This is a genomic window from Streptomyces sp. NPDC059696, from assembly GCF_042733745.1.
Lineage (GTDB): Bacteria > Actinomycetota > Actinomycetes > Streptomycetales > Streptomycetaceae > Streptomyces.
The window spans coordinates 77,559-135,229 of record NZ_JBHWFG010000018.1; the positions used below are offsets into that span (position 1 = coordinate 77,559).

The following is a 57,671-nucleotide window of genomic DNA, read 5'->3' on the forward strand; positions in this document are numbered from 1 at the left end:
TTCGAGGACCCGGACCACCCGCCGAACGTCCTGATCGTCACCCACGGCCTGGCCATGCGGCTGTTCTGCATGCGGTGGTTCCACTGGACGGTCGCGGAGTTCGAGTCCCTGTCGAACCCGGGGAACGGCGAAGTGCGGATGCTCGTTCTGGGGGACGACGGCAAGTACACGCTCGACCGGCCCTTCGACCGCTGGCGAGATCCCGAGCCGTACGAGATCACCGGATAGAGTGGCAGGGCGATGACCGCTGATTCCTCCCCCGACACGCGCCTGCACCGCGCCCTGGCCTGCCTGCGCGGACTGTCCGTCGGGGACGCTCTGGGCTCCCAGTACTTCGTGCCGGTGAACTATCCGTTGCTGAAGCGCCGCGAGGTGCCGTCCGGGCTCTGGCAGTGGACGGACGACACGGAGATGGCCGGCTCGGTCGTCGCCGTCCTGGCCGCCCACCACCGCATCGACCAGGACGCCCTGGCCCTCTCCTTCGCCGAGCACCACGACTTCGACCGGGGCTACGGTCCCGCCGTCAACCGCCTCCTGCGTCTGGTCCGGGAGGGCGGCGACTGGCGCGAGCTCGCCGCCGCGCTCTTCAAGGGACAGGGATCGTGGGGCAACGGCGCGGCGATGCGGATCGCTCCGCTGGGCGCCTGGTACGCCGGCGACCCGGAGCAGGCGACTCACCAGGCCGAGATCTCGGCCTACACCACTCATCAGCACCGCGAGGCGGTCGTCGGGGCCATGGCCGTCGCCGCGGCAGCCGCGTTCGCCGGAGCTCCCGACGGACCGCCCAGTGCCGAGGCACTCCTCGACGGGGTCATCGACCTGGTGCCGAAGAGCGCCGTGGGCGCGGGCCTGCGCCGAGCCCGGGACATGCTCGACTACGGCGACCCGGGCACGGTCGCGGCGGTGCTGGGGTGCGGGCGGCGTACGACCGCTCACGACACCGTGCCCTTCGCCCTCTGGTCGGCCGCCAGGAGCCTCGGCGACTACGAGCGGGCGTTCTGGACGACCGCCCAGGTGGGCGGGGACGTCGACACCACGTGCGCCATCGTCGGCGGCGTGATCGCCGCGGGGAAGGCAGGGGCACCACCCGCCGACTGGGTCGAGCGGACGGAGCCCCTCCCTGACTGGGTCCCGACGGCTGCCTGACGGCCCGGACCTTCGCCCGCCGGAACACTCCGTTTCGAGCTGGAAACTCTCCGTACACATCGGGAACTCTCCGTAACGAGCCGCCCGTTGTCCTGACATCCGCCGTGCGCACCGTCGAGGTCCGCACACGCAGGACATCCGTGTGAGCGTGGAGGAGGGGGTGTCATGGAGGTGCTGTTCGCGGTGCTCATCCGCTGGTGGAACGCTGTCGTGTCTCGTGTGCGACGTAGGCGACGTGCGCGGCCAGGGCCGCTGTGCGCCCCAGCCCACGTTCCCCGCATGACACCACTCGTTCTCTGTATGACACCCCTCGTTCTCCGCATGCGGCCCGGCGGTCCACAACCGGTCGTGGACCGACGCGGCGGCCGTCGGCGGGCCGTTGTCGTGCCCGCCGACGTGCCGTCGAAGCCGGTTCGTGACGCCCGGGGGTCAGCCGAGCCCTGGTCCGGCCGAGCCGGACAGCGCCTCCAGATCGCTCTTGCGGACCCGGATCACCAACCAGGCCGTCGCCAGCGCGAGGAGGGCCATCGAGGCGGCCGGGATGAAGGCCGTCGCGATTCCCTGGGCGAGCACTTCGTGTCCCCACGGCGCGGGCAGTTGGTGCGTCCTGGCGAACTCGGCCTTCTGTTCCGCGGATCCCTCGGCCATGAACTTCGGCAGTTGCTTCTCCGCCTCGTCCTTGGTCGCCGTACCGAAGACAGTGGTCAGGATGGAGAGACCGAGCGATCCGCCCACCTGCTGCGTCGTGTTGAGCAGCCCGGACGCCGCGCCCGCCTCGTGCGGGGCGACACCGGAGACGGCGGTCAGGGTCAGCGTCACGAAGTTCAGCCCCATGCCGAAGCCGAAGACCAGCATCGGGCCGAGGATTCCGCCGACGTACGAGCTGTCGGAGCTGATGAGCGCCTGCCAGGCCAGTCCGGTCATGGCGAGCGCGGAGCCCACGAGCATGAAGGGCTTAGGGCCCAGCACCGGCAGGAACCGCTGCGACAGGCCCGCGCCGAGTGCGATCACGAACGTCACGGGCAGGAAGGCGAGACCTGCCTCGATGGGGCTGTACCCGAGCACGTTCTGCACGAACAGCACGATGTAGAAGAACATGCCGAACATGGCCGCGGCCAGGCTCAGCATGATCACGTACGTGCCCGAGCGGTTGCGGTCGGCGAACATCCGCAGCGGAGTGATCGGCTCCTTGGCCCGGGACTCGATGAGTCCGAAGGCCAGCAGCAGGACCACGGCGGCAGCGAAGGACCCGATGGTGAGGCTGTCCCGCCACCCCTCGTCCGCGGCGCGGATGAAGCCGTACACGAGCGACGCCATGCCTGCAGTCGAGGTCACCGCACCCGCTATGTCGAAGCGGCCGGTGTGCCGCTCGGACTCACTGATGTACAGCGGGGTGAGCACGGCGATCAGCACGCCGATCGGCACGTTCACGAACAGCACCCAGCGCCAGTCGAGCCACTCGGTGAGCATGCCGCCGGCGAGCAGACCGATCGCACCGCCGCCCGCGGAGACCGCGGCGAAGACCCCGAAGGCCCGGTTGCGCTCCGGCCCCTCGGGGAACGTGGTGGTGATGAGCGCCAGCGAGGTGGGCGAGGCGATCGCGCCACCTACGCCCTGCAGGACCCGGGCAGCCAGCAACTGCCACGGCTCCTGGGCCAGCCCGCCGAGCAGCGAGGCGAAGGTGAACAGCAGGATGCCGGTCATGAAGACCCGGCGCCGTCCGAGGATGTCTCCTGCGCGGCCGCCGAGGAGCAGCAGGCCGCCGAAGGTGAGCGTGTAGGAGCTGACGACCCAGGTGAGGTCGGTGGTGCTGAACTCGAGCGCTTCTTGAATGTGCGGGAGCGCGATGTTCACAATCGTCGCGTCGAGTACCACCATGAGTTGGCAGGCCGCGATGACGGTGAGCGCGATGCCGGGGCGTCCCTCCCGGCGTGCCGCGCCTGGCTTGCGATCTTGGAGCAATGGAGAGGTTGTCACTATGGGTCCCCCACGAGTGCGTTAGTGAACGCTGGCGTTCACTGCCGCGACAACGGTAGTGAGTCCCCGACAGTGAACGCAAGCGTTCACTTAAGACGTCGTTGCTCGGCACGTCCCCCCATGTGGCCGTCCGGCGCGTCCCCCATCCCCGAAATGCCCGCTTCCGCTGCTCGTTGGAGAGAGTCAGATGGTTACCCCCAGCTGGGCGGACGCTCCCGCTCGGACAGCCGCCCGTCGCCGAGGCGCGGTGCTCGAACGCGCGATCCTCGAAGCCGCCCTCGATCAGCTCAGCACCGTCGGCTGGAACGGTCTGACAATGGAGGGTGTCGCCGCCGGCGCCCAGACCGGCAAAGCCGCGGTCTACCGGCGCTGGCCGTCCAAGGAGGATCTCGTCGCCGACGCCTTGCGTGCCGGGCTGCCGGAGTTCGACGCCGCCCCGGACGAAGGGAATGTGCGCGACGACCTCTTGGCGCTCTGCCTCCGAGCGCGTGACGCGATGTTCTCCCGCCCGGGCTCCGCGCTTCGCTCGGTGATTCACGAGTGCGACACAGCGCAGGCCGAGCGCTTCCACGCCGTGATCTTCGCAGGGGTCGTGGAACCCACGATGAAGATGTTGCGCGAGGTCGTCGACCGAGGTGTCAAGCGAGGTGAGGTGCGCCCGGAAGCTGCGAACGGTTATGTCTACGACGCCGTACCGGCCATGATGATGTACCGCTCCAAGATGTGCTGCTGTGAATGGCAGGATCGTGAAGTCGAGGAGATGATCGACCAGTTGATGGTTCCGCTGCTGCGGCCGCACGCTTCCTGACATCGCGGGCGTGAGGGCTGGGGCTCCCGCCGAACGGTCAGTGCGATCTCCTCGCGGGGGCGCGCGAGGGCGGCGCGCCCGTCGCGGGGGACCGGGGTGTCGCGGAGGCTTCGGGGCGGCGTAATCTAGGGGCGCCATGCCGTACGAACCACCTACTCACACCGTCGAGCGCTCCCTTCGAGCCACGACCGGAGCGAAGATCGTTGCAGGTGTCGACGAGGTGGGGCGCGGCGCCTGGGCCGGTCCCGTCACCGTCTGCGCGGCGATCACCGGGCTGCGCCGTCCGCCCGAGGGGCTCACGGACTCCAAGCTCCTCACCATCAAGCGACGCACGGCCCTCGCCGAGGAGCTGCGGACCTGGGTGACGTCGTACGCCCTGGGGCACGCCTCGCCGGAGGAGATAGACACCCTGGGCATGACGGCCGCACTGCGGCTCGCGGCCGTACGTGCGCTGGACGCACTGCCGGTACGTCCCGACGCGGTCATCCTCGACGGCAAGCACGACTACCTCGGTACGCCCTGGCGGGTCCGTACGGTGATCAAGGGTGACCAGTCCTGCGTGGCCGTCGCCGCGGCCTCGGTGATCGCCAAGGTTCAGCGCGACAAAATGATGGCCGAACTGGGTATCGACCATGCAGACTTCGGTTTTGCGGACAACGCCGGGTATCCCTCACCCGTGCACAAGGCCGCACTGGCGGAGCGGGGCCCCACCCCCTACCACCGGTTGTCGTGGGCGTATCTTGATGCGTTGCCCCAGTGGCGGCACCTCAAGAAGGTCCGCAGTTGGGCGGACGGAAGTGTTCCGGAAATCGAGGGGCAGCTCGGCTTCGATTTCTGACGGTTTCGTTCGCGCGCACGCGCCACCCGCCGACGCGGGCCGTACCAGCGTTTGATAAATATCAACTCATGCCTCTCATTCCCGAGGAGCCTCAGATTCACGAGAGTGCCCAGGGTCCCCGCGCCACTCCGGCCAACAGCCGAACCGCGCCGACCCCCCGTCCCGTACCCGGTCCCCGTCCCGCGGCCCCGTCGCGTCCCGGTCGCCCCGGCCCTCTCCGGCCGGCGCCGCCGGTGCAACGTACGCCGCGCGATGTGGCCGCCCAGCCCGCTCCGTCGGGCCCTGCCGCCGGTGCCACCGCTTCGGTCACCCCGCAGATCCAGCTGATCCCGGCTTCCGCCGAGGGGGCGCTCGACGCCGCCGAGGAGGCCGTGGACCTGCTGCTGGACTCCGGCCGTGCTCCCGGCGACATCCTGCTGATCACGACCGGGGAGCAGCACCCGTGGGCCGCCCACGAGCTGTCCTTCGGTGAGACCTCCTACTGGGCTCAGCACGACGCGGCCGACGACGTCTTCTACACGGACGCCGCCATCGCGGCCCGCGCCTCGTCCCGTCCGGTCGTCGTGGTCGCCGTCAACGGTGGTCCCGAGACCGCAGCCGTGAGTGCCCTGTCGCTGGCCCACTCCCGGGCCGGTGCCCTGCTGATCGTCTGCGGCGACCCGCAGCGGATCAACTCGGTGCTGGGCACGGGCGTCTGAGCCGGTGCCGTGGCGCCCGCCAGGGCGCCGGGGCCGACTCCGAGCGCCGCCGCGGCGGCGCTGCACGGTGGGCTTTCCTGCATGCCCGCGGGGCGAGAGGCCGCGTTGAGTGACGGCCCCGCCCGGCGACGGGCGCGCTCGTCGCCGCTGTGGCGGACGGCTGTGCTCGCGTCTCGGGCGGAGCGGCGCTCAGGAGGCTTGTTCCTGGGAACCGTTTCCTGACCGCAGTCGTGGGAACCGTGGGGAGCCGCCCTCAGTACGGTGCGGTCGGTCCCGGGCCGCGCCGAGTGGCTCGTCCGGGACTCAGCGTGCCGCCGCCGCGCGGCGCAGGATCTCCGAGGCGCCGCCGGTGCGCGGTATCGGGGGCGGTGCCTCCGACGTGGCGAAAGGCTCCGGCGCCGAAGCCGAGTGGGGGCGGCGTCCGCCGCGGCCCTCGCCGAGAACCTGCCAGCCGTCACGGGTCAGCGTGATGTAGGCCCCGCAGCGCAGCCCGTGCAAGGTGCACGCGTCACGCAGCCCCCACATCCACGCTCCGTCCTCCTCCGTCCAACGCCCGTCGCCCTCACGGCAGTAGAGCAGCACAGCGGTGCGTACCGGCGTGCGACGGCGCAGGTCGTGCGGGATCACCCGGCGCAGTTGCGCGAGCAGTGCGTTGCGGAACATCCAGCCGTCCGCCGAAGCCGAACGGCGCGCGAACGACGCGCTCGCCCGCAGCCGCTCGTCCGGGTCGAGCACGGCGACCACAGCGGTCGCCGGCTGCGGGTGGTGCCGGGCGTGCAGTCCGCTGACGATCTCGCGGGGGTTGCGCAGGAGTGGGATCCCGGCGGCGGCCCATTCCGCGGGTTCGAGCAAGCGGTTGGCGGCAGCGACGGACGTCGACGCCGCTGCCGAGGCCGGAGCGAATCCGAAGGTCACGGTCCTCCCTTCGGCTACGCGCCCACACTGCGGGCGGGGTCGGGTTCTGGGAGCGCGCACCGCGGCAAAGCCCTACCGGAGCGGCGGACGAGCCGTGCGGGAGCGGACCTCAATTCTTCCTGTCGAACTTGATTGCGGCAACGAGCAATTGAGGCAGCCGACCGTTATCAGATGATGCGCGGCTAATATCCCCACGGCGTGGGTCAGCGGACCACCCGCGGGGCGTTCGAGCACGACACGTTCGTACGTCTCTCCGGGGTCCCGCGCCCCATGGGGTGCCGGGCGACGGCCCCTGCCCGGGGTCCGCCGTCAGCCTTGCACGGCCAGCACCAGCGGCAACACCCCCTGTGCGCCGGAGCGTCGGAGCATGCGGGCCGCGACGGCCAGGGTCCAGCCGGTTTCGGTGAAGTCGTCCACCAGGAGGACCGGGCCTTGGGCCCCGGCGAGAGCGGACGCCAGGGCGGGCGGCACGGTCAGCGCCCCGTCGAGCGCCTTCAGCCGCTGTGCGCTGTTGCTCCGTGAGCCGGGGTGGGCATCGCCGGTGTACTCGACGGCGCCCAGCAGTGGCAGCCGGCCGACCTCGGCGATGTGCGCCGCAAGGGAGTTGATCAACTGAGGTCGCGTGCGTGAGGCGACGGTGACGACGCCGACCGGGCGCGATCGACCGTCCGGTGCGCCCGCGGCCCAGCCGTCCGGGCCCTTGGCCCAGTCGGCCAGTACGTCCACCACTGCCCTGGCCACATCGTCGGGGACGGGGAGGTCGGGCGCCTGGGGCGCGAGCATGGGCCGTAGCCGGTTGCCCCACCCGATGTCCGCCAGGCGTCCCAGCGCGCGGCCCGGCGCGGCCTGTTCGCCGACGGGGATGCGTCCCTTGAGGTCCACTCCGATCGCCGGCAGCCCGGTGGGCCACATGCGCCGGGGCTCCACTTCGACGCCTGCCCGCCCCAGGTCGACGCGCGCGGCGTCGAGCGCGTCCTCGGACGTGTCGGCCGTGAAGCGCTGCCCGGCGCAGTTGTCACAGCGACCGCACGGCTTGGCCGCCTCGTCGTCCAGCTGGCGTTGCAGGAACTCCATGCGGCACTCCGTCGTGGACGCGTAGGCGCGCATGGCCTGCTGCTCGGCCTCGCGCTGCCGCGCCACCCAGGCATACCGCTCGGCGTCGTACGCCCATGGTTGACCGGTCGCGATCCAACCGCCCTTGACCCGCTTGACCGCTCCGTCCACGTCCAGGACCTTGAGCATGGTCTCGAGGCGGGATCGGCGCAGCTCCACCAGAGGTTCCAGGGCGGGCAGCGACAACGGCTTCTCCGCGTGCGCCAGCAGGTCGAGCGTGCGGCGTACCAGCTCCTCCGGGGGAAAGGCGAGCGACGCGAAGTACTTCCAGATCGCCTCGTCCTCCGTGCCCGGGAGGAGGAGCACCTCGGCATGCTCCACACCACGTCCCGCGCGGCCCACCTGCTGGTAGTACGCGATGGGGGAGGAGGGTGAGCCCAGGTGCACCACGAAGCCCAGGTCGGGCTTGTCGAAGCCCATGCCGAGCGCCGAGGTGGCGACCAGCGCTTTCACCTTGTTGCCGAGCAGATCCTCTTCGGCCTGCTGACGGTCGGCGTTCTCCGTCTTGCCCGTGTACGACGCGACCGACTGGCCACGCTGCCGGAGGAAGGCGGTGACCTCTTCGGCGGCGGCCACGGTGAGGGTGTAGATGATTCCGGACCCCGGCAGTTCGTCGAGGTGCTCGGCGAGCCACGCCATCCTGTGTGCCGCGTCGGGCAGGCGCAGGACGCTCAGGCTCAGACTGTCCCGGTGCAGGGGTCCCCGGAGCACGAGGGCGTCCGAGCTGCCGCCGGTGCCGAGCTGCTCCGCGACGTCGGCCGTCACGCGGGCATTGGCCGTGGCGGTGGTGGCGAGCACCGGCACACCGGGTGGGAGATCGGCGAGCATGGTGCGCAGCCTGCGGTAGTCCGGCCGGAAGTCATGGCCCCAGTCGGAGATGCAATGGGCCTCGTCGACGACCAGGAGTCCGGTGGCGGCCGCGAGCCGGGGGAGCACCTGATCCCGGAAGTCCGGGTTGTTGAGCCGCTCTGGACTGACCAGCAGGACGTCCACGTCGCCCGCGGCGATCTCGTCCTGGACGCTGTCCCACTCCTCGGTGTTGGAGGAGTTGATGGTCCGGGCGTGGATGCCGGCCCGGGCCGCCGCCTCGACCTGGTTCCGCATGAGCGCGAGCAGCGGGGACACGATCACGGTGGGGCCGCTGCCCCGCGCCCGCAGCAGCGAGGTCGCCACGAAGTACACCGCGGACTTGCCCCAGCCCGTGCGCTGGACGACAAGGGCCCGGCGTCTGTCGGCGACGAGCGCCTCGATCGCCAGCCACTGGTCCTCGCGCAGCCGTGCCTCTCCCGAGACGTCCCCGACGAGTCGGGTGAGGACCGCGTCGGCGTCCGCCCGGAGTTCCGCGTTGCTCGTGTGCTCCATGCGTTCCATACAACAGGACGGCACCGACATCCGGAGCCGCGAGGCAGGGACCTGTGGACTGAGCGGAGGCGGATGGCGTGTCGGGTGACGTGTCCCTGATGGGACTTATCCACAGGCTCAAGCGGAGGTTTGCGATCCGCGAGATCGTCTTCGCATGACGAACCACAGCGAAACGACCGGATCCTCCGAGAACGGTGACATCACCGGGCCCGAGACGCAGGGCGGGCAGAAGCACGATGAACAGGAGAACAAGGGGAGTGACACATCCGGAGTGCACACCCCCGGCCCGCCGTACGACAGCCACGGCGGAGCGCACCAGGTCACTCTGCGCACGCCGGCCGAGCTGGCGGACGCCCTGCCCTACCTGCTCGGATATCGTCCCGAGGACAGCATCGTCCTGGTGGCGCTGCACGACAGCGACGGACGTGGGCGGTTCGGCGGCCGGGCCCGGCTCGGCATCCCGGCGAGCGCGGACGACTGGCCCTCGGCAGCCCGGCAACTGTCCCACGGTCTCGTGACGGGCAGCGAGCGCCGAGGGGCCCGGCCGGATTCGATGGTCGCCTTCCTGTGCCAGGAGCCGGAAAAGGGAGAGACCGGCCGACAGGTGATGGAGCGGCTGAGGCCCCTGGCCCATAGGCTGCGCGTCGAGTGCGGTTCCCTGGACGTGGTGGTCGTCGAGGCCCTGTGCATCTCGGAGGGCCGCTACTGGTCGTACTGCTGCGACAACCAGGTCTGTTGCTCCCCCGAGGGAGCCCCCATGGGCCTGCCCGGGACCTCCGTGCTCGCGGCGGCGGCCACCTACGCCGGTATCCAGGTGCGCGGCTCGCTGCGGGAGCTCAGGGCCCGCTTGCTCCCCTGGGAGAACGCCGCTGCTCTCGGACAGGAAGCCGCTCTGGACACCGCCAGCATGGCGCTGGTGCCGAAGATCCTGGACGACACGGGCCGCGCCGCCGTGGCAGACGAGACGATGGAACTGGCCGGAAGGATCCTGGACCGCTTCGCCGAGGCCCAGCCGGTCTCCGGTGTGCTCCTTGCGGATCTCCGCGACGACGAACTGCTCGGGTGCGACGAGGCCGCCCGGCTGATCCTCGGTCTCCAGGACCGCGCGACCCGCGACCGCGCGGCCGCGTGGATGGAGGGTGAGGAAGCCGGACGAGCCCTTCGCCTCTGGCGGTCCCTGGCCCGCCGCTGCGTCGGGCCCTACGGTGAACATGCCGCGGCGCCGCTCACTCTCGCCGGGTGGGTCGCCTGGTCCACGGGAGACGAGCTGGAGGCACGCGAGGCCCTCGCCATGGCCTTGGGCGCCGATCCCGACTATCTCTTCGCCCGACTCCTGCACCAGGCCTGTAATGAGGGTCTCGACCCGGAGTCGATCCGCAGGTGCCTGCGCACGGAACAGGCGGGGCGCGCGGCTGCTCCCTCGTCGGCCGCCGTGGTGCCTGAGGCCGAGTCGCACGGCACATCCTCGCCGCCGGTGGCGCCCGCGTTGCCCCGCCGTCGTCGCCGCACCCGCGGCCCTGTGGGCACCGCCCACCCTGCCGGCACGGCCCGCCCCGCCGGTACCACTCACCCCGGTGGTCCAACGAAGTCGGCAGGCGTTCCCGAGGCCGGGTCGCGCTCAGGCCGTCCATCGTCGGCCGGTACCGCACGGCCGGGCGGCGGACGCACCACCGGCGCGCGCTCGCGTACATCGAAGAAGACAGCCACGCCCTGCCGGGGTAGGAACGACGGTGGTGTGCCGCCCGGTCAGCGGGTGAGCGCTGAGGAGTGAGTGAGGCCGGAGGGCGCGGCGCTGGCGGCCTCGAGGTGTACAGGCCCGGGGGTCTCGGGGTGCACAGGCCCGAGTCTGGGGGTGCACAGGCCCCGGGTCGCAAGGGGCACAGCCCCCGCACAGGCCGGGGGTATTGGGGCGTGACCCGGAGGCCGCTCACAGCGTTCACCTGAGTGGCGGAACGGCTGGACGGGCCGTGAGGCCGCACTGCCCGGGCTCCGTCGGAGCCCTCCGGCACCAGGGCAGTACCCGATCTTGGCGCTCCGAGCGCAGAGGAAGCCCTCCCATGCAACAGCCGACTCCGCCCGCCGCCGACGACCGCCGCTCACCAGGTGGGCCTCCACTGCCCTTCGTGTCGGGGGTCGGCCCGCCCGGGGCCAGGGCATCACGCCCAGGGGGCCAGGTTGTGCCTGCCCAGCCGGTGTCACGTCTCGACGGCTTCGAGTCGAGGTTCTCCGGCCGCACGCCGCCCCCGTCCCCCGCTGCGCCCATCGGCACCGGCTCGCGCGCGCCCTCGTCGTCGAGTCAGGGCCGGCCGTCTCCCCCAGGGCCGGCCCCGAGCCGCCGCCCTGACGCGGGCCCGGAGTGCGGCCCACCCTCACCGTCCTTCGCGCACGGCCGGACACCGCCACCCCTGCGCCACTCGTCCGCACCCCTGACCGGGGGCCCGACACCCCCCGGGCTGCGCCGGCCCGCCGACCTGCCGTCCGTCCACACGGCGATGATCTGTGTCGCCCTCCCCGGCCTCGCCATCTCGACCGAGGAGGGGCAGCTGACCGGCCGCGGACTGGAGGGCTACTACCGGGCCGGTCGGCGCGTACTCTCCCGGTGCGAGATCCGCGTGGCCGGGCGAGAACCCCTCGCGGTGCAGGCCCGCATGGTCTCGGCCGACCGCGCCCGGTTCGTGGGCACACTCCGCACCTCACCGCAGACGGGCCCGGACCCGGACGTGATCGTGGAACGCAACCGCTTCGCCGACGGCACGGAACGGATCACCCTGCACAGCGCGGCCCCCCGCCCCCTGCGCCTGCCGGTCGAGATCGTCCTGGGCACTGACCTGGCCGACCTCGGTGCGATCGCCTCCGGCACCGTGGGACCCGAACTCACCGCAAGCGTGCACGGCTCTGGCCTGCGTTGGTCCTGCCCTGCCGGCACCGCCTCCGTCACGACCGAACCGCCGCCCTCGGACGCCCTGGCCTCGGCCGGGCTGCTGCGGTGGGAAGCAGATCTGCCGCCCGGTGGCAGCAGGACCATCGAACTGCGGGTGCGGCCGGATGGGGCTGGGCCGCTCCGGGCCGTCGGACGCACGGCGACCAGCCCGCTCACCACCGCGCGCGCCGAGGGCGACGACCCGAGAATCACCGCTTGGCTCAGGACGAGCATCGAGGACCTCCAGGCCCTCCTCCTGCGTGACCCCGCGAACCCCGCCGACACGCACCTGGCGGCCGGGGCGCCCTGGCGCTGCGGTCTGGCTCCCGCCGACGCCCTCGTCGCCGCCCGGATGGCGCTGCCGCTGGGCACCGGCCTTGCCGCGGGAACGCTGAGGATCCTCGCCCGGACTCAACTCACCGGTGCGGGACCGCAGTCCGGAATGATCCCCGGCCCCAGACGAGACGCCGGGCCGCACCTCCCGCCGCAGTGCACCGGCACCGAGGCCACGCTGCTCTTCCCGGTCCTGCTCGCCGAGGCCCGCCGCTGGGGGCTCCCCGACCAGGAGACGGAGGAGCTGCTGCCCGCCGCCGAACGCTGCCTGGCCTGGCTGGGCACCACCGTGGGTGACGGGACCTACCTGCACGACCCGAACCCGGGCGGTCCCGTCCGCTGCGAGACGCAGGCTCATGCCCACCGTGCCGCGCTGCTGGGCGCCGACCTGCTCGAAGCCTGTGGCCGGGAAGGGGGAGTGGCCCTCAGAGAGTGGGCGCAGGCCTTGCGGGCCGCTTTCCGTCAGCGGTTCTGGGTCGAGGACCGTGGGGGTGGCCGGCCCGCGGCGGCACGTGCGCCGGACGGCAGCCTGGTGCCGCACCTCGGAGCGGCGGCCGCGCACCTTCTCGACACGGGCCTGCTGGGCGGGGGCGAGCAGGCGCCAGGCCTGCTCGACAAGGTCCGGACCGGGCACCTCGCCCGGCTGCTCGGCAGCCCGGCCATGGATTCGGGGTGGGGCCTGCGCGGACTGGGGGCGAAGGAGACCGGATTCAACCCGTTCGGCCATCGCGCGGGTGCAGTACGGACCCAGGAGACGGCGCTCGCCGTCGCCGGACTGGCCGCCGCGGGCTATGAGAAAGAAGCCTGCTCACTGCTGCGCGGCCTGCTGGCGGCGGCCGAGACCTTCGCCTACCGGCTGCCCGAGATGTACGCGGGGGAGCAGCGAACGGAAGGGAGTGCTCCGCTCCCGCACCCGGCGGCCTGCCGTCCCGCGGCCACAGCGGCGGCTGCGGGAGTCCTCTTGCTGACCACCCTTGCCGGTATCCGCCCCGACGTCCCGGCGGGCACCGTCACCCTGTGCCCCGTGCGCAGTGCGCCACTCGGGGAGATCGGACTCCTGGGACTGCGCGTGGCGGGTGCCCCCTTCTCGGTACGGGTCGGCCGCCTGGGCCTCGCGATGGTCGAGGAGGCGGCCGACGGACTGCAACTGGGGGTGTGACGTGCGGCGACGTGCCAAGTCAGGACCATTCGGCAGCCAACGGAGTCCATAACCGGACCGAAGTGGATCACTGGGTGGACGGGCCGGCGAAGGGAGTGTTTATCGTCAGGCAGACGACTATGATCGCCGCATGCCCTACGACCCGTCAGCGTTTCCGCCCTTCGCCGTCACCGTGGATCTGGTCGTGCTGACCGTGCGCCGCCATGCCCTGTGTGCGCTGGCGGTACGCAGGGGCGAACCGCCGTTCCAGGGGCGCTGGGCGCTGCCCGGCGGTTTCGTACGGGCCGACGAAGACCTGGCGCAGGCCGCGGCGCGCGAGCTGGCCGAGGAGACAGGGCTGCGCGTGCATGATCCGTCCGCCCCGGCTCAGGACAACGGTGCACACCTGGAGCAGCTCGCCACCTACGGGGACCCCAAGCGGGACCCCAGGATGCGAGTGGTGAGCGTCGCCCACCTCGCTCTCGCGCCCGACCTGCCCGCGCCCCGGGCGGGTGGGGACGCCAGCAACGCGCGCTGGGCCCCGGTCGAGGAGCTGCTGCAGCAGGGCGGTTACGGACGTGATGCCGAGCCGGTCGCGCCACTCGCCTTCGACCACGCACAGATCCTGGCGGACGGAGTGGAGCGCGCGCGCTCCAAGATCGAGTACTCCTCCCTGGCCACCGCCTTCTGCCCGCCCGAGTTCACCGTCGGGGAACTGCGCCGTGTCTATGAGGCGGTGTGGGGCGTAGCGCTCGACCCGCGGAACTTCCATCGCAAGGTCACGGGCACGCCGGGCTTCCTCGTGCCCACCGGTGGGACGACCACCCGCCAGGGAGGGCGTCCTGCCCAGCTCTTCCGCGCCGGCGGTGCGACCCTGCTCAACCCCCCGATGCTGCGTCCCGAAGTGTGAGGGGCCGACCGGGCGGGGCCGGGTGCCGCAGGGAAGGACCCGACCCGTCCGCGGTCCGGTCGCGAGCGCTGGTCACTTCCCGCGGCGGACCCCTGGCAAGGACCCGTGATGTCCAACAAAACGGACATAGCGCGCTATCTTGCTGTGGGTGATCCAGGCCTTCGGATTGACCAGCAACCCCCGCAAAGAGCTTCCGCCCGCAGTCGACGACGTCTCGTTCGAGGCACGGGCGGGCCGCATCACCGCGCTGCTCGGAGCGCCGGGCGCCGGCAAGACGACGGTCCTCAGACTGATGCTCGAACTCCAACAGGGGCGCGGCATCACTCACTTCCGCGGTCGTCCGCTGCACCGCATCGCTCATCCCTCGCGTGAAGTCGGTGCGTTGCTGGGCGATGTCCCCGGGCATCCCGCACGCACGGTCAGAGGCCATCTGCGCATGCTGTGCGCAGCCGCGGGAGTTCCGGTTCGCCGCGCCGACGAAGTCCTCGAGGCGGTCGGCCTCGTGAGCCTGCGAGAGGAACGTCTCGGCACCCTCTCCCGCGGCATGGACCGGCGACTCGGTCTGGCCTGCGTCCTCCTGGCCGACCCCCACACCCTCCTCCTCGACGACCCGGACAACGGCCTCTCCACTCGCGAGAGCACATGGCTGCACGGCATGTTGCGCGCCCACGCCGCACAGGGCGGCACAGTTCTGTTCACCACGTCCGACCCCAAGGGGGCGGCGCGCACCGCCGACCACGTCGTCACCCTGGAGCAGGGCAGACTCGTGGCCGACCAGGAGGTCGCGGAGTTCGCGCGCACCCGCCTGCGCCCCCGTGTCGCGGTACGCAGTCCGCACGCGACCCGCCTGGCGGTACTCCTGGCCAAGCAGGCCCGCACCTCACAGCGCTCCGTCGAAGTCGTCCGGGAGGGCGGCAACCGCCTTTCGGTGTACGGCGGTACCTGCGCGGACATCGGCGAGATCGCCTTCCGCAACGGCATCGTGGTGCACCAATTGGCGGACGAGATCGGTGACATGGGGCCCGGTGCGGCCGGGCGTTCTCATGGCGCGGACCTCAGGCCCCCTGTGGCTGAGCTCCCTGCCGAGCTCGAATCAGGGCCTGCAGAGGCCGCGGACGCACCGGCGGAGGCCGTTGAGACCTCGTCGTGCTCCGAAGCCCGTGCGGTCACCTCGCCCGACTTGCGCACCGCCTCCGAGCCGACACCCTTCCCTGGCACAGGAGAGCCCGCCGCGAACAAGCCGTCGCTCTCCTTCGGACAACCGCAGCTGCCCGACGCGGAGCCGCGTGAGCGCCCGGACACTTCGCAGGCCGACGGAACGAGCGAGGGTTCGACCGCGGGGGCCGGACCGTCCTTGCCGACGGCGCCGCACCCGAGAGGGTCCCGTGCCGCTCGCGCGCTCGACGAGCTGCCTCCGCTGCCGCCCCCCATTTCCGTCCGGTCCGCCCCCAGCCCACTCCGCCCCCTCCGTTACGAGATCCGTCGTGCCGCCGGGATCGGCACCGGATTCCTGACCGGGGCCGTCGTGCTGGCCGCGTCCGCCGTGACCGCCGTCGTGCTCGCCCGCATCGGGCACACCCCGCAACCGCGTCTGCTGGCCGCCTGGCCCCAAGAGCTGCCCCTGCCTCCCGCTGCGCTCGGCGCGGGGCTGCTCGGCGCGCTCGCCTTCGGCGACGAGTTCCGCCACCCCGCCCTGGCCGCGGACCGCGGCACCGTGCCCCGTCGGCTGGGGCTGCTGGCCGCCAAACTGCTCGTCTCCTCGATCACCGCGCTGCTGCTGGCCGTCCTGACCGTCGGCTGCGACGCAGAGGTGCTCTATCTCGTCTACGGACGGGAGCTCGCTCAGGTTCCCGTCGACTGGCTTCCACTGAGTGCGAGTTGGATCGGGCTCGTGGTCGGCTGCGCCTGGGCCGGCGTGCTCGCCGCGGGTGTCTTCCGCTCCACCACGGCCGGGCTCGCCGCCGTGGCCGCCGTCCCCATCCTCGTCGTCCCGGTCGTGCACACGCTCGTGACCGGTCCGTCCGTGCGAACAGCGGCCGGACTCCCCGAGCGGCTGCGCGAGACTCTCCTGCCGCGGTGGCCCTTCGGGGGAGAGCGCTACCTGGAGGCCGTACTCAAGCTGATTTCCCAACCCGTCGGCGGCGCACTGACGTTGTCGCTGACCGCGCTGCTCTGCGCGTATCTGCTCACCACCCTGCGCGGCAGGCTCCGGTGACGACTGTCCGTAACCCTTGGTCCGGCCATGCCCACAACTCCCCGCAGAACGCCCATTTCTTTCCGATAAGGCGTCAATTGCGACGGGGTGAGCGATCACCCTTTCGTGTGCTTTTCACCAAAGACCTCAAGGGAGTTGGAGACGGCGCCGACAAATGATGCGTGAGTACCCTTGCGCACACCATGATGACCGCCGCCCGCTCCGCTGACTCCGGCCTCACGAGCCCGGGCGAACTCGACCGCTACCCGTACGCCGAGGCGCCCGCCGTCGACCGTGTCGGGATTCCTGCCTGGGACGGCGGGGAGCCCGAGCTGGGCCGCGTGGGCCGCCGCGCCGCGGGAAGCCGCGGGCGCGGGCTGCACGGCCAACTTGTTCAACAGCTGGGTCAGATGATCGTCTCCGGCGACCTGGGCGCAGACCGTCCGCTGGTGCCCGAGGAGATCGGGCAGCGATTCGAGGTCTCCCGCACCGTCGTCCGCGAGTCGCTCCGCGTCCTGGAGGCCAAGGGCCTGGTGAGCGCCCGTCCGAACGTCGGCACGCGCGTGCGCCCCGTGAGCGACTGGAACCTCCTCGACCCGGACATCATCGAGTGGCGGGCCTTCGGGCCCCAGCGCGACGACCAGCGTCGTGAGCTGAGCGAGCTGCGGTGGACGATCGAGCCGCTGGCGGCCCGCCTCGCCGCCGGGCACGGGCGCGAGGACGTGCAGCAGCGCCTGGTGGACATGGTCGAGATCATGGGGCACGCGATGGCTCAGGGTGACGCGCTCACGTTCTCCCGTGCCGACTCCGAGTTCCACTCGCTGCTCATCCAGGTCGCGGGCAACCGCATGCTGGAACACCTGTCCGGGATCGTGTCCGCTGCCCTCCAGGTGTCGGGCGGTCCGGTCACGGGCTGTGACCGGCCGAACGAGACGTCCCTGGCGCACCACGGCCGCATCTGCGACGCCCTCGCCGCCGGCGACGGGGCGGCGGCCGAGACGGCCATGCGTCAACTCCTCACGGTCCATCCCGAGGTGGAACGGGTCGTGCCCGCCCCGCGCGAGCACTGATCGCGTTCCGCGGGCGGCGCGGCCGGGTGTGCCACCCCCCTCCTGTGGCAGTGCCTGATCGGTGATCCGCCTCCCGTCGGACCCCGTGGGATCCTGGTGATCCCGCGGGGTCCGACGGCGCGAAGGGGCTCATGTCCCCGAGGCTGGACAGGCCCGCGGTGAATGTGACCACCTATGCCCGCGTCTGACCGTTTTTGTTCGCTTACGGGGTGTGACTCGGGCCACGCAGATTGGGCGTAACGCTCGCGGGAAGAACGCGATGACCTAAGAGGTGACAGCCGCGGAGGGAATACGGACGCCGTTCACGGCGCTGTGCATCTTCCCGGCCCCCGCCCGCGCCGTCGGCCCATCCCCAAGCCGGCGGTCGGCTCCTGTCCTCATCGGACGGGGCCGGAAGCCGTTTTCCAACGTTCCGAGAGGTTGTTCGTGTCGGCCAGCACATCCCGTACGCTCCCGCCGGAGATCGCCGAGTCCGTCTCTGTCATGGCGCTCATTGAGCGGGGAAAGGCTGAGGGGCAGATCGCCGGCGATGACGTGCGTCGGGCCTTCGAAGCTGACCAGATTCCGGCCACTCAGTGGAAGAACGTACTGCGCAGCCTCAACCAGATCCTCGAGGAAGAGGGTGTGACGCTGATGGTCAGTGCCGCAGAGCCCAAGCGCACCCGAAAGAGCGTCGCAGCGAAGAGTCCCGCCAAGCGCACCGCCACCAAGACGGTCGCGGCCAAGGCGGTGACCACCCGGAAGGCCACCGCCACCGCCACGCCGGCGCCCGCCGCCGAGCCCGCCGTCGAGGAGGAGGCGCCCGCCAAGAAGGCGGCCGCCAAGAAGACGACCGCCAAGAAGGCGGCCGCGAAGAAGACCGTCGCCAAGAAGACGGCGGCCAAGAAGACCAGCGCGAAGAAGGACGACGCCGAGGTCCTCGAGGAAGAGGTGCTCGAGGAGGCGGCCCCCGGCAAGCCCGGTGAGGAGCCCGAGGGCACCACCGCCGAGAACGCCGGTTTCGTACTCTCCGACGAGGACGAGGACGACGCGCCCGCCCAGCAGGTCGCGGCCGCCGGCGCCACCGCCGACCCGGTCAAGGACTACCTCAAGCAGATCGGCAAGGTCCCCCTGCTCAACGCCGAGCAGGAGGTCGAGCTCGCCAAGCGCATCGAGGCCGGTCTGTTCGCCGAGGACAAGCTGTCCAACGCCGACAAGCTCGCCCCCAAGCTCAAGCGCGAGCTGGAGATCATCGCTGAGGACGGCCGCCGCGCCAAGAACCACCTGCTGGAGGCCAACCTCCGTCTGGTGGTCTCCCTGGCCAAGCGATACACCGGCCGCGGCATGCTCTTCCTGGACCTCATCCAGGAGGGCAACCTCGGTCTGATCCGCGCGGTCGAGAAGTTCGACTACACCAAGGGCTACAAGTTCTCCACGTACGCCACCTGGTGGATCCGTCAGGCGATCACCCGCGCCATGGCCGACCAGGCCCGCACCATCCGTATCCCGGTGCACATGGTCGAGGTCATCAACAAGCTCGCGCGCGTGCAGCGCCAGATGCTCCAGGACCTGGGCCGCGAGCCCACCCCGGAGGAGCTGGCCAAGGAGCTCGACATGACCCCGGAGAAGGTCATCGAGGTCCAGAAGTACGGCCGCGAGCCGATCTCGCTGCACACGCCGCTGGGCGAGGACGGCGACAGTGAGTTCGGTGACCTCATCGAGGACTCCGAGGCGGTCGTCCCGGCCGACGCGGTCAGCTTCACGCTCCTGCAGGAGCAGCTGCACTCCGTCCTGGACACCCTGTCCGAGCGTGAGGCGGGCGTGGTCTCCATGCGCTTCGGCCTCACCGACGGTCAGCCCAAGACCCTCGACGAGATCGGCAAGGTCTACGGCGTCACGCGTGAGCGGATCCGGCAGATCGAGTCCAAGACCATGTCGAAGCTGCGCCACCCGTCCCGTTCGCAGGTGCTGCGCGACTACCTCGACTGAGTCAGGTCGTACGGCGTACAAGGCCCGGTTCCCCGAGGGGAGCCGGGCCTTCGCCATGCTGTACCGCCGCGGGTGCGGGGTCACGCACGGTGGATCACTCTGGGTTCCCCACGGACACCACGGAGTGAGGAGTGCGTATGCGTCACCGTCTGCCACGAGCTCTGTTCCCGCCCTTGGCCCTGGCCGTCGCGATACCGGCCCTGACCATGGGCTCCAGTGCCCCTGTGGCCGCCGACAGCGTGGTCATAGGCGGCTTCCCCGTCGAGGTGTCCCAGAGCCCGTGGACGGTCGCCCTGTCCAGTCGTGACCGGTTCGGGGGTACGCGCGCCGGTCAGTTCTGCGGGGGCGCGGCGGTCGGCCGCACGACCGTCCTCACCGCGGCCCACTGCCTGGACGAGAACGTCCTGGGCGGGCCGCCCGAGCGCGTGCGGGACCTCAAGGTCATAGCCGGGCGCACGGATCTCCCGGCGAGCCGCGACGGCCAGGAGATCGACGTGCGCCGCGCGTGGGTGAACCCGGCCTACGACGGGATCAGCAAGGCCGGGGACTTCGCGGTACTCACTCTCACCGAACCGCTTCCGGCCGAGTCGGTCATCGGCATGGCGGCCGTCGGTGATCCGGCGTACACGGCCGGTCAGACCGCGACGGTGTACGGGTGGGGCGACATCACGGGGGCCGGGGAGTACCCGGACAGTCTGCGGGCGGCACGGGTGCGTGTACTGCCCGATGCGCTGTGCGAGGAGGCGTATCCAGGCGGTGCGGAAGGCGCCTACGACGCCACGAGCATGCTCTGCGCCGGTGAGGCCGAAGGGGGCCGGGACGCCTGTCAGGGCGACAGCGGAGGGCCGCTGGTGGCCCAGGGGCGTCTGATCGGGCTCGTGTCCTGGGGGAACGGCTGCGGCCGGGCCAGCAGCCCCGGCGTGTACACGAGGGTGTCCGAGATGATGCGGGCGCTCGGCTGGACAAAGGCGCCGGCCGAAGGCAAGTGAGGCGTCGGCGTCCGGCCGAAGGTGAGTGAGGCGTCGGCGTCCGGCCGAGGGCGAGTGAGGCGTCCGGGGCGGGCCGGGGCCCGGTAGGCGGACGAAGACGGGCGGTTACCCCTGGTGATCAGAGGCAACCGCCCGTTCACCGGCCTGTGCCGGGCTGGCTCGTCGTCGGACGCGAGGTGTCAGCGCTCTTCTTCGGCGGCGTTCGCGGGAGCGGACGTGAGCCGCTCCGTCTCGTCCTGTATCTCAGCGGCGATCTTCTTGAGTTCCGGCTCGAACTTGCGCCCGTGGTGGGCGCAGAAGAGCAGCTCTCCGCCGCTGAGCAGGACGACGCGCAGGTACGCCTGGGCGCCGCAGCGGTCGCAGCGATCAGCGGCCGTCAGCGGGCTCGCGGGGGTCAGAACAGTAGTCACGTCGCCTCTTCTCTAGCTCGACGAGCTGTCGTACCAGGGTCAACATCCAACCAGCCCCAAAACGTTCCCGCTCGTGGCTTTTCCTCGAAAGAATCTTTGCGAGGCGGCTGTCTGCTGCCGGTTGGCGGCGAATGTGCCGTATTGCGTGTCTATGTGTCTTACGGGGCTTCGCGTTGTATCGGTGGTCGGTCCTCCCGGCTGGGTTGCCGGTTGTTCATGAGGACGTGCCCGGAGCCTAAATGGTTCATGCCTCGAAGGGAACGTGATGTGTACTTCACTCCATCGAGGGATCGAACACTCATGCGAGTGTGGACTAGTGTGAGTTCTTGACGAGGGTGGCGTTACAACGGCTCTACCAGGCCTCGGTACCCTCTCACCGGTGACTGAAGCCGCGCCCTTACCCACGAGGGCCCCATCCGAAATTCAGCGAGGAGCGAACCGCGTGACCGCCGAGACGTCCGTGCCGTCCACAGCTCTGCTGGCAGGAGCAGACCGGGACGGATCCAACTACACCGCGCGGCACCTGCTCGTCCTCGAGGGGCTCGAGGCCGTGCGCAAGCGCCCGGGCATGTACATCGGGTCGACCGACAGCCGCGGTCTGATGCACTGCGTCTGGGAGATCATCGACAACTCCGTCGACGAGGCCCTGGGCGGGTACTGCGACCACATCGAGGTGATCCTCCACGACGACGGCTCGGTCGAGGTCCGGGACAACGGCCGGGGCATCCCGATCGACGTCGAGCCCAAGACCGGCCTCTCCGGCGTCGAGGTCGTCATGACCAAGCTGCACGCCGGCGGCAAGTTCGGAGGCGGTTCCTACGCCGCCTCCGGCGGTCTGCACGGCGTCGGAGCCTCCGTGGTGAACGCCCTGTCCGCCCGGCTCGACGTCGAGGTGGACCGTGGTGGCCACACCCACGCGATCAGCTTCCGGCGCGGTGTGCCCGGCGTCTTCGCGGGGAAGGGGGCGGATGCCAAGTTCGAGGCCAAGAGCGGCCTGCGCAAGGCCAAGAAGATCCCGAAGACCCGCACCGGCACGCGCGTGCGGTACTGGGCCGACCGCCAGATCTTCCTCAAGGACGCCAAGCTCAACCTGGAGACGCTGCACCAGCGCGCCCGCCAGACCGCGTTCCTGGTGCCCGGTCTGACCATCGTCGTGCGCGACGAGTACGGGCTCGGCGAGGGCGGCAGCAAGGGCGAGGAGTCCTTCCGCTTCGATGGCGGGATCAGCGAGTTCTGCGAGTACCTGGCCAACGACAAGCCGGTCTGCGACGTGCTCCGCTTCTCCGGGCAGGGCACCTTCAGGGAGACCGTCCCCGTTCTGGACGAGCACGGCCAGATGACCCCTACCCAGGTCACCCGTGAGCTCGATGTCGACGTGGCGATGCGCTGGGGCACCGGGTACGACACGACCCTGAAGTCGTTCGTGAACATCATCGCCACGCCCAAGGGCGGCACCCATGTCGCCGGCTTCGAGCAGGCCGTGGCCGCCACGATGAACGAGGTGCTCCGCGCCAAGAAGCTGCTGCGCGTCGCCGAGGACGACATCGTCAAGGACGACGCCCTGGAGGGCCTGACGGCGGTTGTGACCGTGCGCCTGGCCGAGCCGCAGTTCGAAGGGCAGACCAAGGAGGTCCTCGGGACCTCGGCGGCCCGTCGCATCGTGAACACGGTGATCTCCAGGGAGCTCAAGGCGTTCCTGACGTCCACGAAGCGGGACGCCGCCCAGCAGGCGCGGGTCGTGATGGAGAAGGCCGTCGCCGCGGCCCGGACGCGCATCGCGGCCCGGCAGCACAAGGACGCGCAGCGCCGCAAGACGGCCCTGGAGTCCTCCTCACTGCCGGCCAAGCTCGCCGACTGCCGCAGCGACGACGTGGACCGCAGCGAGCTCTTCATCGTCGAGGGAGACTCCGCGCTCGGCACGGCGAAGCTCGCCCGGAACTCCGAGTTCCAGGCGCTGCTGCCGATCCGCGGCAAGATCCTCAACGTCCAGAAGTCGTCCGTGACGGACATGCTGAAGAACGTCGAGTGCGGCGCGATCATCCAGGTCATAGGAGCCGGCTCGGGCCGGACCTTCGACATCGACACCGCCCGCTACGGCAAGATCATCATGATGACCGACGCCGACGTCGACGGCTCGCACATCCGCACCCTGCTGCTGACGCTGTTCCACCGCTACATGCGGCCCATGGTCGAGGCCGGCCGGGTCTTCGCGGCGGTGCCACCGCTGCACCGCGTCGAGATCGTCCAGCCGAAGAAGGGCCAGGACAAGTACGTCTACACGTACTCCGACCGCGAACTGCGCGACAAGCTCATGGAGTTCCAGAGCAAGGGCATCCGCTACAAGGACTCGATCCAGCGTTACAAGGGCCTCGGTGAGATGGACGCCGACCAGCTGGCCGAGACGACGATGGACCCGCGCCACCGCACCCTGCGCCGGATCAACCTCTCCGACCTGGAGGCCGCCGAGCAGGTCTTCGACCTGTTGATGGGCAACGACGTGGCACCGCGCAAGGAGTTCATCTCCAACTCGGCGGCGACGCTGGACCGCTCGCGGATCGACGCGTAGCCGCTGCGCTGCGCCGGTTTCCGGCAGGGCGCCGCGCTGTATCCGGGCCGGGCAGCGGTCGAGTCGTCCCGGTCGGCAGCGGCCCCGCGGGGGCGGCATCACGGCCGGTCGCTCTCCGCGGCGATGCAGTGTGCAGGACGCGCCCGGTTGCCGGCCGAGGCGCCGCAGCTCCGCCGACGTCAGGGCGAGCGTCGGCACCCGGGCGTCCATGTCCCGCGTGCACGCCCGCCATCTGACCGGAACGGCGTCTCTCCACCCCCGGGTGGAGAGACGCCCGGCCGGGGATCAACCCGTGATCCACCCGGGCTCCGATCCCATGGCCTGGCGACTTCCGTAGCGTCGTAGGCATCGGCGGCACTCGCTGCCGACACCCCTTCTGCCGCTCACGGAGGCTGTGATGTCCGGGCTCGTCGACGCGTTGGTGATCGTGCTCGTCTCCGTCGTGGTGATCGCCAGACAGTTCCGTGCGCGCCGGATCGACAGCGACCGCCGCTGGTGGCTCGTGCCTGCGATCCTGGTCGTCCTCGCGCTGCGCGAGCCCGGCCTCCTCAACCCTCAACACCCCACGGCTTCGGCGCTCCTCCTCGACGCGCAACACCCCACGGCCTCGGCGCTCCTGCTCGGCGCGTGAGGAAGGAAGCCTGGACGCGGTGGCCCTCCCGGGAGGCGTTGAGCCGAGAAGGCCTTTCCCGCTCCCGCTGCCTGCTGGCCTGGACGGTGCGGACACTGGTCATCGGGCTGCTGTTGTGGGGTGCCTTCTCCGACAGCCACGCGAGCGGCTGGAAAGCGGCGGCCGGTGCCGCAGGGGTCCTCGTCACGGCCGTACTCGCCTGGACGTTCTTCCGGACCACACTCCAGCACCGGCTGTGGCCGTCCCTGGCCTCACTCGGCCTGCTGGTCGTCATCGCCCTCGCCGCTCAGCTGTCCGGGTTCGGCGTCGCCGCCCTGGTCCTGCTCTGCGGCTGCGCCGTCTCGGCGCTGGAGCGACTGCCGTCGGCCGTCGCCCTGAGCGCCGCGGGAGTGGCACTCAGCGCCTACGGAGGCGTCAGCAACGACGACGTACTGACGACCGTGGTCACCGGCATCGGCATCGTCCTCGCCGGCGCCACCCTGCGCCTGGACGCCGAGGCCCGTGCCGGGGCCCTGCGGCTCCTCACCCAGGAGCGGGCGGCCCGGGCGGCCGAGGCGGAGACGGCGGCGCTCGCGGAGCGGGCCCGCATAGCGAGGGAGATCCACGACGTACTGGCGCACAGCCTCTCGGCCCAGCTCGTGCACCTGGAGGCGGCGCGACTCTTGATCGAGCGAGGAGGGAAACCGGAGCAGATCCATGAACGGGTGGTCGCGGCGCGGGAGATGGCTCGGGACGGCCTCGAGGAGATCCGGCAGGCGCTCTCCGCTCTGCGTGGCGAGATGACGCCGCTGGAGGACTATCTGGGCCGGCTGGTGGGCACGGGCGGCGGCGCCGGGATCACCATCACGGGTGAACGGAGACCCTTGCCGGCCGAGGTCTCCCAGGCGGTGCGCCGAGCGGCCCAGGAGGCTCTGACGAACGTCAGGAAGCACGCGCCGGGCGCCAAGGTCCACCTCAGGCTCGACTACCGTCCGCACGAAGTGACGCTCGACGTGCGGGACTCGGGAGGCTCGCCGGGTGAACTGACCGGGACGGGTGCCGGGTACGGTCTGCTGGGCATGCGGGAGCGCGCCGAGTTGCTGGGCGGTTCTCTCGAGGCGGGGCCCGGCGAGGAGGGGTTCGTGGTGACGTTGAAGGTGCCGGTGTGACGCAGGAGGCTGGGGCGAAGCCGGCTCGGGTGGTGGTAGCGGACGACCAGACCGTCGTGCGGGAAGGCATCGTGATGCTGCTCGGTCTGCTGCCCGGGATCGAGGTCGTCGGCGCCGCGGGAGACGGGGAGGAAGCGGTGTCGCTCGTCGCCCGGCTCGCTCCGGACGTGGTGCTCATGGACCTGCGCATGCCCCGCTGCGACGGAGTGGAGGCGACCCGCAGGATCCGCGCGGAGCACCCCGGGACGCAGGTCGTGGTGCTCACGACGTTCGCGGACGACGAGTCGCTGTTCCCTGCGCTGGCTGCGGGGGCACGCGGCTACCTCACCAAGGACGCGGGCGGGGACGAGATCGTGCGGGCCGTGCACAGCGTGCTGTCGGGCGACGCGGGTCTCTCACCGGGCATTCAGAGGCGTCTGCTGGAGCGCCTCACCGAGCCGGAGCCCGAGCCGGTCGCGCCTCCCGAGCCGCCGGACGGGCTCACCGCCCGGGAGACGGAGGTGCTGCTCCTCATCGCCGAGGGCCTCAGCAACCCGGAGATCGCCCGCAGGCTGCACGTCTCCACGGCGACCGTGAAGACCCACATCAACAACCTCTTCACCAAGACCGGGCTCAAGGACCGTGCGCAGGCGGTGCGTTACGCCTACGGGAAGGGACTTGTGCGGCCACCAGCGGTTTAGTCACCTGATGGGGTGAAGTGCTCAGGGAAGAAGAGTCGGGGATCTTCCCGTTCTGTCCATCCTTGGGCATGCAGCAGAGCAAGGGCCGTCCCCGCGGCGGCGGAACGGACCAGGAGAGTCCGGCCGAAACCCTCGACGGTCAGGCCCCGGTCCTGGCCGAGGAGACCGGTCAGTTCGGGTACGACGACCCCTGGTACGACGCGCTCGCCTCCGGCTGGGGCGAGTCGGCCGACGACGGGGAGCACGCCCAGGCGCCGGTCCCGCCCGCGCGTGGGGAGGACGGAGCGGGGCCCGCGGCGGCCGACGTGTATCTGGAAGTGCAGCGCAGCGCGGCCTTTCAGGAGGTGCGGCGGCGCTACCGGAAGTTCGTGGTGCCGGCGTTCGTGGCCTTCTTCACCTGGTACGTGGGCTACGTCGTGGCTGCCACGACCGTGCCGGAGCTGATGGCCCGGCCCGTCGCGGGTGCGGTGAACGTGGCGATGCTGGCAGGGCTGGGGCAGTTCCTGTCGACGTTTGTCCTCACCTGGGCGTACGCGCGGCACGCGCGGCTGCGCAGGGACCGGGCCGCGCTCGAACTGCGGTGGGACACGCAGGAGCTGACGCGTGGGGTGGGCGGTGGCAGGCCGTGACCGGAGAACACCAGACACTGGCGTTGCTGCTCTTCAGCGCGTTCGTCGCGGTCACGCTGGGGATCACCACGTGGGTCAGCCGCAACAGGCGTGGTTCGGCTGAGGAGTTCTACGCCGGAGGGCGGCTCTTCTCACCGATGGAGAATGGTTTTGCCATCGCGGGTGACTACATGTCGGCCGCGTCCTTCCTGGGCGTCACCGGACTGATCGCGCTGTTCGGCTACGACGGGCTGCTGTATGTCGTGGGATTCCTCGTGGCCTGGCTGGTGGTGCTGTTCCTGGTCGCCGAACTGGTGCGCAACTGCGGCCGGTTCACCCTCGCCGACGTCGTGGCGTCACGGATGAGGGAGCGGCCGGTGCGGATCGCGGTGGGATCCGCCTCGGTCACGGTGTCCGTTCTGTACCTGGTGGCGCAGATGGTCGGCGCCGGCAGCCTGGTGGCGCTGCTGCTCGGCGGTACGAGCGCCGCGGCGCGGTCCTGGACGGTCATCGGCGTGGGGGCGCTCATGGTGATCTACGTGTCGCTGGGCGGGATGCGGGCGACCACATGGATCCAGATCGTCAAGGCGGTTCTGCTGCTCGGGGGGACCGTCGCGCTGACGGTGCTCGTCCTGATGCGGTTCCACGGCGACGTGGACCGGCTGCTGCTCACGGCGGCCGAGCGCAGCGGGCACGGGGAGGCGTTCCTGGCACCGGGGCTGAAGTACGGCGGGGACTGGACCGCCCGTTTCGACTTCGTCAGTCTGGGCTTGGCGCTGATGCTGGGTACGGCGGGGCTGCCGCACATCCTGTCCCGTTTCTACACCGTGCCCACCGCGCGTGCCGCGCGCCGCTCGGTCGTCTGGGCCGTCGGGCTCATCGGCGGTTTCTATCTCATGACGATCGTGCTCGGGTTCGGTGCGGCCGCCCTCCTGGGGCCGGACGTGGTGCGCGGGTCGAACGCGGCCGGGAACACGGCGGTTCCGCTGCTGGCGCTCGATCTCGGTGGTGGTGCGGGATCCACCGGGGGAACGGTGCTGTTCGCGATCGTCGCCGCGATCGCCTTCGCGACGATCCTCGCGGTGGTCGCCGGCATCACGCTCGCGTCCTCGGCGTCCGTGGCCCATGACCTGCACGCCTCCCTGCGGCGCAGGGGGAGGAAACCGCGCAGCGAGGTGGCGGTGGCCCGGGTCGCGGCCGTCGGCGTCGGCGTGGTGGCGATCGCGCTCGGTCTTCTGGCACAGGACCTCAATGTGGCGTTCCTGGTGGGCCTGGCCTTCGCCGTCGCCGCGTCGGCGAACCTGCCGGTGCTGCTGTACTCCCTGTTCTGGCGCGGCTTCACCACACGGGGCGCCGTGTGGGCCGTCTACGGCGGTCTCGTGCCGACCGTGGTGCTCGTCGTGCTGTCCCCGGTGGTCTCGGGCAGTCCCGACTCGCTCTTCCCCGGTCTCGACTTCCAGTACTTCCCGTTGCAGAACCCGGGCCTGGTCTCGATCCCTTTCGGCTTCCTCGCGGGCTGGCTGGGGACCGTCACCTCGGCGGAGGTCGCGGACGAGGCCAAGCACGCGGAGACAGAGGTGCGGTCGCTGACGGGCGCGGGAGCGGCGTAGGGGCGACGCGGGGTCAGAACGGCTACCAGCCACGCCGGGCTGCCGTCCTAACCGCGGGTCGCCCACACGTAACGGTGTTCCGGGCGGCCCGCGTCGCCGTACTTGAGGGTGAGCCTGGCCCGTCCTGTGCGCTCCAGGAGCTTCAGATAGCGCTGGGCGGTCTGGCGGCTCACCCCGGTCCGCTCGGCGATCTCCAGGGCGGACAGGGGCCCCTCCGCGTGCATCAGGGACTGGCGGACCAGCTCGGCGGTGGTGGGGGAGTGGCCCTTGGGCAGGTCCGGCTCCGAGGGGGCCGACAGCGCGCCGAAGATGCGGTCCACCTCGGCCTGTTCCGCCTCCCCGCCGCCGTCGAGGGTGCGGCGCAGTTCCGCGTAGGCCTCCAGCTTGCCGCGCAGCCCGGCGAAGGCGAACGGCTTGACCAGGTACTGCAGGGCGCCGTGCCGCATCGCCGCCTGCACGGTGGAGACGTCACGGGCCGCCGTCACCATGATCACGTCGGTCTGGTCGCCGCGCCGCCGCATCTCCTGGACGACCTCGAGCCCCGTGGCATCGGGCAGGTAGTGGTCCAGGAGGACCAGGTCCAGTCGCGGCAGTGTCTCCAGCCGATGCAGCGCTTCCGCGGCGCTGTGGGCCTCACCGGCGACATGGAAGCCCGGCACCTTCTCCACGTAGGCGGCGTTGACCCGCGCGACTCTCACGTCGTCGTCCACGACCAGGACCTCGATCATCACGACTCCTTCTCGGCGGTCTGCGGAGCGGGGGGCACGGTCTGCGCGGCCGGTTCGGGGCCTGACTCGGACAGCGCCTCGGGCAGGACGACGGTGAACTCCGCGCCGCCGCCGTGTGCTTCGCCGACGGACGCGCTCCCACCCTGCCGTTCGGCCAGTCGGCGCACCAGGGAGAGTCCGATGCCCCGCTCGCGGTGAGCCGGCGGCTTCTTCGTAGACCATCCCGTCGTGAAGATCAACTCCCGGTGCTCCGGCGGGATCCCCGGGCCCGTGTCGCGCACCCTCAGGATCACCGTGCGCTCCTCGGCGCGCAGTTCGACCTCCACGCGCGCGTGCGGCTCGCCGGCGACGGCGTCGAGGGCGTTGTCCACCAGGTTCCCCACGACCGTGACCAGGCCCTGCGGGTCGATCAGCCGGTCGGGCAGCCGGGTCCGGTCCGACACCCACAGGGCGACGCCGCGCTCGGCCGCGACGGTCGCCTTGCCGACCAGCAGGGCGGCGAGCAACGGGTCCTCGATCCGTTCGGTGACCTGTTCCGCGGTGGCCCGGTGGTCGCCGACCACCTCGCCGACGAACTCGACGGCATCGTCGTACATCTCGAGTTCGAGCAGCCCCAGAAGCGTGTGCATGCGGTTGGCGTGCTCGTGGTCCTGGGCGCGCAGGGCGTCGATCAGACCGCGCGTGGAGTCCAGCTCGCGGCCCAGCTGCTCCAGCTCGGTGCGGTCGCGCAGGGTGGCCACGGCACCGCCGTCGTCGGTGGGCATGCGGTTGGCGACCAGCACCCGCTGGCCGCGCACGGTGAGCAGGTCCGTGCCGGTGACCCGTCCGGCCAGCACATCGGCCGTACGGCCCGTGCCGAGCGCCTCGTCGGGCGAGCGGCCCACCGCCTCTCCGATGCCCAGCAGGCGCTGTGCCTCGTCGTTCACGAGGCGGATGCGGCCGCTGCGGTCCAGGGCGACGACGCCCTCACGGATGCCGTGCAGCATCGCCTCACGTTCGGACAGGAGTGCCGCGATGTCCGAGAAGGCCAGGTCCCTGGTCTGCCGCTGGACCCGCCGTGAGATGACCCAGGCGGCCAGCGCGCCCACGGCCAGGGCACCGCCGGCGTACGCCAGCAGCCCCGGGATGGCGTGGATCAGGCGGGCCCGGACGCTGTCGTAGGCGATGCCGACCGAGACCGCGCCGATGACGCTGCCGTCGCTGTCGCGCAGCGGCACCTTGCCCCGGGCGGAGCGGCCGAGGGTGCCGCTGTCGATCTCCATGACCTGCTTGCCGGCCAGGGCCTGGCCGGGGTCGGTGGAGACGATGCCGCCGATCTGCCTCGGGTCGGTGTGGGACCAGCGCACGCCCCGCCAGTCCATCACCACGACGTACTCGGCCTGGGTGGCCTTGCGGATCCGCTCGGCTTCCCGCTGGACCGGGCCGTTCGGCGAGGGCGGGGTGTCGCGGAGGTCCTTCGCGAGGTCGGGCAGTTGCGCGGTCGTCTGCGCGATCGCGAGCGCGCGGCGCATGGCCTGGTCGTCCAGCTGGTTGCTCAGAGGCGCGAGGAACAGCCCGGTGGCCAGCACCGCGACTCCCGCGGCGATCGCCACCTGCATCAGCAGCACCTGTGAGAAGACCCTCCGGGGCAGGCCGAGGCGCAGGCGGCGTGCGGGGGGAGTGCGGCTCATACCCACGACCGTACGTGCGGACGGCTGCCCACCCCAGACGGGTGTGGCGTGGATCTCCAGATCGATACGGTCGTCAGCCGGCCAGTGCCGTCGCGAGTCGCAGCTCGCGCACGGCCACCACGTCCATCCGGGCGGGCGAGCCGAGGACGGACGCCCCGCAGCTCTCCGGGCGGGGCGGCAGGCCCGCGTTCTGCGCGACGTCGACCTGCCAGCGGCGTCCGTCGGTGTGGGCGACGGTCACCTCCCAGCGCGGGGCCGCGCCGGCCGTCCGGACGACGCTCAGCGCCTCCGCGGTGCATTCGCCGGTCCTGGTGCGTACGGCGAGTTCGGCGGCCTGGCCGGGCCGGTCCCAGGCCGAGCTGCCCCGGCACCCCTCCACGACGATCCGTCCCTCCCGGGCGGCGTGCAGGGCGTCCTTGAGGGTGTGGGCCTCGGCACGGCCGTACGCGTATCCGTACGGCAGCACGAGAGCCGTGGGGGAGAAGCGGTGACCACCCAGGTGGGTGACCTCCCAGACGCCCTCGACGCCGGACGCCGCCAGTTCGGCCGCGAGGGGGCGGCCGAGGAGGGCGCAGCAGCGGTCACGCTTGCCGTTGGTGCAGACGAGGGCCAGCGGGCCGCCGTCGTGGGGCCGGCCGCCGAGCAGCGCGTCGAACGTGCGGTGGTCGCCCCGGCCGAGCGCCGCGAAGTCGAGATCGAGCAGCTGCCCGGGGTCCGCGGTCGAGGCGCTGCGCAGCCACACGTTCCCCGGGACCACGTGTGCCACGTACACCCGGCGGGTGGCGGGCATGCGGCGGTCCGCATGGCGCCCGGGGCGGCGGATGAGCGCGATCCGCACGCCGGTGTCCTTGGCGGCCGCCTCCAGGGCACGCCCCAGGGCGGGGTCCAGGTGGCTCGAGGTGAGCGCCTTGGCACCCCACGGACCGGGCTGTTCCAGCAACAGCCAGGTCCTCGCGGTGGCCGCGGTTCCCGGAACGGGCTCGTCGAAGTCCCGGGAGACGCTTGAGCACGTACTCACAGAGGTGAGCCTAACCTGACTTGCGCCGTGACGACCGCCGACCCCGGCCCGTTCTACTCCGGCAGTGGCTGAGGAGGCCTCCGACCTGCGTGAAGACCACCCGGCGGCCTCCGCGGCGAGTGCTCGCCGGGTCGCGCTGCCGAGGGTCCTTCACTTCGGTGTGGATCTCCCGGCTCGTATTCTGGGGCGGCATCCCCATCCCCCACGTGTGCCGGGAACGCGAGCCGGTGCACGCGTCGGCGCGAGAAAGGTCGCACGGTGAGCCAGCCGAGCCCGCACCCGCAGCAGATCCCGGTCGTCGTCCTGGCGGGATTCCTCGGTTCGGGGAAGACCACCCTGCTCAATCACCTCCTGCACCGCAGCGGGGGCAGCCGTATCGGTGCCCTCGTCAACGACTTCGGGGCGATCGAGATCGACGCGATGGCCGTGGCGGGTGCGCTCGGCGACTCGACGGTCTCCCTCGGCAACGGCTGTCTGTGCTGTGCCGTCGACGCGAGCGAACTGGACCGGTACCTGGAGCGGCTGGCGGAGCCCTCCCTCGGCATCGACGTCATCGTCATCGAGGCCAGCGGTCTCGCCGAGCCGCAGGAGCTCGTGCGGATGCTGCTGGCCAGCGAGCATCCGGGGGTCGTCTACGGCGGGCTCGTCGAGGTCGTCGACGCCGCCGAGTTCGACGAGGTCCGCAGCCGGCACCCCGAGATCGACCGGCACCTGGCGCTGGCCGACCTGGTCGTGGTCAACAAGCTCGACCGCGCGCGGGACGGCGAGCGCGTCCTCGGGCTGGTCCGGTCCCTCGTCGACCGCGCCGCCGTCGTCCCGGCCACCTACGGCCGGATCGACCCCGAGTTCCTCTTCGACTGCCGGCCGAGCGAGGAACGCATCGGTCAGCTGTCCTTCGACGACCTGCACGAACACGGCCCTGACGGGAGCGAGGACCACCCGGGCGAGGACCACACCGGCCACCTGCACACCGCCTACGACAGCCTGTCGTTCGTCTCGCCCGAGCCCCTCGACCCGCGCCGGCTGATGACCTTCCTCGACAGCCGGCCCGAGGGGCTGTACCGGATCAAGGGCTACGTCGACTTCGGGCCGCACGACCTGCGCAACCGCTACGCCGTCCACGCGGTCGGGCGCTTCCTGCGCTTCTACCCCGAGCCCTGGCCGGCCGGCGACGAGCGCCTCACCCAGCTCGTCCTCATCGGCTCCGGCATCGACACCACCGCTCTCGGCAAGGAACTGGAGGCGTGCAGGAACGACGCCCCACACGCCGACGAGCACGGCATGTGGGGCGTCCTGCGGTACGTGCGCCATCCCGAGGACGACGGCGCGGACCCGGCCTGGACCGACCCGGCCTGGACCGACCCGGCCTGGACCGACCCGGCCTGGACCGACCCGGCCTAGACGGGCCCGGCCACGACCGCCACCGTCTTCGCCAGGGACACCCCCGAGCCGTCGCGGCGCGGGTCGATCTCCGGGAGCTCGGCCGGTGTGCCGTTCTTCTGCGCCGCCAGGGCCGGGGCGGGCCCCGCCCAGGCCAGGGACAGGCAGTCCTCGCCCTTCAGGAACCGCTGGCAGCGGACACCGCCGGTGGCGCGGCCCTTGCGCGGGTACTGGTCGAAGGGGGTCAGCTTGGCCGTCGTCTGGACGGAGTCGTCCAGCGTGCCCCGCGAGCCCGCGACGGTGAAGACCACGGCGTCCACGGCCGGGTCCACCGCCGTGAACGAGATGACCTTCGCGCCCTCGGCGAGCTTGACGCCCGCCACACCACCGGCCGGACGGCCCTGCGGGCGGACCTGCGCCGCCTGGAAACGCAGCAGCTGTGCGTCGTCGGTGATGAAGACCAGGTCCTCCTCGCCGGTGCGCAGCTCGACCGCGCCGACGATCCGGTCGCCCTCCTTGAGGGTGATCACCTCGAGCTCTTCCTTGTTGGCCGGGTAGTCCGGCACCACGCGCTTGACGACGCCCTGGGCCGTGCCCAGTGCCAGGCCCGGCGACGATTCGTCGAGCGTGGTCAGGCAGACCACCGTCTCGTCGTCCTCCAGGGAGACGAACTCCGCCAGCGGGGCGCCGCCCGCGAGGTTCGGTGAGGGCAGCGACTCGGGCAGCTGGGGCAGGTCGATCACGTTCAGCCGCAGCAGCCTGCCCGCGGAGGTGACCGCGCCCACCTCGCCGCGGGCCGTGGCGGGCACCGCCGAGACGATCACGTCGTGCTTCACGCGCTTGGCGCCGGCCTCCTTCGCGAACGGCTCGCCGTTCGCCGTGCGGGCCAGCAGGCCCGTGGAGGACAGCAGCACCCGGCACGGGTCGTCGGCCACCTGCAGCGGCACGGCCGCCACCGGGGCACCGCCCGACTCCAGCAGGACCGTACGCCGGTCGGTGCCGAACTTCTTGGCGACCGTGGCCAGTTCGGAGGAGACCAGCTTGCGCAGCTCCGCGTCCGAGTCGAGGATCCGGGTCAGCTCCTCGATCTCCGCCGTGAGCCGGTCCTTCTCGGCCTCCAGCTCGATGCGGTCGTACTTGGTGAGACGGCGCAGCGGCGTGTCCAGGATGTACTGCGTCTGCACCTCGCTCAGCGAGAACTGCTCGATCAGGCGCTGCTTGGCCTGCGCGGAGTTCTCACTGGAGCGGATCAGGCGGATGACCTCGTCGATGTCGAGCAGGGCCGTCAGCAGACCCTCGACCAGGTGCAGCCGGTCCCGCTTCTTGCCGCGGCGGAACTCCGAGCGCCGCCGTACGACGTTGAAGCGGTGGTCGAGGTAGACCTCCAGGAGCTCCTTGAGCCCCAGGGTGAGCGGCTGGCCGTCCACCAGCGCCACGTTGTTGATGCCGAAGGACTCCTCCATCGGCGTCAGCTTGTAGAGCTGCTCCAGGACCGCCTCCGGCACGAAACCGTTCTTGATCTCGATCACCAGACGCAGGCCGTGCTCGCGGTCGGTGAGGTCCTTGACGTCGGCGATGCCCTGGAGCTTCTTCGACCCGACCAGGTCCTTGATCTTGGCGATGACCTTCTCGGGGCCGACCGTGAACGGCAGCTCCGTCACGACGAGACCCTTGCGACGGGCCGTCACCGGCTCCACCGACACCGTCGCCCGGATCTTGAACGTGCCGCGGCCGGACTCGTAGGCGTCCCGGATCCCGGACAGGCCGACGATGCGGCCGCCCGTGGGCAGGTCGGGGCCCGGGACGTGCTTCATCAGGGCGTCGAGATCGGCGTTGGGGTGCCTGATCAGGTGGCGGGCGGCGGCGATGACCTCGCGCAGGTTGTGCGGCGCCATGTTCGTGGCCATGCCGACCGCGATGCCCGAGGCGCCGTTGACCAGGAGGTTCGGGAAGGCGGCGGGCAGGGCCACCGGCTCCTGCTCCTGGCCGTCGTAGTTGGGGTTGAAGTCGACGGTGTCCTCGTCGATGGACTCCGTCATCAGGCTCGTGGCCTCGGCCATCCGGCACTCGGTGTACCGCATGGCGGCCGGCGGGTCGTCGTTGCCCAGCGAGCCGAAGTTGCCGTGGCCGTCGACCAGCGGGACCCGCATCGAGAAGGGCTGGGCCATGCGCACGAGGGCGTCGTAGATCGACGCGTCGCCGTGCGGGTGCAGCTTGCCCATCACCTCGCCGACCACGCGGGCGCACTTGACGTACCCCCGCTCGGGGCGCAGGCCCATCTCGCTCATCTGGTAGACGATGCGGCGGTGCACCGGCTTGAGGCCGTCGCGTGCGTCCGGCAGGGCGCGGGAGTAGATGACCGAGTACGCGTACTCGAGGAAGGAGCCCTGCATCTCGTCGACGACGTCGATGTCGAGGATCCGCTCCTCGTACGAGTCGTCGGGCGGCGGGGTCTTCGTGCTGCGGCGGGCCATCGCTGCCGGCTCCTTCTGTTTCCTGGTCGCTCGCCTACGGGCACTGATGCCGGTGATGAGAGGCCGATCGTGCTCGGACTTCGGGCCTCCGCGCGCGCTCGCCGTTCATCACCGGCGCGCCCTTCGGCTCGCTCATGCTGAAGCGTGAACGAGAACTGACGCCGACCATTGTGGACCGCCGCACTGACAACCGGGACCGCGACCCGGTCCGGGGCGCATCCCGTGCTGCGGGGCGAGGTCGCCGCCGGGAACTTCACCAGGGCTCCGCACGCTTGCATACAGTGGCAGGACCGGCAGAAATCCGCGGTCCGAACAACCGCTCAGCGATCGAGGGGACGTACATGCCCATGGGTCACACGGCCACAGCCCAGGCAGGCTCCGGAGGCCTGACAGCGACCGAGCACCGCCTGGCCAACGGCCTGCGCGTGGTGCTCTCCGAGGACCACCTGACCCCCGTCGCGGCGGTGTGCCTCTGGTACGACGTCGGTTCACGCCATGAAGTCAAGGGGCGTACCGGCCTGGCTCACCTTTTCGAGCACCTCATGTTCCAGGGCTCCGCGCAGGTCAAGGGCAATGGTCATTTCGAGCTCGTCCAGGGCGCGGGCGGCTCGCTGAACGGCACGACCAGCTTCGAGCGGACCAACTACTTCGAGACCATGCCCGCCCACGAGCTGGAGCTCGCCCTCTGGCTCGAGGCCGACCGCATGGGCTCGCTGCTGACCGCGCTCGACGACGAGTCGATGGAGAACCAGCGCGACGTCGTCAAGAACGAGCGCCGCCAGCGCTACGACAACGTCCCGTACGGCACCGCCTTCGAGAAGCTGACCGCCCTCATGTACCCGGAGGGCCACCCGTACCACCACACGCCGATCGGCTCGATGGCCGACCTGGACGCGGCGACGCTGGAGGACGCGCGCGCCTTCTTCCGCACCTACTACGCGCCGAACAACGCCGTGCTGTCCGTGGTCGGCGACATCGACCCGGAGCAGACCCTCGCCTGGGTCGAGAAGTACTTCGGCTCCATCCCCGGCCACAACGGCAAGCCCGCCCCCCGCGACGGCTCGCTGCCGGAGATCATCGGCGAGCAGCTGCGCGAGGTCGTCGAGGAGGAGGTCCCGGCCCGTGCCCTGATGGCCGCCTACCGCCTGCCGCACGACGGCACGCGGGAGTGCGACGCGGTCGACCTGGCCCTCACCGTCCTCGGCGGCGGCGAGTCCTCCCGCCTCTACAACCGCCTCGTGCGCCGCGACCGCACGGCCGTGGCGGCCGGCTTCGGCCTGCTGCGGCTCGCCGGGGCGCCCTCCCTGGGGTGGCTGGACGTGAAGACCTCCGGTGACGTGGAGGTTCCGGTCATCGAGACCGCCATCGACGAGGAGCTCGCCCGGTTCGCCGAGGAGGGCCCCACGGCCGAGGAGATGGAGCGCGCCCAGGCCCAGTTGGAGCGCGAGTGGCTGGACCGGCTCGGCACGGTCGCGGGCCGCGCCGACGAACTGTGCCGGTACGCCGTGCTGTTCGGCGACCCGCAGCTGGCCCTGACCGCGGTCCAGCGCGTGCTGGAGATCACGCCGGAGGAGGTCCAGGAGGTCGCCAAGGCCCGCCTGCGGCCCGACAACCGTGCGGTCCTCGTCTACGAGCCGACCGCCCCCGCAACCCCCGCCGACCAGGACGAGAACGAGGAGGCGGCCCGGTGACCGAGCTCGCCACGATGGACTTCCACCCCCGGCCGCAGGCGGGCGACGCCAAGCCGTGGGCCTTCCCCGCCCCCGAGCGCGGCGCGCTCGGCAACGGCCTGACGGTGCTGCGCTGCCACCGCCCCGGCCAGCAGGTCGTCGCCGTGGAGGTGCTGCTCGACGCCCCCCTGGACGCCGAGCCCGCCGGCCTCGACGGTGTGGCCACGATCATGGCCCGGGCGTTCTCCGAGGGCACCGACAAGCACTCCGCCGAGGACTTCGCGGCCGAGCTGGAGCGTGCCGGCGCCACCCTCGACGCGCACGCCGACCACCCCGGTGTCCGGCTCAGCCTGGAGGTGCCGGCCTCCCGGCTCGCCAAGGGGCTGGGGCTGATCGCCGACGCCCTGAGGGCGCCCGCGTTCGCCGACAGCGAGGTCGAGCGGCTGGTGAACAACCGCCTCGACGAGATCCCGCACGAGCTGGCCAACCCCTCGCGCCGCGGCGCGAAGGAGCTCTCCAAGGAGCTGTTCCCGGCGGACTCCCGCATGTCGCGGCCGCGGCAGGGCACCGAGGAGACCGTCGCCGCGATCGACTCCGCGGCCGTACGCGCCTTCTACGAGAAGCACGTCCGTCCCGCCACCGCCACCGCCGTGGTCGTCGGCGACCTCACGGGCATCGACCTCGACGCCCTGCTCGCGGACACGCTGGGCGCCTGGACGGGCTCCCCGGCGGAGCCGCGGCCGGTGCCGCCGGTGACCGCCGACGACACCGGCCGGGTCGTCATCGTGGACCGCCCCGGCGCCGTCCAGACGCAGCTGCTGATCGGCCGGATCGGTCCCGACCGGCACGACCGCGTGTGGCCGGCGCAGGTGCTCGGCACGTACTGCCTGGGCGGCACCCTCACCTCGCGCCTGGACCGCGTCCTGCGCGAGGAGAAGGGCTACACCTACGGCGTCCGGGCGTTCGGCCAGGTCCTCCGGTCCGCCCCGGACGGCACCGGTGCCGCGCTGCTCGCCATCAGCGGGTCCGTGGACACCCCCAACACCGGCCCCGCCCTGGAGGACCTCTGGACGGTGCTGCGCACCCTGGCCGCGGAGGGCCTGACCGACGCCGAACGGGACGTCGCCGTGCAGAACCTGGTCGGCGTGGCGCCGCTCAAGTACGAGACGGCGGCGGCCGTCGCGAGCACGCTGGCCGACCAGGTCGAGCAGCACCTGCCCGACGACTACCAGGCCACGCTGTACCGGCAGCTCGCTGCGACCGGCACCGTGGAGGCCACCGCGGCGGCCGTCAGCGCCTTCCCGGTGGACCGCCTGGTGACGGTCCTCGTCGGTGACGCGGCGCAGATCAAGGCCCCCGTGGAGGCCCTCGGCATCGGCGAAGTCACCGTCGTCTCCGCCGAGTAGCAGCCGAGGAGCGGCAGGCACGCGCAGGGGCCCTGGATGTCTTTGAAGGCACCAGGGTCCCTTTGTGCCCGAATTGGTATGGGAGTTGCCTGTCTGACCTGTGGGATGCGCTACAAAAGCCGGGATTCGTTTGGGAATTGAAAGCGGCGCCGCTTAGCGTCGTCCGGGCTGTTCGTCAGGCAGTGCGCCGCGCCCGCGGCACCGGACAGTCATCGCCGAGTCCCCGTACGGCGCGAGCCAGGGGAGCCGGGGACCCACCGCAGTCCCTGGGGTGAATCGGACTCCCGCGCGTGCCGCGAGGGAGCCCGTAGGAGACCTTCCTGCTCCGAACCCGTCAGCTAACCCGGTAGGCGAGAGGGAAGGAAAGGATCAGCCACCACATGGCGTTCACTCGCGCCACCGGGAAGCACCGGCGTCCCAGCAGGATCCAGCGCGGCACCGCCCGTGCGGCAGGCGTGGCGGCCCTCGCCACCACCGGCGTGATCGGCACCGTGGCGGCCCCCGCGGCCTTCGCCGCCGAGCCCAGCGCGGAGCAGACGGGTCTCACCCCGGTCGTCACCATGGGCGACACCGTCGCCCAGCAGATCGACGCCCAGGCCGTCGCGCAGCATCAGGCCGCCGAGGAGGCCGCCGCCAAGCAGAAGGCCGAGGAGGCCGCCCGCAAGCGGGCCGCCGAGGTGGCCGAGCGGGCCAAGGAGGCGGCCGAGAAGGCCCGTGCGGCCAAGGAGCGCGCCGCCCGCGAGGCCGAGCGCAAGCGCCTCAACGCCTTCGTGGCCCCGATCTCCGGCTCGTACGTGTCCACCGCCTACAAGGCCAGCAGCGGTCTGTGGTCCTCCGGCAGCCACACCGGCGTGGACTTCCACGCCGCCAGCGGCACCTCCGTCCACGCGGTCGGCATGGGCGAGGTCGTCGAGGCCGGCTGGGGCGGCTCCTACGGCAACAACATCGTGATCAAGATGAACGACGGCACGTACACCCAGTACGGCCACCTGTCGTCCATCGGCGTCTCGGTCGGCCAGAAGGTCACCCCCGGCCAGCAGATCGGCCTGTCCGGCGCGACCGGCAACGTCACCGGCCCGCACCTGCACTTCGAGGCCCGTACGAGCCCCGAGTACGGCTCGGACATCGACCCGGTCGCCTACCTCCGTTCGCACGGCGTCAGCCTCTGACCGGAAGCTCGTCGCCGTTTTCGAAAGCCCCGGCTCCCCGAGCCGGGGCTTTCGGCGTTCGCGCACCGCGTGACGGCACCCCGGTCGCCTCCGGGCGGCTCCTCGGATGTCCGCTGTCCAAAAAATATCCATGGATTCCCGCTGGCCGTCGGAAATTCCGGCTCATTGCAATAGAGTCACGGAACACGCGCCGCTCGCCGGCGTTTCACGGGGATTAAGCGGAGGTCGGTCATGCGTATTCCCGCGCACTCGGTGTGCACCGCCATCCGGGACGACATCGTCGCGGGGGTCCACGCGCGCGGCAGCCGGCTCACCGAGGAACTCCTGGCCCGCCGATACGGCGTCTCGCGGGTACCGGTCCGGGAGGCGCTGCGCACGCTGGAGGCCGAGGGCTTCGTGGTGACCCGCCGGCACGCGGGCGCGTGCGTGGCCGAACCCACCGAGCAGGAGGCGGCCGACCTGCTGGAGATGCGGATGCTCCTGGAGCCGCTCGGTGCGGCCCGAGCCGCCCAGCGCCGCACCGAGGCGCATCTGAAGGTCCTGCGCGGCCTGGTCCGCCTGGGCCAGGACCGGGCCCGTCGCGGCACCAGCGACGACCTGCGCTCCCTGGGCGTGTGGTTCCACGAGACGCTCGCCCAGGCCTCCGGCAGCCCCGCCCTGACCTCGATGCTCACCCAGCTCCGCCACAAGATCACGTGGATGTACGCCGTGGAGGCGCCGCTCAGCCCGGTGGAGTCCTGGACGGAGCACGGCGCGATCGTGGACGCGGTGGCGCGTGGGGACGGCGAGCGCGCGCGGGCGGTCACGGCGCTGCACATCGAGCGCGCGACCGGAGCGCACCGCCTGCGGATCGGCCCCGCGGCGGAACGGGCCGATCGCGTGAGGAAATCGCAACATGCCGTAAACACGGAGAGCCTGCGGCATTAACACGGCGGCCGTATACAAAGAGGGGGAAATTCCCCGAGTTCTTCGACGTGTGTTCTCGTGGGATTAATTTCCGCTGCCTGGCCGCGGAAATCGCTTCTCCCTGACGATCGCCAATGGCGAAGGGCCCGCCCGGTGAATTCGGACGAGCCCTTCACTGTGCGCCGGATCGGGCGCCGGGGAAATCAGACGGTCTCGGGCAGTTCCTCGAGACCCTCGGAGACCAGCTTCGCCAGCCGGTCGAGGGCGGCGTCCGCGCCCTCGGCGTCGGAGGCGAGGACGATCTCCTCGCCCCCCTGGGCGCCGAGGCCCAGGACGGCCAGCATCGAGGCCGCGTTGACGGGGTTGCCGTCAGCCTTGGCGATCGTCACCGGGACGCCTGCGGCCGTGGCGGCTCGGACGAAGATGGAGGCGGGGCGGGCGTGGAGGCCCTCGGCCCAGCCGACGTTGACGCGGCGCTCAGCCATGTGTTGCTGCCCTTCGGTGTTCAGGGTTGTCTAGACCAGTTTCCCATATGGTGAAGCCCACCCGGAGCGGTCCTGTCGTTCCGCTCCGGAAGGTGCCGTCGGATCGCGGCCTCGACCCGACTGACGCCCTCCACAGACTGCCTCGCGCCGTTGTCAGGCGCTAGCCGTACTCTGGGGCCCATGCAGACCTCGCCGGACCGGCACGAGTATCCCGCCCACTGGGAAGCCGACGTGGTGCTGCGCGACGGAGGCACCGCGCGCATCCGGCCCATCACCGTTGATGACGCCGATCGCCTGGTCAGCTTCTACGAGCAGGTCTCCGACGAGTCGAAGTACTACCGCTTCTTCGCGCCGTACCCTCGCCTGTCCGCCAAGGACGTCCACCGCTTCACGCACCACGACTTTGTGGACCGGGTGGGACTCGCGGCCACGGTCGGCGGCGAGTTCATCGCCACCGTACGCTACGACCGGATCGGCGCAGACGGAACGCCCGCGTCCGCACCCGCCGACGAGGCCGAGGTCGCCTTCCTCGTGCAGGACGCCCACCAGGGCCGCGGGGTCGCCTCCGCCCTGCTCGAACACATCGGAGCCGTCGCCCGCGAGCGCGGCATCCGCCGCTTCGCCGCCGAGGTGCTGCCCGCCAACACCAAGATGATCAAGGTGTTCACGGACGCCGGCTACACCCAGAAGCGCAGCTTCGAGGACGGCGTCGTCCGTCTGGAGTTCGACCTCGAACCCACCGACCGCTCCCTCGCCGTGCAGTACGCGCGCGAACACCGCGCCGAGGCACGCTCGGTGCAGCGGCTGCTGGCCCCCGGCTCGGTCGCCGTCATCGGCGCCGGCCGCACACCGGGCGGCGTGGGCCGCAGCGTCCTGGGCAACATCCGGGACGCGGGCTTCACCGGCCGCCTGTACGCGGTGAACAAGGCCCTCCCCGAGGGGCACAAGGAGCTCGACGGCGTACCCGCCCACCGTTCGGTGCGGGACATCGACGGCCCGGTCGACCTCGCGGTCGTCGCCGTCCCCGCCGAGCACGTCCCCGAGGTCGTCACCGAGTGCGGCGAACACGGCGTGCAGGGGCTGGTCGTGGTGTCCGCCGGGTACGCCGAGAGCGGCCCCGAGGGGCGCGAACGCCAGCGCGCCCTGGTGCGGCACGCGCGTACGTACGGCATGCGGATCATCGGCCCCAACGCCTTCGGCATCATCAACACCTCACCCCGGGTACGCCTCAACGCCTCCCTCGCCCCCGAGGTGCCGCGCCCGGGCCGGATCGGCCTGTTCGCCCAGTCCGGCGCCATCGGCGTCGCCCTGCTGTCCCGGCTGCACCGGCGCGGCGGCGGCGTCACGGGCGTCACCGGCGTCTCCACCTTCGTCTCCTCCGGCAACCGCGCCGACGTCTCCGGCAACGATGTCCTGCAGTACTGGTACGAGGACCCCGACACCGACGTCGTCCTCATGTACCTGGAGTCCATCGGCAACCCCCGCAAGTTCACCCGTCTCGCCCGCCGTACGGCCGCCGCCAAGCCCCTGGTCGTCGTCCAGGGCGCACGCCACGGCGCCGCTCCCCAGGGGCACGCCGTGCGGGCGACCCGGCTTCCGCACGCGACCGTGTCGGCGCTGCTGCGGCAGGCCGGTGTCATCCGCGTCGACACCATCACCGAGCTGGTCGACGCGGGCCTGCTCCTCGCCCGCCAGCCCCTGCCCGCCGGGCCCAGGGTGGCGATCCTCGGCAACTCCGAGTCACTCGGCCTGCTGACGTACGACGCGTGCCTGGCCGAGGGCCTCAGGCCGCACCCTCCGCAGGACCTCACCACGGCGGCCTCCGCGGCCGACTTCCACACGGCCCTGTCCCACGCGCTGGCCGACGACCGGTGCGACGCCGTCGTCGTCACCGCCATACCGGCGGTGGGGGAGGGCTCGGTCGGTGACGCGGCTCTCGCCGAGGCCCTGCGCTCGGCATCGGCGGCGGCTCCCGGCAAGCCGGTCCTGGTGGTCCACGTGGAGCTCGGCGGCCTCGCGGAGGCCCTGTCGGCGGCGGCCAGCACCGCACCGCAGGCCGCGGCGGACGCCGCCGACGTCCCACGCCCGGCACACACCGGGCGACGACCCCCGGCCCCCGAGGCGCGGGTCGACACCGAGGGCACCGAGGACACCGGCCGCGTCCCCGCCGCCGAGGCCACCGAGGACACCCGTCTCATCCCCGCCGCCGAGGCCACCGACCACACCCGCCTCATCCCCGCCTACCCCGCCGCCGAGCGCGCCGTCCGGGCCCTCGGCCAGGCCGTCGCCTACGCGCAGTGGCGGCGCGACGCCGCCGACCCCGGCAAGGTGCCCGAGTACGACGACATCAACGAAAGGGGCGCCGCGGCCCTGATCGAAGGCCTGCTCGCGCGCGGGCAGGGCCTCACCCTCGGCGCGGACGAGACCTGCGACCTCCTCGGCCACTACGGCGTGCAGGTCCACCGCGCCCTGCCCGCCCCCACTGCCGACGACGCCGTGGAAGCCGCCCGCACCCTCGGCCACCCCGTCGCCCTCAAGGCCACCGCCCCGCACCTGAGGCACCGGGCCGACCTGGGCGGCGTCCGCCTCGATCTCGCGGACGAGGAACAACTGCGCCGCGCGTACGCCGAGTTGACCGAGCTGTTCGGGGCGCCCGAGGAGCTGCGGCCCGTGGTGCAGCGGATGGCGCCGCGCGGCGTGGACGTCGTCGTACGGGCCGTCATCGACCCCGCGGCCGGAGCGGTGCTCTCCTTCGGGCTGGCCGGAGCCGCCTCGCAACTGCTCGGTGACACGGCTCACCGGCTGATCCCGGTCACCGACCGGGAGGCCACCTCGCTGGTGCGCTCGATCCGCACCGCCCCCCTCCTGTTCGGCTGGCGCGGCTCCGCACCGGCCGACACGCGGGCCCTGGAGGAGCTGCTGCTGCGGGTGTCCCGGCTGGTCGACGACCACCCCGAGGTCGTCGCGGTCACCCTGGAGCCCGTGGTCGTCGCCTCGCACGGCCTGAGCGTGCTCGGCGCCTCGGTCCGCCTCGCGCCGCCTCCCGCCCGCGACGACCTCGGCCCGCGGACGCTCCCCGCGTACTGACAGCAGGCGAGCTGTCCCTCGCAGTCAGTGGTCCCCCGTAGGATGGGCGTCATGGCCAAGACCAGTACGACGACCCAGGGGCTGCGGGCGGCGATCGAGCGCAGCGGCTACTACCCGGCCCTCGTGGCCGAGGCGGTGGAGGCCGCCGTGGGCGGCGAGCCCATGCGGTCGTACCTGGTCCACCAGGAGACGACGTTCGACCAGAACGAGGTGCGGCGGCACGTGACCGTGCTCGTCCTCACGGACACCCGCTTCATCGTCAGCCACACCGACGAACAGGCCGCCGACAGCACCTCCCCGACCCCCTACGCCACCACCTCGACGGAGTCCGTCAAGATCGGCCGCATCTCGTCGGTCGTGGTCAGCCGTGTGGTCGCCAACCCCGAGTCGTACAAGCCGGGGACCCTGCCCCGCGAAGTCGTCCTGACCATCGGCTGGGGTGCCGTCTCCCGCATCGACCTGGAGCCGGCCGCCTGCGGCGACCCCAACTGCGAGGCGGACCACGGCTACACGGGCAACTCCACGGCGGACGACCTCAGCCTGCGCGTCAGCGAGGCCGGGGACGGACCGGAGACCGTGCGTGAGGCGCTCGCCTTCGCGCAGGCCCTTTCCGAGGCGACCGCGGACACGACCCGCTGATGGCACAGCTCCAGACGGCGTGGGACCAGCACCCCGAGCCGCTCACCGTCGCCTCCGCCCCGGCCCCCGAGTACGGCAGCGGATCACTCGCCGACCTCCTGCCCACCCTGGCCGCCGGCCTGGGCGTCCCGGACATGAGCGCCGCGATCACCGAGCTGACCCCCGCCGACCGGAACTGCGTGTTCCTGATCGATGGGCTCGGCTGGGAGCAGCTGAAGGCGCACCCCGAGGACGCCCCCTTCATGACGTCCCTGCTCGCCACCTCCCGCGGCGGCACCGGGCGTCCCCTCACCGCCGGCTACCCGGCGACCACGGCGACCTCCCTCGCCTCCGTCGGCACCGGTCTGCCCCCGGGCGCGCACGGCCTGCCGGGCTACACCGTCCGCAACCCGGACACCGGCGAGCTGATGAACCAGCTGCGCTGGCAGCCGTGGACCCCGCCCGGCCCCTGGCAGCCGTACCCCACGGTCTTCCAGCTGGCGCACGCCGCCGGGGTGCACGCCGCGCAGGTGTCGTCCCCGACCTTCGAGAACACCCCGCTGACCAAGGTCGCGCTCAGTGGAGGAACGTTCCTCGGGCGGCTGTCCGGCGAGGACCGCGTGGACCTGGCGGCCGAGCAACTGGCCGCGGGCGACCGCTCCCTGGTGTACACCTACTTCGCCGAGGTCGACGGCGCCGGCCACCGCTTCGGTGTCGACTCCGACACCTGGCGCGGCCAGCTCATGTACGCCGACCGCCTCGTCCAGCGCCTGGCCGAGCAACTGCCGCCGCGCAGCGCCCTCTACGTCACCGCCGACCACGGCATGATCGACGTGCCCTTCGACGAGCAGCACCGGTTCGACTTCGACGAGGACTGGGAGCTGAGCGCCGGTGTCGCCCTGCTCGGCGGCGAGGGCCGCGCCCGCCACGTCTACGCGGTGCCCGGCGCGGCGAACGACGTGCTGACGTGCTGGCGCGAGGTGCTCGGCGAGCAGTTCTGGGTCGCGTCCCGTGACGAGGCCATCGCCGCGGGCTGGTTCGGCCCGCGGATCGACGAACGGGTGTACGGCAGGATCGGCGACGTGGTCGCGGCCGCGCGGGACGACGTCCTGCTCATCGCCTCCGAGCGGGAGCCGAAGGAGTCGGCGATGGTCGGCAACCACGGTTCGATGACCCCCGCCGAGCAGCTGGTCCCCCTGCTCGAAGTACGCTCCTGACCCGAAGCACGCTCCCGACCCGGCCCCGCCCCGGCCTCTCACGCCGAAAGGTACTCAACTCCACATGCCCGAGCTGGTGTTCTTCAGCGGAACGATGGACTGCGGGAAGTCGACGCTGGCTCTCCAGATCGAGCACAACCGCTCGGCGCGCGGTCTGCAGGGCATGATCTACTCCCGCGACGACCGCGCCGGCGAGGGCAAGCTCTCCTCCCGCCTCGGTCTGGTGACGGACGCGGTCGAGGTCGGGGACGGACAGGACCTCTACGGCCACCTCGTCGACCACCTCTCCCAGGGCGGGCGCGCGGACTACGTGATCGCCGACGAGGCGCAGTTCCTCGCGCCCGAGCAGATCGACCAACTCGCCCGCGTGGTGGACGACCTGGGTCTCGACGTCTACGCCTTCGGCATCACGACCGACTTCCGCTCCAAGCTGTTCCCCGGCTCGCAGCGGCTGGTGGAGCTGGCCGACCGGGTCGAGGTCCTCCAGGTGGAGGCCCTGTGCTGGTGCGGAGCCCGCGCCACGCACAACGCCCGCACGATAGGCGGGGTGATGGTCGTCGAGGGCGCTCAGGTGGTCGTCGGCGATGTCACCCACTCCGCCGACGAGGTCGGCTACGAGGTGCTGTGCCGGCGCCACCACCGCCGTCGGATGACCGCGGCATCGGCGCGGGCGGCGGCCCTGTCCCCGGACGTGCTGCCGGTGACGTCCGCCTGACCCGAGACCGGCTCGCCGTACGTCAGCTCGGCCGTTGCAGCAGTGCGAACCGCGCGCCTTCCGGGTCGGCCACCTTCGCCACCCGCCCGCGGGCCGTGTCGTGCACCGGCTCCAGGACCTGTCCGCCGAGACGGACGAGGTGTTCCGAGGCGTCGTCCACGTCGGCCACCTGGAAGTACGTGACCCAGTGCGGCCCCTGGTCGCGGGGCAGGGCGTGTCCCAGGCCGCGGATGCCGGCGACGGGCTCGCCGTCGAGGTGCAGGGACACGTAGTCGACGTCGGCGCGGACTCCCGGCTCCTCCTCGTAACCGAACACCGTGCGGTAGAACTTGGCGACACCGGCCGACTCGAAGGTCAGCAGCTCGTTCCAGGCGGGGGTGCCGGGGACCCCCGCGACGGCGGTGCCGAGGTGCGCGGCGGCCTGCCAGATGCCGAAGACCGCGCCCGAGGGGTCGGAACCGATGGCCAGACGGCCGGCGTCGGCCACGTCGAGCGGGCCCACCCCGATCGTGCCGCCGCGGCTGCGCACCGTCTCGGCCGTCAGATCGACGTCCCGCGAGGCGAAGTAGGGCGTCCACGCGATGGGCAGGTGGCGGTCCGGGGGCAGTCGTCCGATACCGGCCACCTCACGCTCGTCCAGCAGGGCGCGCACATACGGGCCGAGCTGCTGGGGGCCCGGCCGGAACTCCCAGCCGAACAGCGCGCCGTAGAACTCCTCGGTCGCGTCCGGGCCGTGCACCATCAGACTCACCCAGCAGGGCGCGCCGGGCGCGTGCCGAGCGGGTGTGTCGCCGTTCGGTCCGGCGGACCCCCGTGCGTCGGTCATCGTCACTCTCTTCTCGGCCTCGCGGTGGCCGTGCTCTCCGCAGCCTGGTGGGGCGGCCCTGTGGGGCGTCCCATGTCCGGGAGAATGCCCGATCTGCGGGCACCCGTCCCTCGCGGCGCGCTTGTCGGCAGATGTCGTTCAGCTGTACAGCATGTGCTTGTTCCCGTACGCCGAGTGATCGCCGCGCTCCGGCCGAGCAGAGTAGCCGGACGAGGGCGGCTCGGCCACCCCGTGCGCGAGGATGGGGGCCATGAACGCCATCATCAGCGCATCCGATCTCGCGAAGGACCTGGCGGGTGCCCGGCCGCCCGTCCTGCTCGACGTCCGCTGGCAGCTCACCGCGGCCAAGGCCGCCGGCGAGCCTCCGTTCGACGGCCGCGCCGCGTACGAGGCGGGACACCTGCCCGGGGCCGTGTACGTCGACCTGGACCGGGAGTTGGCCTCCGCGCCGGGGGCAGGCGGCCGGCACCCCTTGCCGGACCTGGCGCACTTCGGTGCCGCGATGCGCCGGGCCGGCGTCTCGGCCGGAACACCGGTCGTCGTCTACGACGGCGGCCAGGGGTGGGCGGCGGCCCGGGCTTGGTGGCTGCTGCGCTGGACGGGTCACCCGGAGGTGCGAGTCCTCGACGGCGGGTTGCCGTCCTGGGAGGGGCCGTTGGAGCAGTCCGTGCCGACGGTGGAGGAGGGCGACTTCGTGCCTGAGCCGGGGGCGACGGGGCTGCTGGACGCGGATGCCGCCGCCGCGCTGGCCCGCTCCGGGGTGCTGCTGGACGCGCGGGCGGGGGAGCGGTACCGGGGTGAGGTGGAGCCGATCGACCCCGTGGCCGGGCACATTCCGGGCGCGGTGTCGGCGCCCACCACGGAGAACGTCGGCGCCGACGGGCGCTTCCTGCCCACCGCGGAACTGCGGGAGCGGTTCAAGGGCCTGGGCGTGACCGAGGGGTCGCGGGTGGGCGTGTACTGCGGTTCGGGTGTCTCCGCCGCGCACCAGGTGCTGGCCCTGGCCGCCGCCGGCATTCCGGCCGAGCTGTACGTGGGGTCGTGGTCGGAGTGGTCCTCGGACCCGGACCGGCCGGTGGCCGTGGGTCCGGACCCGCAGTGACCTGACACGACAGTGACCCGGAGCGACAGTGACTGACACGACGGTGATCTGACACGACAGTGACAGGCACGACAGTGATCCGACACGACAGTGATCCGACACGACGAGGGGCCGCGCCCGGACGGCGCGGCCCCTCGTCGCTCAACGGCCGGTTCGGCTACTCCTGCTTCTTGCGCCGGGTCCCGAACACGATCTCGTCCCAGCTCGGGACGGCCGCCCTGCGCCCGGGGCGCACACCGTCCGCCTCGGCCTGGCGGTCGGTGGCACCGATCAGCCGGTCGCGGTGGCTGCCCACGCTGCGCGGCATGAGGACGTCCGCGTAGGCGGAACCGGCCGAAGCGGCGGGAGCCGGGGGCTCCTCCTCCTCGATCTCGGCGACCACGGGCTCCTCCTCGGGCTCCGCCGGGGGGAGTTCCGGAACGACCAGGTCACCGCGGAAGCTCGGCACCGCCTCGAGCAGGCTGGTCAGCGAGTCGCGCTCGCCCGTGGTCTCCTCGAGGGGCTCGGACGCCTGCGCGGGCAGGCTGGGCCGCTCGGGGCGGTCCAGCGGTCTGTCGCGCGGCAGCCGGGCGATCCTGGGCACGAACGGGAAGCTCGGCTCGGGCGCGGACAGGTCGTCGGACTCGCCGATCAGGGAGCGCGCCTCGTCGTCGACGGCCTGGACGAGCCGCCGGGGCGGGTCGTACGTCCAGCTCGCCGAGTGCGGTTCGCCGGCGACACGGTAGACGAGCAGCACTTCCCAGGTGCCGTCGTCGCGGCGCCACGAGTCCCACTGCACGGAGTCCTTGTCGGCGCCCCGCAGTAGCAGCCGCTCCTGCACGGCCTCGCCCAGGGGCGGGCCGGAGTTCTCGCCGGGGCGGCGGACGGGCGTCTTGCGGGCCCGCTCGGCCATGAAGGCACGCTCGGCGAGCACGGGGCCCTCGAAGCGGCGCACCCGGTCGACGGGGATGCCGGCCATCTGCGCGACCTCTTCAGCGGTCGCGCCGGCACGTATACGCGCCTGGATGTCGCGGGGGCGGAGGTGGCTTTCGACCTCGATCTCGATCTGGCCGAGACGGGGACGGTCGCCGCGCACGGCTGCGCGCAGGCGTTCGTCGATCGGAAGCGTGTACTCCGTAGAGTCGGCAGCCTTCAGCACCAGCCGTGTGCCGTCATTCGAGACGGCCACGACACGCAGTTCGGGCATGGGGACCTCCCGGGTGGTGCCTGCCGACGTCACGTGCGTCGCTGCTTCCGCTAGTCGAGTGTGGCCTGCCCGGGTGCAGCCTGCCACAACCTTGCCGAGTTGCCCGGCGTGTCGGGCGCGGGCCCTGGATCGCCGTTATGGCACGGTTACCTATTCGCAACGCTAAGTGACGAACTCTGTCACCCTGTGCAACTAGCCCCCTCCCGGCGGTCCTTAAAGGCCCTGTACACCCTGACGGGAGACCGGACCCAGGGCTCGCAACAGTACTCCATTCGGGCCACGTGCGTGGATTGGCACGCCGCCCAACTTCTGGCAAGGGGTGAGACTTGGACTCCCCTGCCCCCATCTCTCGATCTTGAACGTGGGGAACTTCACGAAGTCACCAGAATCGGAATCAAGGGTTTCGAGCGCACCTCCCCGCCACCTGTGACGGGCGTCCGGCCGATGGCCGAGGCGGCGGTCAAACTCCTTCTCGGCCGGGCGAGTTCGGTGCTGCGCGGGCCGGGTGCCTCAAGCGGTCCGTTCTCGCGGCGGCCGTCGCCTTCGGTGTGACGATGGCCGGAATCATCGCCTGCGAGGTGGCGTCGGGTCACCGTCTCGGTGGGGGTCGCAGCGCCGCGAACGGCGACGCGTTCTCGGGTGGGAGTGCCACGGTGCCGGATCATTCGGGCGGTTCGGGCGGTTCTGGTTCATTCGGTACGTCCGGCTCCGGCAACTCCGGTGACTCGGGCTCCCGCCACCGTGAGAACGGGGCCCGGCCCGGTCGCCTCCCCGGGTGGCACGGGGAGCGAGGAGGCCGGGAGCGCCACCCCCGGTGCGCCCTCTACGCCCCCAGAACCCGCCGCAAGTAGTCGTTCTGGAACCGCCGATCAGGATCCAGACGATCCCGCAGCGCCGTGAACTCGCCGAAGCGCGGATACACCCGGGAGAAGTACTCGGCGTCCCGGGTGTGGATCTTCCCCCAGTGCGGACGGCCTTCGTGGGCGGTGAAGATGCGCTCGGCGGACGTGAAGTACCGCTGGTAGGGCGTCCCCCGGAACATGTGCACGGCGATGTACGCGCTGTCCCGGCCGGAAGCGGTGGACAGGGTGATGTCGTCGGCGGGGGCGGTGCGCACCTCGACCGGGAAGCTGACCCTGAGGCCGGAGCGGTCGACCATCGCCTTCAGTTCGCGCAGCGTCTCTACGAGGGCCGCGCGCGGAACGGCGTACTCCATCTCCACGAAGCGCACCCGGCGCGGGGAGGTGAACACCTTGTAGGGGATGTCCGTGTACGTCCGCGCGGACAGGGCCTTGCTGGAGACCTGGGCGATCGCGGGGATCGTGGCGGGCACCGCGCGGCCGACCCAGTTGGCCACCTGGAACGCCCCGTTGGAGAGGAGCTCGTCCTCGATCCAGCTCTTGAGCTGCGGCACGGGCTTCTCCGGGCCCGCGCTGCGGTTGTTGCGCTTGGTGTTGGTGTTGCCGGTGTGCGGGAACCAGTAGAACTCGAAGTGCTCGTTCTCGGCCCAGAGTTCCTCGAAGTCCGCCAGGACCCGGTCCAGCGGCATCGGCTCCTCGCGGGCCGTGAGCAGGAACACCGGCTCGACGGCGAAGGTGATGGCGGTGACGAGCCCCAGGGCGCCGAGGCCGATGCGGGCGGCGGCGAAGACCTCCGGGTTCTCCTTCTCGGAGCAGGTGAGAACCGAACCGTCGGCGGTGACCAGCTCCAGGCCCTTGATCTGGGCGGCGATCGAGCCGGAGTCGCGGCCCGTGCCGTGGGTGCCGGTGCTGGTGGCTCCGGAGACCGTCTGCTCCATGATGTCGCCCATGTTCGTGAGCGACAGGCCCTCACGAGCCAGGGCCACATTGAGCCTCTTGAGCGGAGTGCCGGCCTCCACCGTGACCGTCATGTTCTCGCGGTCGATACTGCGGATGCCGGTCAGCAGTTGCGGACGGATCAGCACACCGTCCGTCGCGGCTATGGAGGTGAACGAGTGCCCCGCGCCGACCGCCTTCACCTTCAGCCCGTCCTCGGCGGCCCGCCGCACGGCAGCGGCCAGCTCGTCGACGGAGGCAGGGGTGACCTCCCGCGCGGGACGTGCCGAGACGTTGCCGCCCCAGTTACGCCACGTGCCGTTCTTTCCGTTCGCTGTGCTGCTCAACGGAGCCTCCCCGACCCGGTGCCGGTCGCTTGAGCCGGCGGAACCCGAGGAAACCCACCGCGACCGCGACGGCCCCGGCCACCGCCGGAACCCCGTACCCCGCACGCGCCCCGGCCGCGTCGATCACCCAGCCGGCCGCGGAGGAGCCCAGTGCGACTCCCACCGCGAGCCCGGTGCTCACCCAGGTCATGCCCTCGGTGAGCTGCGCGCGTGGTACGTGCTCTTCGATGAGGGACATGGTCGTGATCATCGTCGGCGCGATGGACAGACCCGCAACGAACAGCGCCACGGCCAGAAACGGCAAGTTCCCGACCAGTAGGAGGGGGATCATACTCACGGCCATGGCGCACACGCCCAGCAGCCACCGTCGTTCCGGCGCCCCGGCGAAGTGCAGCAGCCCGAAGACCATGCCCGCCACGCAGGAGCCCGCCGCGTACACGGCGAGGACGACGCTCGCCGCGGCCTTGTGCCCCTCCTCGTCGGCGAAGGCCACCGTGACCACGTCGACGGCCCCGAAGATCGCGCCCGTGGCGACGAAGGTGGCCACCAGGACCTGGAGCCCCGGTGCCCGCAGCGCGCTGCCGCCGCCCCCTGTCCGCTGCCGGGGGTGCGGTTCGGGTTCGGTGGCGCGCTGCGCGGTCAGCCAGAAGACGCCGGCGGCCAGGAAGCACGCGGCGAGCAGCGGGCCGGCCTCCGGGAACCAGGCGGTGGACAGGCCGATGGAGATGATCGGCCCGAAGACGAAGCACACCTCGTCCACCACGGACTCGAACGAGTAGGCGGTGTGCAGCTGCGGCGTGCCCCGGTACAGCGCCGCCCAGCGGGCCCGGATCATCGCGCCGACACTCGGCACGCAGCCGATGCCGGCGCAGGCCACGAACAGCACCCAGTCCGGCCATCCGTAGTGCGCGGCGAACAGCAGGACCGCGGCGGCCGTGAGCGAGATCAGCGTGGCCGGGCGCAGCACCCGCCGCTGCCCGTGCTGGTCGACCAGGCGGGACACCTGGGGCCCGGCCACCGCGGCGGCCAGCGCGATGGTCGCCGAGAGAGCACCGGCCAGTCCGTACCGGCCGGTGAGCTGGGAGACCATGGTGACGACGCCGATGCCCATCATCGACAGCGGCATCCGGCCGAGGAAGCCCGCAGCGGAGAAGCTCTTGGAGCCGGGGGCTGCGAACAGAGCGCGGTAGGGGCTGGGCAACGGGGTCTCCGGAAAAGCTCAGTAAGCTGCGAACGCAGTCGACACAGCTTACGACCCACGCCGCCCCGACGACACCCGTCCGGCGGCCCCGCACGACATCGCCCGACGCGTCCGCCCGGCTCCGCACAGCAGCGCCGCGAAGCGCCCCCGGCGGGGCCGCGCGCAGTCGTCAGACGTGCCCGTTCGGCCGCGCGGAGTCGTCAGACGTGCCCGCCCGACCGCTCGGAATCGCCCGACGTGACCGTCCGGCCCCGCATCGGCTCACCCCGGCGAGCGCCCGTCCGCCCGGGCCGTGTTTCGCCCCCCACCTCCGCCCCGGCCGTGTTTCGCCCCCGCCTTCGCAGCCGCGCCGGTGGCACCCCGTCGTTTTCCGGCTGTCGGTGCAGGGTGGCAGGATCGACGTATGCCAGACGCGCGTGATGTCAGCCCCTACGACGCCCTGCTCCTGCTCTCGTTCGGTGGCCCGGAAGGCCCGGACGACGTGGTTCCGTTCCTGGAGAACGTGACACGCGGACGCGGCATCCCCAAGGAACGCCTCAAGGAAGTCGGGCAGCACTACTTCCTGTTCGGCGGGGTCAGCCCGATCAACGACCAGAACCGCGCCCTGCTGGACGCCCTGCGCAAGGACTTCGCCGACCACGGCCTGGACCTGCCGGTCTACTGGGGCAACCGCAACTGGGCGCCGTACCTGACGGACACCCTGCGCGAGATGGTCCACGACGGCCGCCGCCGCATCCTGGTCCTCGCCACCAGCGCCTACGCCTCCTACTCGGGCTGCCGCCAGTACCGCGAGAACCTCGCCGACGCGCTCGCGACCCTGGAGGCGGAGGGTCTGGAGCTGCCGAAGGTCGACAAGCTGCGGCACTACTTCAACCACCCGGGCTTCCTGGAGCCCATGATCGACGGCGTGCTCCAGTCCCTCGCCGAGCTCCCCGAGAACGTCCGGGACGGGGCGCACCTCGCCTTCTCGACCCACTCGATCCCCACGGCCTCCGCCGACACCTCCGGCCCCGTCGAGGAGCACGGCGACGGCGGCGCCTACGTGAAGCAGCACCTGGACGTGGCGCAGCAGATCGCCGACGCCGTCCGTGAGCGCACCGGCGTCGACCACCCCTGGCAGCTCGTCTACCAGTCCCGCTCCGGCGCCCCGCACATCCCGTGGCTGGAGCCCGACATCTGCGACCACCTCGACGAGCGGCACGCGGCCGGTGTCCCGGCGGTCGTCATCGCCCCGATCGGCTTCGTCTCCGACCACATGGAGGTCCTCTACGACCTCGACACGGAGGCCAAGGCCAGGGCCGAGGAACTCGGGCTGCCGATGCGGCGCTCGGCCACCGTCGGCGCCGACCCCAGGTTCGCCGCCGCGATCCGCGAGCTCGTCACAGAGCGGGCCGCCGTCGAGCGCGGGCAGGAGGTCACCCCCTGCGCCCTCGGCGCCCTCGGGGCGAGCCACAACCTCTGTCCGGTCGGCTGCTGCCCGGCCCGCGCCCCCCGGCCCGCCGCCGCGGGCGCCGACAGCACCTACGCGTGAGGAGCCCCGTGACCGACCCCCTGCACACGGACCTGCTCGACCTCGCCCAGGAAGCCGCCCGCCGCGCCGGGGCGCTGCTGAGGGACGGACGTCCGGCCGATCTCGCGGTCGCCGCGACCAAGTCCAGCCCCATCGACGTCGTCACCGAGATGGACATCGCGGCGGAGAAGCTGATCACGGGTCTGATCGCCGAGCGCCGCCCGGACGACGGCGTGCTCGGCGAGGAGGGCGCCTCCACCGAGGGCACGAGCGGTGTCCGCTGGGTGATCGACCCGCTCGACGGCACCGTGAACTACCTGTACGGGCTGCCCACCTGGGCCGTCTCCATCGCCGCCGAGCAGGACGGTGAGACCGTCGTCGGAGTCGTCACGGCCCCGATGCGCGGCGAGACGTTCCACGCGGTGCGCGGCCGTGGCGCCTGGGCCACGGGCGCCTGGGACGGCGAGCGCAGGCTGGCCTGCCGCCCCGCGCCGCCTCTGGACCAGGCGCTGGTGTCGACGGGCTTCAACTACGTCGCCGACGTCCGGGCCCACCAGGCCGACGTGGCACAGCGGCTGATCCCGCTGCTGCGCGACATCCGGCGTGGCGGCTCGGCCGCGGTCGACCTGTGCGACGTGGCCGCGGGGCGCCTCGACGGCTACTACGAGCGGGGCCTGCACCCATGGGACCTCGCGGCCGGGGACCTGATCGCCCGGGAGGCGGGCGCGCAGACCGGTGGACGCCCCGGTGAGCGCCCCTCGGGTGATCTGACGGTCGCCGGTACCCCGGGCGTCTTCGAGCCCCTCCAGCGCCTCCTGGAGGATTTCGGAGCCTGGCACGACTGAGTGGACGGAGCGGACGGAGCGGGCGGAGCGGGCGGAGCGGGCGGAGCGGGCGGAGCGGGCGGAGCGGACGGAGCGGACCCAGAAACACCGCACCGCACGACGACGGCGCACTGAACCTCAGGTGAACGAGCCCCTATGACAACGCGACGGGCCCCGGCGCTGGATTCGCCGGGGCCCGTCGCGTACGGCCTGATCAGACGCTCGTGGCGCCGACCTGCACACCATGCTCGGCAGCGAGACGGTGCAGGTCGTCGAGCTCGCCCTGCTCCACGTCGACGAGGAACTCGTCGCCCTCGTCTCGAGCCCGGGACAGATCGGACTCGGTCGCCCTTATGCGCTGCAGAAGTCCTGCGGTGAAAGCGTCCATGCTGCGCCCCCTCGTCCTGGGTCGTGGGTCGATGGCACGGGGGTGTGCCGTTCGGAAGGGACGATCACGCCGCATGTGGATGCCCAGCGCCGCTCGGCCGGGCGGCGACGGTGCCGGACACCCACGCCCGCCCTGCGGCAAGCGGATTGATGCGCACCGCATGGTGGTGCGGCGCCGACAAAGCGTGATCGTGGGATGTAAAGCCGTCCTCCCCAAGCTCCGTTCCGTGGAAACCTAACCGCCGGAGAAAATCTCGTATTCCCCCTCGGGCCACCGCTCCCTCACCCGCCTTACCTCCGACTTATGGCCGAAAAGGGCAGGATGGAGGGCAACACACCAAGGCATCGTCGAAGACCCCTGCCCACGTGTGCCCGGTGCAGGGCCGCGTGGGTGGGACATGAGGAAGGACCACGAACGTGCGCGTACTCGTCGTCGAGGACGAGCAGCTGCTCGCCGATGCGGTGGCCACCGGACTGCGCCGGGAGGCCATGGCCGTCGACGTCGTGTACGACGGCGCGGCCGCCCTGGAGCGCATCGGCGTCAACGACTACGACGTGGTCGTCCTCGACCGCGACCTCCCTGTCGTGCACGGTGACGACGTCTGCCGCAAGATCGTCGAACTGGGCATGCCCACGCGCGTGCTGATGCTGACGGCCTCCGGCGACGTCAGCGACCGGGTCGAGGGGCTGGAGATCGGCGCCGACGACTACCTGCCCAAGCCGTTCGCGTTCAGTGAGCTCATCGCGCGGGTGCGTGCCCTCGGCCGGCGCACCAGCGTGCCCCTGCCGCCCGTCCTGGAGCGCGCCGGGATCAAGCTGGACCCCAACCGCCGCGAGGTCTTCCGCGACGGCCACGAGGTCCAGCTCGCCCCCAAGGAGTTCGCGGTCCTCGAGGTGCTGATGCGCAGCGAGGGCGCCGTCGTCTCCGCGGAGCAGCTCCTGGAGAAGGCCTGGGACGAGAACACCGACCCGTTCACCAACGTCGTGCGCGTGACGGTCATGACCCTGCGCCGCAAGCTGGGCGAGCCGCCGGTGATCGTCACCGTCCCCGGCTCGGGCTACCGGATCTGATCCCCGTGGCCACGACTCCCGCGCCCCCGCAGGCGCCCCCCAAGCCCACCTGGGACCCCAGAAGGCCCGTGCCGCCCTTTCCGTGGCTGCGCCCGACCATCCGCATAAGGCTCACGCTGCTCTACGGCGGCATGTTCCTGATCGCCGGCATCCTGCTGCTGTCGATCATCTATCTGCTGGCCGCGCAGGCACTGCACGTGGGCAGTGACCTGCCCTTCAAGATCGTCGAGGGCAAGGTCACCAGCGACATCTGCAACCTGCCCGACCAGGCGTCACCGAGCGAGTTCAACGACGCGATGAACGCGTGCGTCAACGAGCAGCGCCGGCACGCCCTGGACGACCTCCTCAGCCGCTCCCTGCTGGCCCTGCTGGGCCTCGCGGTCATCGCCTTCGCCTTCGGCTACGCGATGGCCGGACGCGTCCTGTCGCCGCTGGGCCGGATCACCCGTACCGCCCGGGCGGTGGCCGGGTCCGACCTGTCCCGCCGGATCGAGCTGGACGGCCCGGACGACGAGCTGAAGGAGCTGGCCGACACCTTCGACGACATGCTGGAGCGGCTGCAGCGCGCCTTCACGGCCCAGCAGCGCTTCGTCGGCAACGCCTCGCACGAACTGCGCACGCCACTGGCGATCAACCGCACGCTGCTGGAAGTGCACCTGTCCGACCCGAACGCCCCGATGGAGCTGCAGCAGCTCGGCAAGACGCTGCTGGCCACCAACGAGCGCAGCGAGCAGCTCGTCGAGGGGCTGCTGCTGCTCGCCCGCAGCGACAACCAGATCGTCGAGCGGGGACCCGTGGACCTCGCCGAGGTCGCCTCGCAGGCCATCGACCAGGTGCACGGCGAGG

The 57,671-nt window shown here is 71.6% G+C and carries 46 protein-coding genes and 1 riboswitch (2 of these 47 cut by a window edge); of the genes, 32 read left to right on the forward strand and 14 right to left on the reverse strand.

What is annotated here, in order from left to right; translation table 11 throughout:
- Together ACFV20_RS20975 and ACFV20_RS20980 are read left to right on the forward strand one after the other, a co-directional pair.
- Nucleotides 1-228, forward strand: partial view of a histidine phosphatase family protein gene (locus ACFV20_RS20975; RefSeq protein WP_385658601.1) — the 3' end only. It extends 432 nt beyond the left edge of the window; only the last 228 of its 660 coding nucleotides appear in the window; its start codon lies beyond the left edge, outside the window; the stop codon is at nucleotides 226-228.
- A gap of 12 nt (nucleotides 229-240) precedes the next feature.
- Nucleotides 241-1,146, forward strand: coding sequence for an ADP-ribosylglycohydrolase family protein (locus ACFV20_RS20980; protein WP_385658602.1), 906 nt, complete (start codon nucleotides 241-243; stop codon nucleotides 1,144-1,146).
- Between the two features lie 429 nt (nucleotides 1,147-1,575).
- Here the strand turns inward: ACFV20_RS20980 and ACFV20_RS20985 are convergent, their stop codons facing one another.
- Nucleotides 1,576-3,123: an MFS transporter gene (locus tag ACFV20_RS20985; RefSeq protein ID WP_385658603.1), complete on the reverse strand. Its 1,548-nt coding sequence runs from the start codon at nucleotides 3,121-3,123 to the stop codon at nucleotides 1,576-1,578.
- 187 nt (nucleotides 3,124-3,310) lie between these two features.
- On the opposite strand from ACFV20_RS20985, the gene ACFV20_RS20990 reads away from it, so the two are divergent.
- From ACFV20_RS20990 to ACFV20_RS21000, 3 genes are all read left to right on the forward strand, one after another.
- Nucleotides 3,311-3,931 carry a TetR/AcrR family transcriptional regulator gene (locus ACFV20_RS20990; RefSeq protein WP_385658605.1) on the forward strand — a complete coding sequence of 207 codons (621 nt, stop codon included), beginning with the start codon at nucleotides 3,311-3,313 and terminating at the stop codon, nucleotides 3,929-3,931.
- Between the two features lie 136 nt (nucleotides 3,932-4,067).
- Nucleotides 4,068-4,769 carry a ribonuclease HII gene (locus ACFV20_RS20995; protein WP_385658606.1) on the forward strand — a complete coding sequence of 234 codons (702 nt, stop codon included), beginning with the start codon at nucleotides 4,068-4,070 and terminating at the stop codon, nucleotides 4,767-4,769.
- 68 nt (nucleotides 4,770-4,837) lie between these two features.
- Nucleotides 4,838-5,467 carry a hypothetical protein gene (locus tag ACFV20_RS21000; protein WP_385658607.1) on the forward strand — a complete coding sequence of 210 codons (630 nt, stop codon included), beginning with the start codon at nucleotides 4,838-4,840 and terminating at the stop codon, nucleotides 5,465-5,467.
- 303 nt (nucleotides 5,468-5,770) lie between these two features.
- Here the strand turns inward: ACFV20_RS21000 and ACFV20_RS21005 are convergent, their stop codons facing one another.
- Together ACFV20_RS21005 and ACFV20_RS21010 are read right to left on the reverse strand one after the other, a co-directional pair.
- Nucleotides 5,771-6,382, reverse strand: coding sequence for a hypothetical protein (locus tag ACFV20_RS21005; RefSeq protein WP_385658608.1), 612 nt, complete (start codon nucleotides 6,380-6,382; stop codon nucleotides 5,771-5,773).
- A 309-nt stretch (nucleotides 6,383-6,691) separates the two neighbouring features.
- A complete protein-coding gene (locus ACFV20_RS21010) occupies nucleotides 6,692-8,857 on the reverse strand; it encodes a RecQ family ATP-dependent DNA helicase (protein ID WP_385658610.1) in 2,166 nt (721 codons plus the stop codon).
- 154 nt (nucleotides 8,858-9,011) lie between these two features.
- Between ACFV20_RS21010 and ACFV20_RS21015 the strand changes: the two genes are divergently transcribed.
- The 7 genes from ACFV20_RS21015 to ACFV20_RS21045 all read left to right on the forward strand — a co-directional run bounded on the left by ACFV20_RS21015 (nucleotide 9,012) and on the right by ACFV20_RS21045 (nucleotide 20,379).
- Nucleotides 9,012-10,628 carry a DUF4192 domain-containing protein gene (locus ACFV20_RS21015; protein WP_385658611.1) on the forward strand — a complete coding sequence of 539 codons (1,617 nt, stop codon included), beginning with the start codon at nucleotides 9,012-9,014 and terminating at the stop codon, nucleotides 10,626-10,628.
- A 721-nt stretch (nucleotides 10,629-11,349) separates the two neighbouring features.
- Nucleotides 11,350-13,269 (forward strand): glycogen debranching N-terminal domain-containing protein, encoded by a 1,920-nt coding sequence (locus ACFV20_RS21020; RefSeq protein ID WP_385658612.1) that lies wholly within the window; start codon nucleotides 11,350-11,352, stop codon nucleotides 13,267-13,269.
- A 130-nt stretch (nucleotides 13,270-13,399) separates the two neighbouring features.
- The gene (locus ACFV20_RS21025; RefSeq protein ID WP_366714323.1) at nucleotides 13,400-14,158 is read left to right on the forward strand and encodes an NUDIX hydrolase; all 759 of its coding nucleotides are present in this window, start codon (nucleotides 13,400-13,402) and stop codon (nucleotides 14,156-14,158) included.
- A 148-nt stretch (nucleotides 14,159-14,306) separates the two neighbouring features.
- Nucleotides 14,307-16,373 carry an ATP-binding cassette domain-containing protein gene (locus ACFV20_RS21030; RefSeq protein ID WP_385658614.1) on the forward strand — a complete coding sequence of 689 codons (2,067 nt, stop codon included), beginning with the start codon at nucleotides 14,307-14,309 and terminating at the stop codon, nucleotides 16,371-16,373.
- A 161-nt stretch (nucleotides 16,374-16,534) separates the two neighbouring features.
- Entirely contained in the window at nucleotides 16,535-17,422 is an 888-nt protein-coding gene (locus ACFV20_RS21035) for a FadR/GntR family transcriptional regulator (protein WP_385658616.1), read from the forward strand.
- 426 nt (nucleotides 17,423-17,848) lie between these two features.
- Entirely contained in the window at nucleotides 17,849-19,390 is a 1,542-nt protein-coding gene (locus ACFV20_RS21040; RefSeq protein WP_385658618.1) for an RNA polymerase sigma factor, read from the forward strand.
- 137 nt (nucleotides 19,391-19,527) lie between these two features.
- A complete protein-coding gene (locus ACFV20_RS21045) occupies nucleotides 19,528-20,379 on the forward strand; it encodes a S1 family serine peptidase (RefSeq protein WP_385658620.1) in 852 nt (283 codons plus the stop codon).
- A 179-nt stretch (nucleotides 20,380-20,558) separates the two neighbouring features.
- On the opposite strand, the gene ACFV20_RS21050 is transcribed toward ACFV20_RS21045, so the two are convergent.
- Nucleotides 20,559-20,789: a hypothetical protein gene (locus ACFV20_RS21050; protein ID WP_234846548.1), complete on the reverse strand. Its 231-nt coding sequence runs from the start codon at nucleotides 20,787-20,789 to the stop codon at nucleotides 20,559-20,561.
- Nucleotides 20,790-21,231: 442 nt separating this feature from the next.
- Here ACFV20_RS21050 and ACFV20_RS21055 point away from each other — a divergent pair, with 442 nt between their 5' ends.
- The 6 genes from ACFV20_RS21055 to ACFV20_RS21080 all read left to right on the forward strand — a co-directional run bounded on the left by ACFV20_RS21055 (nucleotide 21,232) and on the right by ACFV20_RS21080 (nucleotide 28,032).
- Entirely contained in the window at nucleotides 21,232-23,355 is a 2,124-nt protein-coding gene (locus ACFV20_RS21055) for a type IIA DNA topoisomerase subunit B (RefSeq protein WP_385658622.1), read from the forward strand.
- A 397-nt stretch (nucleotides 23,356-23,752) separates the two neighbouring features.
- On the forward strand, nucleotides 23,753-23,986 hold the full coding sequence (locus ACFV20_RS21060; protein WP_385658624.1) for a hypothetical protein: 234 nt from the start codon (nucleotides 23,753-23,755) through the stop codon (nucleotides 23,984-23,986).
- Nucleotides 23,983-25,134: a sensor histidine kinase gene (locus ACFV20_RS21065; RefSeq protein ID WP_385658626.1), complete on the forward strand. Its 1,152-nt coding sequence runs from the start codon at nucleotides 23,983-23,985 to the stop codon at nucleotides 25,132-25,134. The genes ACFV20_RS21060 and ACFV20_RS21065 overlap by 4 nt, the downstream gene beginning before the upstream one ends.
- Nucleotides 25,131-25,814, forward strand: a complete 684-nt coding sequence (locus tag ACFV20_RS21070) for a response regulator (protein ID WP_385658628.1) — start codon at nucleotides 25,131-25,133, stop codon at nucleotides 25,812-25,814. The genes ACFV20_RS21065 and ACFV20_RS21070 overlap by 4 nt, the downstream gene beginning before the upstream one ends.
- Nucleotides 25,815-25,882: 68 nt before the next feature.
- Nucleotides 25,883-26,443 (forward strand): DUF485 domain-containing protein, encoded by a 561-nt coding sequence (locus tag ACFV20_RS21075; protein WP_385658630.1) that lies wholly within the window; start codon nucleotides 25,883-25,885, stop codon nucleotides 26,441-26,443.
- Nucleotides 26,440-28,032, forward strand: coding sequence for a cation acetate symporter (locus tag ACFV20_RS21080; RefSeq protein ID WP_385658632.1), 1,593 nt, complete (start codon nucleotides 26,440-26,442; stop codon nucleotides 28,030-28,032). The genes ACFV20_RS21075 and ACFV20_RS21080 overlap by 4 nt, the downstream gene beginning before the upstream one ends.
- A gap of 47 nt (nucleotides 28,033-28,079) precedes the next feature.
- Here ACFV20_RS21080 and ACFV20_RS21085 read toward each other — a convergent pair whose 3' ends face one another.
- The 3 genes from ACFV20_RS21085 to ACFV20_RS21095 all read right to left on the reverse strand — a co-directional run bounded on the left by ACFV20_RS21085 (nucleotide 28,080) and on the right by ACFV20_RS21095 (nucleotide 31,448).
- The gene (locus ACFV20_RS21085; RefSeq protein ID WP_234846544.1) at nucleotides 28,080-28,760 is read right to left on the reverse strand and encodes a response regulator; all 681 of its coding nucleotides are present in this window, start codon (nucleotides 28,758-28,760) and stop codon (nucleotides 28,080-28,082) included.
- Nucleotides 28,760-30,430 (reverse strand): ATP-binding protein, encoded by a 1,671-nt coding sequence (locus tag ACFV20_RS21090; protein ID WP_385658634.1) that lies wholly within the window; start codon nucleotides 30,428-30,430, stop codon nucleotides 28,760-28,762. Before ACFV20_RS21090 ends, ACFV20_RS21085 begins: the two co-directional genes overlap by 1 nt.
- Nucleotides 30,431-30,503: 73 nt before the next feature.
- On the reverse strand, nucleotides 30,504-31,448 hold the full coding sequence (locus ACFV20_RS21095; protein ID WP_385658636.1) for a sucrase ferredoxin: 945 nt from the start codon (nucleotides 31,446-31,448) through the stop codon (nucleotides 30,504-30,506).
- 258 nt (nucleotides 31,449-31,706) lie between these two features.
- On the opposite strand from ACFV20_RS21095, the gene ACFV20_RS21100 reads away from it, so the two are divergent.
- On the forward strand, nucleotides 31,707-32,849 hold the full coding sequence (locus tag ACFV20_RS21100) for a CobW family GTP-binding protein (RefSeq protein WP_385658638.1): 1,143 nt from the start codon (nucleotides 31,707-31,709) through the stop codon (nucleotides 32,847-32,849).
- Here the strand turns inward: ACFV20_RS21100 and ACFV20_RS21105 are convergent.
- Nucleotides 32,846-35,302 (reverse strand): DNA topoisomerase (ATP-hydrolyzing) subunit A, encoded by a 2,457-nt coding sequence (locus tag ACFV20_RS21105; RefSeq protein WP_385658640.1) that lies wholly within the window; start codon nucleotides 35,300-35,302, stop codon nucleotides 32,846-32,848. The two genes, ACFV20_RS21100 and ACFV20_RS21105, sit on opposite strands and share 4 nt — an antisense overlap.
- Before the next feature lie 347 nt (nucleotides 35,303-35,649).
- Between ACFV20_RS21105 and ACFV20_RS21110 the strand changes: the two genes are divergently transcribed.
- From ACFV20_RS21110 to ACFV20_RS21125, 4 genes are all read left to right on the forward strand, one after another.
- Nucleotides 35,650-36,993: a M16 family metallopeptidase gene (locus tag ACFV20_RS21110; protein ID WP_385658685.1), complete on the forward strand. Its 1,344-nt coding sequence runs from the start codon at nucleotides 35,650-35,652 to the stop codon at nucleotides 36,991-36,993.
- Complete coding sequence (locus tag ACFV20_RS21115; protein WP_385658642.1) at nucleotides 36,990-38,378, forward strand: M16 family metallopeptidase; 1,389 nt, start codon at nucleotides 36,990-36,992, stop codon at nucleotides 38,376-38,378. Before ACFV20_RS21110 ends, ACFV20_RS21115 begins: the two co-directional genes overlap by 4 nt.
- 203 nt (nucleotides 38,379-38,581) lie before the next feature.
- A riboswitch (cyclic di-AMP (ydaO/yuaA leader) is annotated at nucleotides 38,582-38,746 on the forward strand.
- Between the two features lie 12 nt (nucleotides 38,747-38,758).
- On the forward strand, nucleotides 38,759-39,547 hold the full coding sequence (locus tag ACFV20_RS21120; RefSeq protein WP_385658644.1) for a M23 family metallopeptidase: 789 nt from the start codon (nucleotides 38,759-38,761) through the stop codon (nucleotides 39,545-39,547).
- A 231-nt stretch (nucleotides 39,548-39,778) separates the two neighbouring features.
- On the forward strand, nucleotides 39,779-40,474 hold the full coding sequence (locus ACFV20_RS21125; protein WP_385658646.1) for a GntR family transcriptional regulator: 696 nt from the start codon (nucleotides 39,779-39,781) through the stop codon (nucleotides 40,472-40,474).
- Between the two features lie 182 nt (nucleotides 40,475-40,656).
- Here the strand turns inward: ACFV20_RS21125 and ACFV20_RS21130 are convergent, their stop codons facing one another.
- On the reverse strand, nucleotides 40,657-40,938 hold the full coding sequence (locus ACFV20_RS21130; protein ID WP_003993478.1) for an HPr family phosphocarrier protein: 282 nt from the start codon (nucleotides 40,936-40,938) through the stop codon (nucleotides 40,657-40,659).
- A gap of 180 nt (nucleotides 40,939-41,118) precedes the next feature.
- On the opposite strand from ACFV20_RS21130, the gene ACFV20_RS21135 reads away from it, so the two are divergent.
- The 4 genes from ACFV20_RS21135 (at nucleotide 41,119) to ACFV20_RS21150 (ending at nucleotide 46,575) form a co-directional block, all read left to right on the forward strand.
- Entirely contained in the window at nucleotides 41,119-44,025 is a 2,907-nt protein-coding gene (locus ACFV20_RS21135; RefSeq protein ID WP_385658648.1) for a GNAT family N-acetyltransferase, read from the forward strand.
- Nucleotides 44,026-44,076: 51 nt separating this feature from the next.
- Nucleotides 44,077-44,664 (forward strand): DUF5998 family protein, encoded by a 588-nt coding sequence (locus ACFV20_RS21140; protein ID WP_170320912.1) that lies wholly within the window; start codon nucleotides 44,077-44,079, stop codon nucleotides 44,662-44,664.
- Nucleotides 44,664-45,860: an alkaline phosphatase family protein gene (locus ACFV20_RS21145; protein WP_385658650.1), complete on the forward strand. Its 1,197-nt coding sequence runs from the start codon at nucleotides 44,664-44,666 to the stop codon at nucleotides 45,858-45,860. The genes ACFV20_RS21140 and ACFV20_RS21145 overlap by 1 nt, the downstream gene beginning before the upstream one ends.
- A gap of 64 nt (nucleotides 45,861-45,924) precedes the next feature.
- The gene (locus tag ACFV20_RS21150; protein ID WP_385658652.1) at nucleotides 45,925-46,575 is read left to right on the forward strand and encodes a thymidine kinase; all 651 of its coding nucleotides are present in this window, start codon (nucleotides 45,925-45,927) and stop codon (nucleotides 46,573-46,575) included.
- 22 nt (nucleotides 46,576-46,597) lie between these two features.
- Here the strand turns inward: ACFV20_RS21150 and ACFV20_RS21155 are convergent, their stop codons facing one another.
- Nucleotides 46,598-47,401 carry a VOC family protein gene (locus tag ACFV20_RS21155; protein ID WP_385658653.1) on the reverse strand — a complete coding sequence of 268 codons (804 nt, stop codon included), beginning with the start codon at nucleotides 47,399-47,401 and terminating at the stop codon, nucleotides 46,598-46,600.
- Nucleotides 47,402-47,651: 250 nt separating this feature from the next.
- Between ACFV20_RS21155 and ACFV20_RS21160 the strand changes: the two genes are divergently transcribed.
- Entirely contained in the window at nucleotides 47,652-48,503 is an 852-nt protein-coding gene (locus ACFV20_RS21160; protein WP_385658655.1) for a sulfurtransferase, read from the forward strand.
- 157 nt (nucleotides 48,504-48,660) lie between these two features.
- Here ACFV20_RS21160 and sepH read toward each other — a convergent pair whose 3' ends face one another.
- The 3 genes from sepH to ACFV20_RS21175 all read right to left on the reverse strand — a co-directional run bounded on the left by sepH (nucleotide 48,661) and on the right by ACFV20_RS21175 (nucleotide 53,033).
- Nucleotides 48,661-49,689 (reverse strand): septation protein SepH, encoded by a 1,029-nt coding sequence (gene sepH, locus ACFV20_RS21165; protein WP_385658657.1) that lies wholly within the window; start codon nucleotides 49,687-49,689, stop codon nucleotides 48,661-48,663.
- 823 nt (nucleotides 49,690-50,512) lie between these two features.
- On the reverse strand, nucleotides 50,513-51,832 hold the full coding sequence (locus tag ACFV20_RS21170; protein ID WP_385658659.1) for a D-arabinono-1,4-lactone oxidase: 1,320 nt from the start codon (nucleotides 51,830-51,832) through the stop codon (nucleotides 50,513-50,515).
- A complete protein-coding gene (locus ACFV20_RS21175) occupies nucleotides 51,792-53,033 on the reverse strand; it encodes an MFS transporter (protein WP_385658660.1) in 1,242 nt (413 codons plus the stop codon). The genes ACFV20_RS21170 and ACFV20_RS21175 overlap by 41 nt, the downstream gene beginning before the upstream one ends.
- 403 nt (nucleotides 53,034-53,436) lie before the next feature.
- On the opposite strand from ACFV20_RS21175, the gene ACFV20_RS21180 reads away from it, so the two are divergent.
- Both ACFV20_RS21180 and ACFV20_RS21185 read left to right on the forward strand, forming a co-directional pair.
- Nucleotides 53,437-54,564 (forward strand): ferrochelatase, encoded by a 1,128-nt coding sequence (locus tag ACFV20_RS21180; RefSeq protein WP_385658661.1) that lies wholly within the window; start codon nucleotides 53,437-53,439, stop codon nucleotides 54,562-54,564.
- A gap of 8 nt (nucleotides 54,565-54,572) precedes the next feature.
- Nucleotides 54,573-55,388, forward strand: coding sequence for an inositol monophosphatase family protein (locus tag ACFV20_RS21185; RefSeq protein WP_385658663.1), 816 nt, complete (start codon nucleotides 54,573-54,575; stop codon nucleotides 55,386-55,388).
- Between the two features lie 193 nt (nucleotides 55,389-55,581).
- Here ACFV20_RS21185 and ACFV20_RS21190 read toward each other — a convergent pair whose 3' ends face one another.
- A complete protein-coding gene (locus tag ACFV20_RS21190; protein ID WP_234846524.1) occupies nucleotides 55,582-55,755 on the reverse strand; it encodes a hypothetical protein in 174 nt (57 codons plus the stop codon).
- 416 nt (nucleotides 55,756-56,171) lie between these two features.
- On the opposite strand from ACFV20_RS21190, the gene ACFV20_RS21195 reads away from it, so the two are divergent.
- Both ACFV20_RS21195 and ACFV20_RS21200 read left to right on the forward strand, forming a co-directional pair.
- Nucleotides 56,172-56,825: a response regulator transcription factor gene (locus ACFV20_RS21195; RefSeq protein ID WP_234846523.1), complete on the forward strand. Its 654-nt coding sequence runs from the start codon at nucleotides 56,172-56,174 to the stop codon at nucleotides 56,823-56,825.
- 5 nt (nucleotides 56,826-56,830) lie between these two features.
- A protein-coding gene (locus ACFV20_RS21200; RefSeq protein ID WP_385658664.1) for a sensor histidine kinase crosses the window boundary here: on the forward strand, nucleotides 56,831-57,671 show its 5' portion. Its footprint extends 392 nt past the window's final position; the window shows 841 of its 1,233 coding nt (coding positions 1-841); it begins with the start codon at nucleotides 56,831-56,833; its stop codon lies off the right edge, out of view.

Bases quoted from the DNA above. Each gene is read 5' to 3' on its own strand.
- ACFV20_RS20980 (WP_385658602.1), top strand. From the start codon at position 241: ATGACCGCTGATTCCTCCCCCGACACGCGCCTGCACCGCGCCCTGGCC.
- ACFV20_RS20990 (WP_385658605.1), top strand. From the start codon at position 3,311: ATGGTTACCCCCAGCTGGGCGGACGCTCCCGCTCGGACAGCCGCCCGT.
- ACFV20_RS20995 (WP_385658606.1), top strand. From the start codon at position 4,068: ATGCCGTACGAACCACCTACTCACACCGTCGAGCGCTCCCTTCGAGCC.
- ACFV20_RS21000 (WP_385658607.1), top strand. From the start codon at position 4,838: ATGCCTCTCATTCCCGAGGAGCCTCAGATTCACGAGAGTGCCCAGGGT.
- ACFV20_RS21010 (WP_385658610.1), bottom strand. From the start codon at position 8,857: ATGGAGCACACGAGCAACGCGGAACTCCGGGCGGACGCCGACGCGGTC.
- ACFV20_RS21015 (WP_385658611.1), top strand. From the start codon at position 9,012: ATGACGAACCACAGCGAAACGACCGGATCCTCCGAGAACGGTGACATC.
- ACFV20_RS21020 (WP_385658612.1), top strand. From the start codon at position 11,350: ATGATCTGTGTCGCCCTCCCCGGCCTCGCCATCTCGACCGAGGAGGGG.
- ACFV20_RS21025 (WP_366714323.1), top strand. From the start codon at position 13,400: ATGCCCTACGACCCGTCAGCGTTTCCGCCCTTCGCCGTCACCGTGGAT.
- ACFV20_RS21045 (WP_385658620.1), top strand. From the start codon at position 19,528: ATGCGTCACCGTCTGCCACGAGCTCTGTTCCCGCCCTTGGCCCTGGCC.
- ACFV20_RS21060 (WP_385658624.1), top strand. From the start codon at position 23,753: ATGTCCGGGCTCGTCGACGCGTTGGTGATCGTGCTCGTCTCCGTCGTG.
- ACFV20_RS21075 (WP_385658630.1), top strand. From the start codon at position 25,883: ATGCAGCAGAGCAAGGGCCGTCCCCGCGGCGGCGGAACGGACCAGGAG.
- ACFV20_RS21085 (WP_234846544.1), bottom strand. From the start codon at position 28,760: ATGATCGAGGTCCTGGTCGTGGACGACGACGTGAGAGTCGCGCGGGTC.
- ACFV20_RS21090 (WP_385658634.1), bottom strand. From the start codon at position 30,430: ATGAGCCGCACTCCCCCCGCACGCCGCCTGCGCCTCGGCCTGCCCCGG.
- ACFV20_RS21105 (WP_385658640.1), bottom strand. From the start codon at position 35,302: ATGGCCCGCCGCAGCACGAAGACCCCGCCGCCCGACGACTCGTACGAG.
- ACFV20_RS21110 (WP_385658685.1), top strand. From the start codon at position 35,650: ATGGGTCACACGGCCACAGCCCAGGCAGGCTCCGGAGGCCTGACAGCG.
- ACFV20_RS21120 (WP_385658644.1), top strand. From the start codon at position 38,759: ATGGCGTTCACTCGCGCCACCGGGAAGCACCGGCGTCCCAGCAGGATC.
- ACFV20_RS21125 (WP_385658646.1), top strand. From the start codon at position 39,779: ATGCGTATTCCCGCGCACTCGGTGTGCACCGCCATCCGGGACGACATC.
- ACFV20_RS21130 (WP_003993478.1), bottom strand. From the start codon at position 40,938: ATGGCTGAGCGCCGCGTCAACGTCGGCTGGGCCGAGGGCCTCCACGCC.
- ACFV20_RS21135 (WP_385658648.1), top strand. From the start codon at position 41,119: ATGCAGACCTCGCCGGACCGGCACGAGTATCCCGCCCACTGGGAAGCC.
- ACFV20_RS21140 (WP_170320912.1), top strand. From the start codon at position 44,077: ATGGCCAAGACCAGTACGACGACCCAGGGGCTGCGGGCGGCGATCGAG.
- ACFV20_RS21145 (WP_385658650.1), top strand. From the start codon at position 44,664: ATGGCACAGCTCCAGACGGCGTGGGACCAGCACCCCGAGCCGCTCACC.
- ACFV20_RS21150 (WP_385658652.1), top strand. From the start codon at position 45,925: ATGCCCGAGCTGGTGTTCTTCAGCGGAACGATGGACTGCGGGAAGTCG.
- ACFV20_RS21155 (WP_385658653.1), bottom strand. From the start codon at position 47,401: ATGACCGACGCACGGGGGTCCGCCGGACCGAACGGCGACACACCCGCT.
- ACFV20_RS21160 (WP_385658655.1), top strand. From the start codon at position 47,652: ATGAACGCCATCATCAGCGCATCCGATCTCGCGAAGGACCTGGCGGGT.
- sepH (WP_385658657.1), bottom strand. From the start codon at position 49,689: ATGCCCGAACTGCGTGTCGTGGCCGTCTCGAATGACGGCACACGGCTG.
- ACFV20_RS21180 (WP_385658661.1), top strand. From the start codon at position 53,437: ATGCCAGACGCGCGTGATGTCAGCCCCTACGACGCCCTGCTCCTGCTC.
- ACFV20_RS21190 (WP_234846524.1), bottom strand. From the start codon at position 55,755: ATGGACGCTTTCACCGCAGGACTTCTGCAGCGCATAAGGGCGACCGAG.